This window comes from Pseudaquabacterium inlustre (assembly GCF_038066595.1).
GTDB classification, from domain to species: domain Bacteria; phylum Pseudomonadota; class Gammaproteobacteria; order Burkholderiales; family Burkholderiaceae_C; genus Pseudaquabacterium; species Pseudaquabacterium inlustre.
Map to the genome: position 1 here is coordinate 568982 of NZ_JBBUTH010000004.1, position 55284 is coordinate 624265.

Consider the following 55284-nt stretch of genomic DNA (forward strand, 5'->3'; position numbering starts at 1 on the left):
GGCCGACGACCTCAAGAGCGTGGCCGCGCTGGCCAAACCGTCGATCAGGAGCAACCTGGCGGGCGATCCCGACCATGTGCTGGTCGAGAGCGACGGCAACGCCAGCGACCGCGACCTGTTCCGCTACAACGTGCGCACCGGCACGGCCGCGCGCGTGATGCGGCTGAGCGAGAACGACATCGAGGTCATGGTCGACGGCAAGGGCCAGCCGCAGGCCAAGAGCCGCGCCGGCAATGACAGCAAGGGTCTGTACGTGGCCACCGACCTGCGCGACCCCGACAGCGGCGAGTGGCAGGAGCACTTCCGCTCCTACGTGAAGGAGCGTGACCTGTTGCAGGTGGTGCGTGTGGGCACCACGCCCGGCACGGTGGTGCTGCGCAGCAACGTCGGGCGTGACGTCACGGCGCTGTACGAGTACGACGTGAAGGCGCGCAAGAACAAGGGCACGCTGTTCGAGCACCGCTTCTTCGATGCCACCGGTGCGCGCACCGTGGGCAGCGACGATCCGCGCGATGGCGAAGGCTTCGATGGCTTCAGCTACCGGGGCATCTACGGCAACGAGGTGCACTGGGCCAACCCGCGCCTGCAGGCGGTGGTGGATGCCGTGGCGCAAAGTGCGGGCATCGGTCAGGCCAAGCAGGTGTTGGTGGACGTGTCCACCGGCCGCCGCGCCGAGGTGAACGCCCTGGACGGCGCCACGGTCACGATCAGCGGCTTCCACAAGGGCGACGGCAAGGGCGACAACGCCACCTACCTGCTGCGCGTCAGCGGCATGAACCTGCCCACCGAGCACTACATGCTGCGCGGACAGCGGCTGAGCCTGCTGGGCAAGGAGTTTCCGCAGATCGACCGGCGCGCGCTCGGCAAGTCGACCTTCGTCTACTACCCGGCGCGCGACGGGCTGAACATCCCGGCCATCCTGACGGTGCCCAATGCGGAGCTGTGCGGCAAGGGGCCTTATCCGGCGGTGATCCACCCGCACGGCGGCCCCTGGTCACGCGACACGATGGACTATGACGTCTCGGGCTGGGTGCCGCTGATGGTCTCGCGCTGCCGCGTGGTGCTGCAGCCGCAGTACCGCGGCTCGGCCGACTGGGGTCGCGCCCTGTGGTTGGCGGGCGATGCCCAGTGGGGCCAGAAGATGCAGGACGACAAGGACGACGGGGCCAAGTGGTTGGCCGCGCAGAACCTGGTCGATCCGAAGCGCGTGGCCATGTTCGGCTTCTCGTACGGTGGTTACGCGGCCATGGCGGCGGCCGTGCGGCCGATGGACCTCTACAAGTGCGCGATCGCCGGTGCCGGCGTGTCCGACATCGAGCGCATCTGGGCGGCCTTCTACACCAACCCGTTCTTCCGCGATCGCCAGGAGCCCACCGTGCGCGGCCTCAGCCCGCTGAGCCAGGCCGACAAGATCAAGATCCCGATCATGGTCTACCACGGCGAGCGCGACCAGACGGTGCCGCTGGTGCAGTCGGAGCTGTTCGTCGACAAGGCGCGCAAGTCCGGCGTGCCGGTCGAGTACCACGTGCTGCCCGACTACGGCCACGGCCCGGCCTGGACGCGCGAGATCATGACGCGGCAGCTGGCCATCATCGAGCAGTACCTCGACAAGGGCTGCAACGGCGGTCTGTGACAGCCGGGACCCGGATGCCTCTGGTCAGGTGTTGCTCTTCACCAACGCAGCCAGGGCACGTGCCTAGGGTGTTCACCCTAATTACAGGTGCCCTTGCATGCGCCGTCAGCGAACGGGCGTCCGGTCCCAGGTCCTTGCAGGATCAAAGCTTTTCCATCGTGGTGCATCCGATTGACGGCCATGCACCGCAGCGGCGCAGGTCATCCCTGCGTCATCGTGTAGTGGCTTTCCCGGGGCGTGTGCCCCGGAAACGATGGCCGAGAATCCATTCACATGTTTTCGCCGGTGGTTCACGGCGCGTTCACAAAACGTGCACGTGACCGGGCGGAACACGGTCCATCCAGCCTTGGCTAATTCCCTCAGAGGAGCTTTCATGTTCAAACAAACGGTATTGACGCGCAGCCTGCTGCTGGCGTTCGGCGGCAGCATGGCCTTGCTGGGCAGCGCTTCCTGGGCGCAGGAGACCCAGCGGGTCGAGATCACCGGTTCGGCCATCAAGCGCATCGACGCCGAGACCGCCGTGCCGGTGTCCGTCATCAAGATGGAAACGCTGAAGGCGCAGGGCGTCACCAGCATCGAGCAGATCATGTCCTCGATCAGCGCGGTGCAGATGACCCAGAGCTCCAGCCAGCAAGTGGGCTCGGGCACCGGTGGTGCCGCCTTTGCCGACGTGCGCGGCATCGGTGCCAGCAAGACCCTGGTGCTGCTGAACGGCCGCCGCGTGGCGAACAACGCCATCGACGGCTCGGCGGTCGACCTGAACATGATCCCCTTCGCCGCGCTGGAGCGCGTGGAAGTGCTGCGTGACGGCGCCTCGTCGCTGTACGGCACCGACGCCATCGGTGGCGTGATCAACTTCATCACCCGCAAGGACCACAGCGGCGGCAGCATCACGCTGGGCGTCGACCGTCCGCAGGGCAAGGGCGGCAACGCCGACACCGCCAACGTCGGCTTCGGCTTCGGCGATCTGTCCAAGAACGGCTTCAACGTCTTCGGCTTCATCGACGTGGCGCGCACCCAGCCCATCGCCGGCAATGAGCGTCCGTTCAACTCGCGCTTCCCGGGCGGCCTGTCGCCCACGCCGTTCCCGGCCAATTACTACCAGGACGGCTCGGCCACCGGCAACCCCGCCGCGCCGAACTGCAACAACCCCTCGTACCTGGTGCAGTCGGGTGACGGCACGTCCTGCTTCATCTCGACCTCGCAGTTCGTCGACTACACGGCCAAGACCGAGCGCACCTCGGGCATGCTGCGTGGCTCGCTGGCCCTGGGCGGCGACCACACGCTGTCGCTGGAGTGGTTCGGCACGCAGAACAAGTCGACCACGCGCATCGCCCCGGTGCCCTACGGCACGCTGTGGATGAACCGCACCAATGCCGACGGCTCGCTGAACCCGTACTACCCGGGCAACGGCACCGTGGCCAACAACATCACGCTGGACCCGAACTACACGGTCGCCAACATGAACCCGCGCACCGGCGTCGTGCTGCGCCCGGGCTTCATCGTCGTGAAGTGGCGTGCCCTGGCCGGTGGCCAGCGCACCAACATCTCCACCAACGACCAGCAGCGCCTGCTGGCCAGCCTGGACGGCACCTTCGCCAACTGGGACTACCAGGTGGGCCTGAGCTACAACGAGAACAAGATCAAGGAAGACGTGGTCGGGTACAGCGACGGCAATGCCATCGCCAAGGCCATGGCCGACGGCCTGATCAACCCGTTCGGTGCGCAGTCGGCGGCCGGCGCCGCGGCCATCCAGGCCGCGCTGCTGGGTGGCAACCTGCAGAACCACAAGGGCAAGGTCACCTCGGTGGACGGCAAGGCCAGCCGCGAGTTGGGCGACTGGCTGGGCAGCGGCCGCAAGGTGGCGCTGGCCGTTGGCGCCGAAGCCCGTCACGAGGACTTCCTGTCGGCTTCCAACCCCCCGGTGGCCGAGAAGCTGGTGGCCAGCACCGGTGTCGATCCCACGGCCGTGTCGGCCGGCAAGCGCAACGTCACCGCGCTGTTCGCCGAGCTGAACATCCCCGTGCTCAAGACGCTGGACCTGACCCTGGCCGGCCGCTACGACAACTACAGCGACTTCGGCAGCACCACCAACCCGAAGATCGGCCTGCGCTTCCAGCCCACCAAGGAACTGCTGATCCGCGGCAGCGCCTCGACCGGCTTCCGCGCCCCGTCGCTGTATGAGCTGAACGCCTCGCAGTCGTACACCAACACCGGTACCGTCAGCGACCCGGTCAACTGCCCGAACGGCAAGACCGCGATCAGCGGCAAGTCGACCGCGCTGAACTGCAACGTGCAGTTCCAGCGCCTGACCGGCGGCAACACCGAGCTGAAGCCCGAGAAGTCGAAGAACATGACCCTGGGTCTGGTCTTCGAACCCACCTCGAACATCTCGGTCGGTGCCGACCTGTGGTGGGTGCGCCTGGAGGACACCATCGCCGCGCTGTCGGAAACCACCGTGCTGGGCGATGTGGCCACCTTCGGCAAGTACATCAAGCGCAACTCGAGCGGCGACCTGTCGATCGACGGCTTCTCGTGCCCCGGCTCCACCTGCGGCTACCTGGACCTGCGCCAGCAGAACCTGGGCGGCACCAACACCAACGGTGTGGACCTGAGCGCCAACTTCAAGGTCGGCATGGGCGCCTCCGGCACCCTGAACATGGGCCTGAACAGCACCTACGTCGCCAAGTACGAGTACCAGGACTACGCCAAGGGCCCGTGGAACCAGAACGTCAGCGTGTATGTCGGCACCGCGCCGATCTTCCGTTGGCAGCACACCGCCACCGCCCGCTGGACGATGGGCAACGTGGTGCTGGGCGGTGCCGCGCACTACAAGAGCGGCTACCTGGACCAGGATCCGTCGAACACGGTGAGCGCCTACGCCACGCTGGACCTGTACATGAACTGGAAGCCGATGAAGGGCCTGGATCTGACGGTGGGCGTGAACAACGTGACCAACCGCGAACCGCCTTACTCGAACCAGGGCGAGGTGTTCCAGGCCAACTACGACCCGCGCTTCGCCGACCCCACCGGTCGCAAGTACTACGCGCGCGCCAGCTACTCGTTCTGAGTGGGCACGGGGTGGGCGTCCAGCCCACCCGGTCCGGCCGATGGCCGCGCCGATCACCAAGCAAAACGCCCCCGGGAAACCGGGGGCGTTTTTTCTTGCGCCGTGCCGTCCTAGCCCGGCCCGCAGGCCGGGCGCCGGCTCACTTCGGGGCCAGGCGGATGGCGCCGTCCAGGCGGATCACCTCGCCGTTGAGCATGTCGTTCTCGACGATGCTCTTGACCAGCTTGGCGTAGTCGGCGGGCGTGCCCAGGCGGCTGGGGAAGGGCACGCCGGCGGCCAGCGCGTCCTGCACCGCCTGCGGCATGCCGAACAGCATCGGCGTGCCGAAGATGCCCGGCGCGATGGTCATCACGCGGATGCCGTTGCGGCTCAAGTCGCGGGCGATCGGCAGCGTCATGCCCACCACGCCACCCTTGCTGGCCGAGTACGCGGCCTGGCCGATCTGGCCGTCGTAGGCCGCGACGCTGGCGGTGTTGATGATCACGCCGCGCTCGCCGGTGGCCAGCGGCGTGTTGGCGCACATGGCCTCGGCGGCCAGGCGGATCATGTTGAAGGTGCCGATCAGGTTCACCGTGATGGTCTTGGTGAAGGTGTCCAGCGGGTGGGCGCCATCCTTGCCCACGGTCTTCACGGCCGGTGCGATGCCGGCGCAGTTCACCAGGCCCATCAGCGTGCCCAGCGCCTGCGCGGCGGCCACGGCAGCGCGGCCGTCGGCCTCCTGGCTGACGTCGCAGCGCACGAAGGTGGCGTTGCCGGCGCCCAGCTCGGCGGCCAGCGCCTGGCCCTTGTCGGCCTGCAGGTCGGCGATCACCACCTTGGCGCCTTCGCGCGCCAGCATGCGCACCGTGCCTTCGCCCAGACCCGACGCGCCGCCGGTGACGATGAAGACCTTGCCTTGGATGTCCATGTTCGTTGCTCCTGGTGTGTTGGTTGACGTTGACGTAAACGTCAATCATACGGCGTGAAAAAGCCGCCCGCAGGCGGCATTTTGGGGAAGAGGGTGGGCCGATCAGGCGCCCAGCGCGGCGAAGGCGCGGGCGGTGATCTCGTCGACGCCGCCCAGACCGCTGATCTTGCTGTAGCGCGGTGCGTTGGCGTCGCCGGTGGCGGCCCAGCCCGAGTAGTAGTCGACCAGCGGGCGGGTCTGGCTGTGGTACACGTCCAGGCGCTTGCGCACGGTTTCCTCGCGGTCGTCGTCGCGCTGGATCAGGTCTTCGCCGGTGGCGTCGTCCTTGCCGGCCACCTTGGGCGGGTTGAACACCACGTGGTAGGTGCGGCCCGAGGGCTGGTGCACGCGGCGGCCGCTCATGCGCTCGATGATCGAGGCATCGGGCACGTCGATCTCGAGCACCGCATCCAGGCGCACGCCGGCGGCCTTCATGGCGTCGGCCTGCGGGATGGTGCGCGGGAAGCCGTCGAACAGGAAGCCGTTGGCGCAGTCGGGCTGGGCGATGCGCTCCTTGACCAGGCCGATGATGATCTCGTCGCTGACGAGGCCGCCGGCGTCCATCACCTTCTTGGCGGCGATGCCGAGCTCGGTGCCCGCCTTCACCGCGGCGCGCAGCATGTCGCCGGTGGAGATCTGCGGGATGCCGAACTTCTGGCAGATGTAGTTGGCTTGGGTGCCCTTGCCTGCACCAGGCGGGCCCAACAGGATCAGTCTCATCCGTGCCTCGGGAGTCTTTGTTGAAGATTCGGACGCGTGGCGCAAGCGAATCCGCGGCCCTACCGCCGGGGATCGGTGCGCCGCGCTATTGGCTTCGAGAATATCACGCCACCCCCTGCACGAAGCTGACGCGGGCCCCCGGTGAAGACACGGGGTGGCGGCCTTGTGCGCCGCCGGGTTTGCCCTGTGGCGGGACGCTGTGCCGAAGGCCCTGAGCCGCTGCGGCGCAGTCGGCGCCGCGGGTGCTCAAGCCTCGAACAGCTGGCGCACGCGGGCCAGGTCGTCGGGCGTGTCCACGCCCGGTCCCGGGCGCTCGGCGCTCACGTGAACGGCGATGCGCTCGCCATGCCACAGCACGCGCAGTTGCTCGAGCGATTCCAGCGTCTCCAGCGGCGACACCGGCATGTGCGGATAGCGCCGCAGGAACGCGGCACGGTAAGCGTACAGGCCCACGTGGCGCAACGGTGCCGGCTGCGCGGGCAGCGGCGTGGCCGGGTTCAGGCCCGCCGCAAAGCCGTCGCGCCACCAGCCGATCGGCGCGCGCGAGAAGTACAGCGCGCGCTGCTGGGCATCCAGCACCACCTTGACCACGTTGGGGTTGATGAACTCGGCCGTGTCGTCGATGGCATGGGCCACGGTGGACATCACGCAGTCGGGCCGCGCGGCCAGCAGCTCGGCGCAGGCGTCGATCATGGCTGGCGCGATCAGCGGCTCGTCGCCCTGCACGTTGACGACGCAGGCCTCGCCGTCCAGGCCCAGCTGCTCGCAGGCCTCGGCCAGGCGGTCGCTGCCGCTGGGGTGGTCGGGGCGGGTCAGCAAGGCTTGCACGCCATGCTGCTGGCAGGCGCCGACGATGCGTGCATCGTCGGCGGCCACCACCACGCGGGCAGCGCGGCTGCGGGCCGCGGCCTGGGCCACGCGCACCACCATCGGCAGCCCGGCGATGTCGGCCAGCGGCTTGTCGGGCAGGCGGGTGCTGGCCAGGCGTGCCGGGATCAGGACGGTGAAGCTCATCGTGCGGTCCGGCGCATCAGCCCAGCGTGGGGGCGGATGGCGGGGACGCCAGCTCGCCGTCGAGCACCCGCGCTTCCGACTCCAGCATCACCGGGATGCCGTCGCGCACCGCGAAGCCCAGGCGGTCGGCGGGGCACTGCAGCTCCTGCGGCTGGCCGGCGGCATTGCGGGCGAGTTGCAGCGGGCCCTTGCAGACGGGGCAGACCAGCAGGTCGATCAGGCGGTGATCCAGGCTCATGGGCGGGAGGTGTCGGTTGAGGCGGCAGGCCGGGCCAGCCGCTGGCACAGGGTGCGCAGGTCCGCGTCGAAGGCGGCGTCGGGCCGGAAGTCTAGCGCCGCCACCCACACCCGGGCGCCGCCGGTGTGGCCCGGGCGCAGCTTGACCGCGTCCTTCTCGGTGACGACGACGTCGCGCGGCAGGTCGGCGCCGGCCTCTGCCCAGGGCAGGGGATCGAAGCGGTGGTGGTCGGGCAGCGGCAGGCGCCGGATGTGCAGGCCGCGCGCCTCCAGCATCGCGAAGAAGGGCTCGGGCCGTGCCAGGCCGGCAGCGGCCAGCACGGGCCGGCCCTGCAGTGCCTGCCAGCCATCGGCCTGCGGTACGGCGCCGGGGCCGTTCCACCAGGCCTGCAGCGGCAGCAGGTGGCCCAGCTGGCGCTGGCCGCAGGCCCCCGGCAAGGCCGTGCTGGGCCGCGGCGCGGTGTACAGCACGGCGGCGTGGCCGGGCACTTGCGCCGGCACGCGCTGGCGCAAGGGGCCGGCCGGCAGCAGCAGGCCGTTGCCGGCACCGCGTTCGTCGAACACCCACAGCTCGGCCTCGCGGGCCAGGCGGTGGTGCTGCAGTCCGTCGTCGGCCACCAGCAGGTCGATCTCGGGGTGGGCGGCGCACAGGGCCTGCGCGGCGGCCACGCGGTCGGCGCCCACCATCACCGGCGCGCCACCGCGCAGGTGGATCAGCAGCGGCTCGTCGCCCACCTCGGCCGCGCGGCTGTGGCGTGTGACCTCGCACAGCCCCTGACCCTGGCGACCATAACCGCGCGACACCACGCCGGGCGTGAAGCCCAGCGCACGCAGCCGCGGCAGCAGGGCCAGCACGGTGGGGGTCTTGCCGGCGCCGCCGGTGATCAGGTTGCCCACCACCAGCACCGGCACCGGCGCGTGCTGGGCGTGACGCCGGCCATGCCAGCGGTGCAGGGCGGCCAGACTGCCGTACAGCCAGGACAGCGGCTGCAGCAGCCGCGCCAGCGGCGTGGGACGGGGCTGCGTCCACTGGCGCATCAGCGCCACGGCCAGCGACATGGGCGGGCTGGCGTCAGCGCGCGCCGCCGTCGGCGGGCAGCTGTGTGGCGAAGGTCAGGCGCGGCAGGCCGGCGCGGCGTGCGGCGTCCATCACGCCGATCACGCTCTGGTGCGCGGCCAGGGCATCGGCCGAGACGATGACGATGGCCTGTGCGCCGTCGGCCCCGGCGGCGCTGCGCAGCGCGGCGGCCAGCGTGTCGATGTTGCGGCCATCCACCGGCTGGCGGTTGATGGTGTAGCGGCCGTCGGCGCTGACGCTCACCAGCACCTCGCCGGGCCGGTCCTTCAGCTGCTCGGCGGCGGCCACCGGCAGGTTGATCTGCAGCTCGGAGTAGCGGCTGTAGGTGGTGGACAGCATCAGGAAGATGATGACCACCAGCAGCACGTCGATGAACGGGATCAGGTTGATCTCCGGTTCCTCGGGTCCGTGGCGACGGCGGAAGTTCATGCGCGCGGCCCTGGCGGGGTCACTTGCTGCCGGTGGCCGGCGGCACGCGCACCGCAAAGCGCATCAGCTGCGGCAGCAGGCGCTCGGCGGCCAGCTCCAGGCCCAGCAGATGGCGGTCGACCAGGCCCCGGAAGTAGCGGTAGAACATCAGCGCCGGGATCGCGATGATCAGGCCGAACGCGGTGTTGTACAGCGCGATGGAGATGCCGTGCGCCAGCGCGGCCGGGTTGCCCGCGCCGCTGGCCGGCTGCGAGCCGAAGATCTCGATCATGCCCACCACCGTGCCCAGCAGGCCCAGCAGCGGCGCCGCGGCGGCAATGGTGCCCAGCGTGTTGAGGTAGCGCTCGAGCTGGTGTGCGGCGGCGCGGCCGGCGGTCTCGAAGGCCTGGCGCAGGGCCGCTTCGGTGATGCGCGGCTCGGCGATCACGGCGCGCAGGCCCGAGGCCAGCACCATGCCCAGCAGCGAGTTCTCGGCCAGCTTGCCCACCACGTCCATCGACGGCAGGCTGGTGCGGCACAGGGTCAGCACCTCGTCCAGCAGCGCGGGCGGCATGATGCGCCTGGCGCGCAGGCTCACCAGCCGCTCGATGACCAGGGCCAGGCCCACGACCGAACACAGGATCAGGGGCCAGATCGGCCAACCGGCGGCTTGGATGATCGACAGCAACGAAGGGCCTTTGCGGTGGTGGCGGGGGCGGGCAGACAGGGCGCCTGGCCATCGGCTGGCCGTCGCACACGCTGCGCGGCGGATTATGGCGTGGCCGCGGGCGGGCGCCGCCAGCCTGCATCGGCGACGCAGGGCCGATGCCTGCGGCGACAATCCACCGCGACTGTGGATAACTTTGTGGGCAAGCCTGGGGCGGCGGCGCCAAACCCGCGTCAGCACGGGCCCGGCCTTGGATTGCCTCAATTTTGAGCAGAAGAATTTCCTTGTGAATCAACCCCTTGCACGACAAAGTCAGTTTCGTGACGTGGCTGGGCGCGGCGGCTGCCGCGTCGGGCCGTGGGCGCGCGCCTGTGGAGTTCCGGCGTTGTCATGCACCGCCTTGGTGATGGCGGAGAGCGCCTGATGGCCGCGTTCGAGCGCGGCGCGGCGCCACGCGCCTGGAGTGTCGGGGCGCTGTTGCTGGCGGTGTCGGACGCGCTGCAGGCGCGTCTGGGCGCCGTGGCGGTGCGCGGCGAGCTGTCGGGCTTCACGCGCGCCGCCAGCGGACACTGCTACTTCACGCTGAAGGACAGCGAGGGCAACGCCGCGGCGCTGCGCTGCGCGATGTTCCGCCGTGCGGCCTCGCTGCTGGACTTCATGCCCGCCGATGGTCAGCAGGTCGAGCTGCGCGGCCGGATCACCGTCTACGAGCCGCGTGGCGAGCTGCAGTGCGTGGTCGAGTCGCTGCAGCGGCTGGGCGCGGGCTCGCTGTACGAGCTGTTCCTGCGGCTGAAGGCGCGGCTGGAAGCGGCGGGCCTGTTCGACGCCGCACGCAAGCGGCCGCTGCCGGCCCATCCGCGCACGCTGGGCGTCGTCACCTCGCTGGGCGCCGCGGCGCTGCACGACGTGCTCACCGCTATCGCCCGGCGGGCGCCGCAGGTGCGGGTGATCGTCTACCCCAGCCTGGTGCAGGGGCCCGAAGCCCCGGCCCAGCTCGCGCGCGCCATCGCGCTGGCCGGCGAGCGCGACGAGGTGGACGCGCTGATCGTCTGCCGCGGCGGTGGTTCTCTGGAGGACCTGTGGGCCTTCAACGACGAGCAGGTGGTGCGTGCCATCGCCGCCAGCCCGTTGCCGGTGGTGTGCGGCGTGGGCCACGAGACCGACACCACGCTGGCCGAACTGGCGGCCGACCTGCGCGCGCCCACGCCCACCGCCGCGGCCGAGCTGGCCACGCCGGTGCGCGCCGAGGAACTGGCGCGGCTGCAGGCGCTGCAGGACCGCCTGCAGCGCGCTGCCCACCGCCGGCTGGACATGCAGGACCAGCGGCTGGACCGCATCGCGCTGCAGATGGGCCGCCCGGCGCGCCTGCTGGCGCGCGAGGCGGCGCGGCTGGACACGCTGGCGCGCCGTCGCACCGGCGCGCTGGGCGCGGGCGTCGAGCGCGCGTCGCACACGCTGGCGCTGCTGGCGCCGCGGCTGGCCCTGGCCGCGCAGGCCCGGTGCCACCGGCAGGACGAGACGCTGGCCCGCCTGGCGCTGCGCCTGCAGGCGGCAGATCCGCACCAGGTGCTGGCCCGCGGCTATGCCTGGCTGACCGACGGTGCGGGCCGGCCCGTCACCCAGGCGGCGGGCCTGCAGCCCGGGACGCGGCTGGGCGCGCAGTGGGCCGATGGCCGGGCCGAGGTCTCGGTGCTCGGCGTGCAACTGGGCCCGGCCGGCGCCGATGCGCCGCTGCACGACGGGCCGACCGGTGCGTCCGCTGCGCCGGCACCCGTCCGGCGCCGCACGCGCAAGCCGGCCCCGCCGGCCTGAACTTCCCACGCCCGGTAACCCCGGGCGCCAGCAGACTTGGCAAGCGCTGCCTACAATCGTCCGCAGCGTTCCGCTCCCGTTCAACCAAGGCGCCCCTCGGGCGCTGCACAGACGCAAGGACACCTGCCATGAGCTTCACCCTGCCGGCCCTGCCGTACGCCACCGATGCCCTCGCCCCGCACATGTCGGTCGAGACCTTCGAGTACCACTACGGCAAGCACCACCAGGCCTATGTCACCAACCTGAACAACCTGGTGGGTGGCACCGAGTTTGCCGGCCTGTCGCTCGAAGAGATCGTCAAGAAGAGCAGCGGCCCGATCTTCAACAACGCCGCCCAGGTGTGGAACCACACCTTCTTCTGGAGCTGCCTGAAGCCCGCCGGCGGTGGCGAGCCCAGCGGCGCGCTGGCTGCGGCCATCAACGCCAAGTGGGGCAGCTACGCCGCCTTCAAGGAAGCCTTCACCAAGAGCGCCGTGGGCAACTTCGGCTCGGGCTGGACCTGGCTGGTGAAGAAGGCCGACGGCTCGGTGGACATCGTCAACACCAGCAACGCCGCCACGCCGCTGACCGGCGCCGACAAGCCGCTGCTGACCATCGACGTGTGGGAGCACGCCTACTACGTCGACTACCGCAACGCCCGTCCGAAGTTCGTCGAGACCTTCCTGAACAGCCTGGTGAACTGGTCGTTCGCCGAAGCGAACTTCGCCTGACGCGCCGCCGCCCCGCCAGACGGCGGGGCCCGAAATCCAAGGGCCGCCCGGCCATGCCGGTGCGGCCCTTGCGCTTTCAGGGGCGATACCATCGCGGCCCTATGCGAATCCTGCTGGTCGAGGACGATGCCGCCCTGTGCCTGGGCATCAGCCGTGCGTTCGAACGCGAGGGCTGGCGTGTGGACATGCTGCACGACGGCCAGCAGGCCTTGGCCGCCGGCCTGGAGGCGCCCTACGACGCTGCGGTGCTCGACCTGGGCCTGCCCCGGCGCGACGGCATGGAGGTGCTGCGCCACTGGCGCGCCCGCGGTGCCAGCCTGCCGGTGCTGCTGCTGACCGCCCGCGACGAACTGGGCGACCGCGTGCAAGGCCTGGACGCTGGCGCCGACGACTACCTGACCAAGCCCTTCGACCTGCCCGAACTGGTGGCGCGGCTGCGCGCCCTCAAGCGCCGCGCCGACGGCCGCCTGCACGAGACGCTGTCGGTCGGCCTGCTGCGGCTGGACTTGACCCATCGCGAGCTGACATGCCGTGGCGAGCGCGTGCACCTGAGCCCGCGCGAACTGGCGCTGACGCAGCTGCTGATGCAGCGCGCCGGCCGCGTGGTGCCCAAGGACAGCATCGTGCAGGCTCTGTCGAGCTGGGAGGCCGACTTCAGCGAGAACTCGGTCGAGGTCTATGTCCATCGCCTGCGCAAGCGCTTCGGCGAGCTGGGCGTGGTGATCAAGACCGTGCGCGGCTTCGGCTACGTGATGGAGGCGGCCGGGGCCGAGGGCGAAGCCGGTGCCGGCAGCGCCGCCTGAAGCCGACGCACCGCCGCGCCGCCACGGCCCCAGCCTGCGGCGCCAGCTGCTGCAGCCGCTGGCCTGGGTGTGGGCGCTGGGCCTGGCGGTGGCGGTGGCGGGCGCGCTGTGGCTGGCGCGCACGGCCACCGACCGCGCCTTCGACCGCGGGCTGCAGGACGAGGTCAGTGCGCTGGCCTCGCGCGTGGTGTGGAGCGACCGCGGCCCGCTGCTGGACGTGACGCGCCAGGCGCTGGAGGTGGTCACCTGGGACCAGGCCGACCGCAACGGCTTCGTGCTGGTCGATCTGGACGGCAATGCGCTGGCGGGCAATGCCGATGTGCCGCCGCTGCACCTCGATGTGCGCCAGGCCGCGCGCGAGCAGCCGCGGCTGTTCGATGACGAGATGCAGGGCCGGCCCGTGCGCGGGGCGGTGTTCTCGCTGATGTCACCGATGCTCGACCGCATGGTCTCGGTGATCGTGGTCGAGACCACGCAGCGCCGCGCCGAGACGGTGCGCGAGATCCAGTTCGGCATCCTGCTGCCGGCGGCGGCGCTGGGGGCGCTGACCTTCGTGCTGCTGGCCTGGGGCATCCGGCGCGGCCTGGGGCCGCTGACCGAGGTGGCGGCCGAGGTCAGTGCCCGGGCGCCCCAGGACTGGCGGCCGCTGCCGCTGGCCCGCGTGCCGGCCGAGGCCGTGCCGTTGATCGAGCGCATCAACCGCCTGCTGGCCGACGTGCAGCAGTCGGTGGTGGTGCAGCGCCGCTTCATCGCCGATGCCGCACACCAGTTGCGCACGCCGGTGGCGGGCATCCGCGTGCTGCTGCAGACGCTTGAACAGGAACTGGCCGCGCTGCCGCGTGCGCCCGACGGCGCCGAGCCGTCGTGGCAGCCGATCCTGCAGCAGCTGCGTGGCAGCAGCGACCGCATGGCGCGGCTGATCGGGCAGCTGCTGAGCCTGGCACGCTCGGAAACGGCGCTGGGCATCGACGCAGAGCTGCCCACCGAGGACATCCTGCCCACGGTGCGCGAGGCCTGCGAGCCGCTGGTGCTGCGCGCGCTGGCGGCCGGGCGCCACATCGCGCTGGAGGTGCAGGCCGCGCCTGACCAGCCCGCGCCGGCCGGTGTGCCGGCGCGCATGCACCCGCTGTGGCTGGGCGAGGTGCTGGTGAACCTGCTGGACAACGCGCTGCGCTACGGCGGCCCGCACATCCTGGTGCGGGTGCGCGCGCTGTCGGCCGAGGAGGGCGGGGGGGCGCTGGTGCTGGTGGAGGACGACGGCGCTGGTGTGCCGGTCGATCAGCTGCCGCGCCTGTTCGAGCCCTTCTGGCGCGGCGAGCGTGCCGACCTGCGCAACGATGGCGGCACCGGCCTGGGCCTGGCCATCGCACGCGAGATCGTCACGCGGCTGGGTGGCACGCTCAGCGCGCAGAGCCGGCCGCAGGTGGCCGGCATGCGCTTCGTGATCCAGCTGCGGGCCTGAGCCGCCGGCGCGGCCGGGGCTTCAGCGTGTGCCGCCCTGGAATGGCGCGCCGCTGATCTTGGCGCCGGCCTGGATGCCGCGCTTGGCGAACCAGCCCTGGTTCATCTCCAGCACGAAGCGCACCGGCTTGGCCGAGCAGTGCGAGCTCTCGTCGAAAGGTTTCATGTCGGCCAGGTTGACGATGGTGCCGTCGTCGGCCAGGAAGGCGATGGTCAGCGGCGTGGGCGTGTTCTTCATCCAGAAGCACTGCGGCGACGGCGCCTCGAAGACGAACAGCATGCCCTCGTGCGGGGCCAGGTCGCGGCGGTACATCAGGCCCATCTGGCGCTGTTCGGGGGTGATGGCCACCTCGGCGCGGATGGCATGCATGCCCGCGTTCAGCGCAATCGCCTGCAGGCGCTGGGGCGCCGGCTGGGCCTGGGCCGTGCCGGACAGGCAGGCGGCGGTCAGGGCGGCCCAGGCGGCCAGCGTCCGCGCCAGCCTGCCCGTCTTGACATAGATCATGTACATACCTCGGGGGAACCACTAGATTAGCCACTGCGCCATGGGGTGGGCTGCGGCTGCGCCGTGGCCTGGGCGCCTGCCCAGGCTCATCCAGCCCCCTGACGCGCCACCATTTCACCATGACCCACTCCGCCCCCGCCGCCGCCCTCACGCCTGACCAGGCCCCGGTGCGCGAGGGGGGCGCGTCGGCCGCCCGGGCCGACGACCTGGCGGTGCTGGACGATCCGGTCGAACAGCGGCGCTTCACCCGCTATAGCACCGGCACCGACGGCCAGGCGCTGGCCGAGAGCTCCCTGCGCATCACCGGCATGCACTGCGCGGCCTGTGCCGGCCTGATCGAACAGGCGCTGGCCGGCGTGGGCGGGGTGCTGGAGTCCAGCGTCAGCGCTGCGGGCGAGCGGGCTCGCATCCGCTGGCGCACCGCCGACGGCAGCGTGGCGGCGATGGTGCGGGCGATCCGCGCCGCCGGCTACGACGCCGCGCCCGACGTGGCATTGGCCGCGCGCGAACAGCGTGTGCAGGAGCATCGCCAGGCCCTGTGGCGCCTGTTCGTGGCCGGCTTCTGCGCCATGCAGGTGATGATGATGGCCACGCCCAGCTACGTGGCGCATGGCGACGAACTGGCGCCCGATCTGCGCCAGTTGCTGAACTGGGGCAGCTGGCTGCTTAGCTTGCCGGTGCTGCTGTTCTCGGCCGGGGCCTACTTCCAGGGCGCGTGGCGCAGCCTGCGCGCGCGCCGCATCGGCATGGACGTGCCGGTGGCGCTGGGCCTGGCGGTCACCTTCGTCGCCAGCACCGGGGCCACCTTCGACCCGCAGGGCATCTTCGGCCACGAGGTGTACTTCGATTCGCTGACCATGTTCGTCAGCTTCCTGCTGGCCGGCCGCCTGCTGGAGACGCGCGCACGCCACCGCGTGGCCCAGGTGCTGGAGTCGGCGCTGCAGGGCATGCCCGACACCGCCGAGCGCCTGCTGCCCGATGGCCGCACCGAGACCGTGAGCGTGCAGCGCCTGGCCGTGGGCGACGAGGTGCGCGTGCCGGTGGGCCAGGCCTTTCCGGGCGATGGCGAGGTGGTGGAAGGCGCCACCCGTGCCGACGAATCCCTGCTCACCGGCGAGAGTGCGCCGGTGGCCAAGCCCTGCGGTGCGGCCGTGGTGGCGGGCAGCCTGAACCTGGGCGCCCCGGTGCGCGTGCGCCTGGCCGGCGTGGGCGAGGACACGCGCCTGGCCGGCATCGTGGCGCTGATGCGCGATGCGATGAGTCAGCGCCCGGCGCTGGCCCGCGCGGCCGATCGCTGGGCCGCGCCCTTCCTGTGGCTGGTGCTGCTGCTGGCCGCGGGCGCGGCGGCGGTGTGGAGCGTGATCGACCCGTCGCGCGCCGTGTGGGTGGCCGTGGCGGTGCTGATCGTCACCTGCCCCTGCGCGCTGAGCCTGGCGGCGCCGGCGGCCATGCTGTCGGCGGCCAGCGCACTGGCCCGCCGCGGCCTGCTGCTGCAGCGCCTGGATGCGCTGGAGCCGCTGACCCAGGTGCAGCGTCTGTACATGGACAAGACCGGCACCGTCACCGAGTCCGAGCTGCAGCTGCAATCGGTGGCGTTGGCCGATCCGGCCCAGGACGCGGCGGCCCTGCAGGCGCGTGCCGCCGCGCTGGCCGGCCATTCGTCGCACCCGCTGTCGCGCGCGCTGTGCGCGGCCACGCCGCAGGCCTTGCCAGGCAGCGTGTGGCAGGCGGTGGCAGAGATCCCCGGCCAGGGCCTGCAGGCCCTGGATGCGCAGGGCCAGGCCTGGCGCCTGGGGTCGCGCCGCTTCGTGGCCGGTGGTGCCGGGGCGGCCGATGCCGTTGCCGGGGCCGCTGGCGCCGGAGCCACTGGCGAGGCAGATGCCGCCGAGGTGTGCTTCGGCCCGGCCGTGCCGGGCGCGGCCGTGGCGGTGGTGTTCCGCTTCGACGAGGCCTTGCGCGCCGATGCGGCGCAGGCCGTGGCCGCGCTGCGCGCCGACGGCGTGGAGGTGGTGCTGCTGTCGGGCGACCAGCCGGCGCGGGCCGAGCGCATGGCGCAGCGCCTGGCCGTGGACGCGGTGATCGGCGGCGCCACGCCCGAGGGCAAGCTGGCCGAGGTGGCGCGGGCCCAGGCCCAGGGCCTGACGGTGGCGATGATTGGCGACGGCATCAACGACGCGCCGGTGCTGGCGCGTGCCGATGTCTCGTTCGCAATGGGGCAGGGCGCCCTGGTGGCGCGGGCCCAGGCCGATGCGGTGGTGGCCTCGGGCCGCCTGGGCGATGTGGTGCTGGCGCGGCGCCTGGCGCGCCGCACGCTGCGCGTGGTGCGCCAGAACATCGTCTGGGCCCTGGCCTACAACCTGACCTGCATTCCGCTGGCGCTGGCCGGCTGGCTGCCGCCCTGGGCCGCCGGGCTGGGCATGGCGCTGAGCTCGCTGCTGGTCATCGCCAACGCCTTGCGGCTGGTGCGCGGCTGAGAGGGGCGGGCGATGGAGATCCTGTACCTGCTGATTCCGCTGTCGGCCGTGCTGGTGTTCGGAATCATCGCGGTGTTCGGCTGGGCCGTGCACCGCGGGCAATTCGACGATCTGGAGCGCGAGGGCGAGCGGATCTTGGCCATCGATCCCGATGGGGTTGATGGTGATCAATCTTCGAGTAAGGGTCAGCCCGAACAATCCCCTGATCGTCAGTCAGGTCATTCTTGAATCCTGGAAGGAGGAGTCAATGGCAAGTAACTCCACAACAACGGCCGCACCGGTCTACAGCGATGGCGTCGTGCGAGCGTTCGCCCTCGTCGCTGTGATCTACGGCATCGTCGGCATGCTGGTGGGCGTGATCATCGCCGCCCAGCTCGCCTGGCCCGAATTGAACTTCGGCATCCCGTACATCACCTACGGCCGCCTGCGGCCGCTGCACACCAACGCGGTGATCTTCGCGTTCGGTGGCTGCGTGCTGTTCGCCACCAGCTACCACGTGGTGCAGCGCACCTGTCAGACCAAGCTGTTCCTGCCGGCACTGGCCTGGTTCACGTTCGCGCTGTGGAACCTGGTCATCGTCTCGGCGGTGATCACGCTGCCGCTGGGCATCACCACCGGCAAGGAATACGCCGAGCTGGAGTGGCCGATCGACATCGCCATCACCATCTGCTGGGTGGCCTATGCCGTGGTGTTCTTCGGCACCGTGGGCACGCGCAAGGTGCGCCACATCTACGTGGCCAACTGGTTCTTCGGTGCGTTCATCATCGCCGTGGCCCTGCTGCACATCGTGAACTCGGCCGAAGTGCCGGTCACGCTGACCAAGAGCTACAGCGCCTACGCCGGCGTGCAGGACGCCATGATCCAGTGGTGGTACGGCCACAATGCCGTGGGCTTCTTCCTGACCGCCGCTTTCCTGGGGATGATGTACTACTACATCCCCAAGCAGTCGGGCCGTCCGGTCTACAGCTACCGCCTGTCGATCGTGCACTTCTGGGCGCTGATCTTCACGTACATGTGGGCGGGCCCCCACCACCTGCACTACACCGCGCTGCCCGACTGGGCGCAGAGCGTGGGCATGCTGTTCTCGCTGATCCTGCTGGCACCCAGCTGGGGCGGCATGATCAACGGCATCATGACCCTGTCGGGTGCCTGGAACAAGCTGCGTGACGACCCGGTGCTGAAGTTCCTGATCGTGAGCCTGTCGTTCTACGGCATGTCCACCTTCGAGGGCCCGATGATGTCCATCAAGACCGTCAACGCCCTGAGCCACTACACCGACTGGACCGTCGGCCACGTGCACTCCGGTGCGCTGGGCTGGGTGGGCCTGATCTCGATCGGCTGCCTGTACCACCTGATTCCCCGCATGTTCGGCAAGAAGCAGATGTACAGCACCAAGGCCGTCGAGCTGCACTTCTGGGTGGCCACCATCGGCATCGTGCTCTACATCGCCGCGATGTGGATCGCCGGTGTGATGCAGGGCCTGATGTGGCGCGCGGTCAACCCCGACGGCACGCTGGTCTACAGCTTCGTCGAGAGCGTGAAGGCGACCTATCCGTTCTACGTGATCCGCGTCGGCGGTGGCCTGCTGTACCTGAGCGGCATGCTCATCATGCTGTGGAACGTGATCAAGACGGTGCAGACGGGCAAGGTCGTCCAGGCGCCGATCCCCCTGGTTGCGGCCCACGCCTGATCACAAGGAGAAAAACACCATGGCAACGCATGCCGCAAGTGGTCACGAGAAGATCGAGACCAGCAACTTCCTGATGATCGTGCTGATCCTGCTCACCGTGGCGGTGGGCGGTCTGGTGGAGATCGTGCCGCTGTTCTTCCAGCGCTCGACCACCCAGCCGGTGGAGGGCCTGAAGCCCTACAACGCGCTGCAGCTGGCCGGCCGTGACGTGTACATCCGCGAGGGCTGCTACAACTGCCACTCGCAGATGATCCGTCCGTTCCGCGCCGAGACCCTGCGCTACGGCCCGTTCTCGGTGGCCGGCGAATTCGTCTACGACCACCCGTTCCAGTGGGGCAGCAAGCGCACCGGCCCCGACCTGCACCGCGTGGGCGGCAAGTACAGCGACGAGTGGCATCGCATCCACCTGAACAACCCGCGTGACGTGGTGCCCGAGTCGAACATGCCGGCCTATCCCTGGCTGACCTCGGCCACGGTCGACGCCGCCGGCATGGCGCCGCGCATGAAGGCCCTGCGCACGGTCGGCGTGCCCTACACCGACGACGAGATCGCCAAGGCGGCCGACGACGTCAAGGGCAAGACCGAGATGGAGGCGTTGATCGCCTACCTGCAGGTGCTGGGCACCGCCCGCAAGTGACATTCACCGGACGCTAACCATGGAACTGAACGCACTGCGCAGCGCGATGACGCTGATCTCGTTGCTCGTCTTCCTGGGCATCGTGGTCTGGGCCTGGAAGGGCCGCCGCCGCGACGCCTTCGATGCGGCAGCCCAGCTGCCCTTCGCCGACGACGAGACGCCTGAGCCTGCGCAGCGTTCGCAAGGAGCCAATCAATGAGCGACTTCATCAGTGGGGGCTGGTCGGTGTACGTGGCCGGCCTCACGATCCTCTCCCTGATCTTCTGCGTCTTCGTGCTGATCGTGGCCAGCAAGCGCAAGCCGATGGCTGACGACAACAGCACTGGCCACATCTGGGACGAAGACCTGAAGGAACTGAACAACCCGCTGCCGCGCTGGTGGATGTGGCTGTTCGTGATCACCGTGGTCTTCGCCGCGGCCTACCTCACGTTCTACCCGGGCCTGGGCTCCAACCCCGGCACCTTCAAGTGGAGCAGTGCGGGCCAGTGGGAGAACGAGCAGCAGAAGGCCCACGCCGCGATGGCGCCGGTCTACGACAAGTTCAAGGCCATGCCGGCCGCTGAACTGGCCAAGGACGCCCAGGCCATGGGCATCGGCGAGCGCCTGTTCGTCAACAACTGCGCGCAGTGCCACGGCTCGGACGCCCGCGGCAGCAAGGGCTTCCCGAACCTGACCGACGGCGACTGGCTGGGCGGCACCGGCCCCGAGTACATCGCCAAGACGGTGACCGAAGGCCGCCAGGGCATGATGCCCCCGATGGCCGCCGCCGTGGGCACGCCCGAAGACGTGAAGAACGTGGCCAACTACGTGCTCAGCCTGTCGGGCAGTCCGCACAACAACCTGGCCGCCCAGCTGGGCAAGCCCAAGTTCGCCGCCTGCGCCGCCTGCCACGGCCCGGACGGCAAGGGCAACCAGGCCATGGGTGCGCCGAACCTGACCGACAAGGTCTGGCTGCATGGCTGGGGTGAGGAGGCCGTCACCGCGATGGTCACTGCCGGCAAGACCAACGTCATGCCCAGCTTCCAGAAGCGCCTGACGCCCGAGCAGATCCATGTGCTCTCGGCCTATGTCTGGAACCTGTCGCAAGGCACCGCGGTCGCGGCCAAGTAAGCAGCGCAGCACCGCATGAGCGAGACCACCACCACCGCCCCGGGCCAACCAGCCGGGACCGATGACGCCGCCACGGCGGTGGTCTCGCTCTACGTCAAGCAGAAGAAGATCTATCCGCGCGCCGTCACGGGGCTGTTCGTCTCGTGGCGCTGGGCGCTGGTCTGGTTCACCCAGATCCTGTTCTATGGCGTGCCCTGGCTGAGCTGGAATTCGCGCCAGCTCGTGCTGTTCGACCTGGGCGCGCGGCGGTTCTACATCGGGCCGCTGGTGCTGTATCCGCAGGACTTCATCTTCCTGACGGCCATCCTGATCATCTCGGCCTACGCGCTGTTCCTGTTCACCGCGGTGGCGGGGCGCCTGTGGTGCGGCTATGCCTGCCCGCAGACCGTGTACACCGAAATCTACATGTGGATCGAGCGCAAGATCGAGGGCGACCGCATCGCCCGCATGCGTCTCGACGACGCGCCCTGGAGCTTCGACAAGCTCTGGCGCAAGACCGCCAAGCAGGCCGCCTGGATCATCCTGGGCCTGTGGACCGGCTTCACCTTCGTCGGCTACTTCACCCCCATCCGCACGCTGGCCGCCGAGGCCATGACGCTGGGCTTCGGGCCCTGGGAATGGTTCTGGGTGCTGTTCTACGGTTTCGCCACCTACGGCAACGCCGGCTTCATGCGCGAGCAGGTGTGCAAGTACATGTGCCCTTACGCGCGCTTCCAGAGCGCGATGTTCGACAAGGACACGCTGATCATCAGCTACGACACCGAGCGCGGCGAGCCGCGCGGTTCGCGCAGCAAGAAGGCCGACCCGCGCAAGCTGGGCATCGGCGACTGCATCGACTGCAACCTGTGCGTGCAGGTGTGCCCCACCGGCATCGACATCCGCAAGGGCCTGCAGTACGAGTGCATCGGCTGCGCCGCCTGCGTCGACGTGTGCGACGACGTGATGGGCAAGATGGGCTACGCCAAGGGGCTGGTGCGCTACGACACCCAGAACGGCCTGGCCCAGCACCTCTCGCCGGCGCAGAAGCTGCGCCGCATCTTCCGGCCGCGGGTGCTGGTCTACACCGCCATCCTGGGCCTGGTGATCGTGGCGCTGTTCGTCGCGCTGGCCTTACGCCACCCGTTCCGTGTGGATGTGGTGCGTGACCGCGCCTCGCTGGCGCGCATGGTCGAGGATGGCAAGATCGAGAACGTCTACCGCCTGCAGATCATGAACGCCACTGAGCATGCACAGCGCTACCGCATGGCCGTGCAGGGCCTGCCCGGCATCGCCATGGGGCCGGTGCCGCCGCTGTCGCTGGCGCCTGCCGAGGCGCGCTGGGTCACGCTGTCGGTGCAGATCCCGCCCGAGGCCGCGCAGAAGGCCGGTGCCGGCGCCCATCCGATCCAGTTCGAGATCGGCCTGATCGAAGCCAGCGCCGGCGGCCAGCCGGTGAACGGTGCGACGATCAGCGAGAAATCCACCTTTGTCGTGCCGCGCTGACGCGCAGCCACAGGAGACACGCCATGAGCGCTTCCAAGTCCCGAGCCCCCGCCGACGCCGCCCGCACACCCTGGTGGCGCACCGGTGTCATGTGGCTGGTGCTGGGCGGTCCGGCCACCGTGGTGGTGGCCAGCATCGCCACCGCCGTCGTGGCCTACCGCGGTGCCGACGAGGTGCTGGTGGATACCGCCTCGGCCCGCGCCGTGCCAGTCAAGCCGACCGGCAACACGCCGGCCATGCAGGCCCGCAACCACGCCGCCACCGCGGCACCGCGCTGACCGCGGCGGCGCAGCCCATGTCCACCGGGCGCTTCACCCTGCGGGCGCTGGCCATCCTGTGGCCGGCCTTCCTGATGGCCGGCGTGCTGGAAATGCTGGTGTTCGCGGTGGTCGATCCGGCCACACTGCACTGGTTCGGCGGTGCGCCAGTCGAGATCGCGCCAGCCGGTGTCTACACGCTGGCGTTCTTCGTGTTCTGGGGCGTCATCGCCACCGCCGGTGCGCTGACCCAATTGCTCCAGCAGTCGGCCGAAGAGGTCAATCGCGCCGAAGCCGCTGCCGCGCGTTCCCGCTGGCCGGCTTGAACGGCCGCAGTGGCGGCCGGTGCGCGGTGCGCCTCAGCAGGCCGCGCCGTTCACCAGGCTGTGCAGCTTGTCCTGGTCGATGATGCGGATCTGGCGCTGCTTCACTTCCAGGATGCCATCGTCCTGGAACTTGCTGAAGGTGCGGCTCACCGTCTCGAGCTTCAGGCCCAGGTAGCTGCCGATCTCCTCGCGCGTCATGCGCAGGATCAGCGCCGAGGCCGAGAAGCCGCGGGCCTTCAGGCGCTGCGTCAGGTTCAGCAGAAAGGCCGCCAAGCGCTCTTCCGCGCGCATGCTGCCCAGCAGCAGCATCACGCCATGGTCGCGCACGATCTCGCGGCTCATGATCTTGTGGAACTGGTGCTGCAGTTCGTTGAACTCGCGCGACAGATCCTCGAGCTGGCGGTAGGGGATCACGCAGACCTGCGAGTCCTCCAGCGCCACCGCGTCGCAGGTGTGGTTGTCGGTGCTGATGCCGTCCAGGCCCAGCAGTTCGCCAGCCATCTGGAAACCGGTGACCTGGTCACGGCCGTCTTCCGACGACACGCAGGTCTTGAAGAAGCCGGTGCGCACGGCGTAGAGCGACTGGAACTCGTCGCCGGCACGGAACAGCGTGTCGCCACGCTCCACGGTGCGGCGGGTGGCCACCAGGGTGTCCAGGCGGTCGAGGTTCTCGCGCGTCAGGCCCACCGGCAGGCACAGTTCGCGCAGGTTGCAACTAGAGCAGGCCACCTTGAAGGCATCGGGGCGGATCCGGTTGGCGTCGGCAGCGGTGTTCATGTCGGGCATTATGGGTTCGTCTTCGCGGTTGTCCTGGGTCAAGCCCCCAGGGGAGGGCTCGAATGTCGTCTGACCGGCCTCAAGAATGGGACCATTGTTTTCCCGGGGTGTAAAGCGCCACTTGAGCCAGATCAAGTCCATTCGCGGGGGCTGTCGGCACAGTGGCGAGCATGGATCAATCCGTCATCGATCAGGTGCCCGTGCTTACCGAGGCCATGCTGCGCCGCCTCGACCGCCCCGGCCCGCGTTACACGTCCTACCCGACCGCCGACCGCTTCGTCGAGGCGTTCGGCCCCGAAGCCTATGCCGGAGCGCTGGCCCAACGCGCGGCCGGTGCCACGGTGGGGGGTGTGGCGCCGCTGTCGCTGTACCTGCACATCCCGTTCTGCGAGTCGGTGTGCTACTACTGCGCCTGCAACAAGGTCATCACCAAGCACCACGAGCGGGCAGCCGAGTACCTGGAGGTGCTGGCCCAGGAAGTGGCGTTGAACGTGGCGGTGCTGGGCAAGGGGCAGGCGGTGTCGCAGCTGCACCTGGGCGGGGGCACGCCCACCTTCCTGAGCGACGACGAACTGTCGGGGCTGATGGCGATGCTGCGCGAGAACTTCCGCATCGCCCCGGGCGCCGAGGTGTCCATCGAGGTCGATCCGCGCACCGCCACGCCCGAGCGACTGAAGTTCTTCGCCTCGCTGGGCTTCAACCGGCTGAGCTTCGGAGTGCAGGACTTCGACGCCGCCGTGCAGCAGGCGGTGCACCGCGTGCAGTCCTACGAGTCGGTGCGCGACCTGATGCGGGCCGCGCGCGAGATGGGCTACGAGTCGATCAACGCCGATCTGATCTACGGCCTGCCCCGGCAGACGCCCGAGTCCTTCGCGCGCACCGTGGCACAGATCGCCGAACTGCGGCCCGACCGCATCGCGCTGTATGCCTATGCGCACCTGCCACAGCGGTTCAAGCCGCAACGCCGCATCATCGTGGAGCAGTTGCCGCCACCCGAGCACCGCATCCAGATGCTGGGCGGCGCCATCGCCGGCTTCATCGGCCACGGCTACACCTACATCGGCATGGACCATTTCGCGCTGCCCAGCGACTCGCTGGCCGCGGCCAAGCGCCAGGGGCGGCTGCACCGCAACTTCCAGGGTTACAGCACGCAGCCCGATTGCGACCTGATCGGCCTGGGCGTGTCGGCCATCGGGCGCATGGGGGTCACCTACAGCCAGAACGCCAAGACGCTGGACGAGTACTACGACGCGGTGCGCCAGGGCCAGTTCCCGATCGTGCGCGGTCTGGCGCTCACCCGCGACGACCTGGTGCGCCGTGCCGTGGTCATGGCGCTGATGTGCCAGGGCCGGGTGGAGTTCGAGTCGATCGAACTGGCCCACCTGATCAAGATGCGCGACTACTTCCGCACCGAGCTCGACGAACTCGCCGAACTGCAGGAGATGGGGCTGGTGACGCTGGAGCCCGATGCCGTGCAGGTCACCGCCACCGGGTGGTACTTCGTGCGCGCGGTGGCCATGGTGTTCGACAAGCACCTGCGCGCCGACAAGGTGCGCGAACGCTTCTCGCGCATCATCTGAGCCGCCGCAGCTTGCGCGGCGTCGCGTGCTGGTCATGAACCAGGCCCTGCTGCTCAGTGCGCTGCTGATGGGCCTGGCGGGCACGCCGCATTGCCTGGCGATGTGCGGCGCCGCCTGCGCCGCAGCCAGCGGTGGCGGGCGCGGCCTGCTGCCGTTTCACCTCGGCCGTCTGCTGGCCTATTCGGTAGCCGGGGCTGTCGCGGCCGCCAGTGTCGGCAGCCTGGCCGCGCTCGGGCAGGCGGTCGGGGCGCTGCGGCCGCTGTGGACCCTGGTGCACGTGGCGGCGCTGGGGCTCGGCCTGTACCTGCTGTGGCGAGGCGTGCAACCGGCCTGGATGGAGCGGCTGGGCAGCGCGCGTGGGCCGGCTGCGGTCGAGCACCGGGGCCAGTCGTGGCAGGTCGTGCGCTTACCGGCCCGGCGGTTCGGCGCGGGTCTGGCCTGGGTGGCCTGGCCGTGCGGGCTGTTGCAGTCGGCGCTGCTGGTGTCGTCGCTGGCCAACACCGCTTGGCAGGGCGCGCTGGTGATGGCGGTGTTTGCCGCGGCATCGGCCGCGGGCCTGGTGCTGGGCCCGGCCCTGTGGTGGCGGCTGTCGGGAGGGGCGGGGCGGCGCTGGCTGTCGCCGACGCTGGCGGTCCGGCTGGCGGGGGCGTCACTGGCGCTGGCGTCGGCCTGGGCGCTGGGACATGGCCTGTGGATGCGGGTGGCCGCCTGGTGCTTCAGTTGAATGGCGTCACGACGCGAGCCGGTTGCCGGTGTTCCGGGCTTGATCGCGGGTCGATCCGCCAAGAAAAACGCCCGGCACGGGCCGGGCGTTTCATGCAACAGATGGCGGCCACCAGGGCCGCCGAATCCGAAGCTGGATTACTTCTTGGCCGAAGCGGCGGCAGCCGGCTTCTCAGCCTTGGCGTCGGCCTTGGCAGCCGAAGCGGCGGCGGCGGGCTTCTCAGCCTTCTTCTCTTCCTTCTTGGCGTCAGCAGCGTAGGCGCCGGCGGTGGCGAAGGCGGCGGCGATCAGGGCGGCCAGGAGCTTGTTCATTTTTCAGTCCTTTCGAAAGTTTGAAATTGCTGCCCTTCGATGGGGCAGCCCCCACGTAACGCCCCTTGCAGTCAGTCGGTTGACAGCCCTGGTGTCCTAGAATTTGACGTTCTCTCAATCGAGCGCGGCGCGCGGAGCCACAAGCACATGTATCAGCACATCAAGGTGCCCGAGGGTGGGCAGAAGATCACGGTCAATGCAGACTCCTCGCTGAACGTTCCTGACCAGCCGATCATTCCGTACATCGAGGGCGATGGCACCGGCTTCGACATCACCCCGGTGATGCTGAAGGTGGTCGATGCAGCGGTGGCCAAGAGCTACGGTGGCAAGCGCAAGATCCATTGGATGGAGGTCTACGCCGGCGAGAAGTCGACCAAGGTCTACGGCCCCGACGTGTGGCTGCCGCAAGAAACGCTGGACGTCGTGCGCGAGTACGTGGTGTCGATCAAGGGCCCGCTGACCACGCCCGTGGGCGGTGGCATCCGCAGCCTGAACGTCGCGCTGCGCCAGGAACTCGACCTGTACGTCTGCCTGCGCCCGATCCAGTACTTCAAGGGCGTGCCCAGCCCGCTGAAGGAACCCGAGAAGACCAACATGGTCATCTTCCGCGAGAACTCGGAAGACATCTACGCCGGCATCGAGTGGGAAGCCGAGAGTGAGAAGGCCAAGAAGGTCATCAAGTTCCTCATCGACGAGATGGGCGTCAAGAAGATCCGCTTCCCCGAGACCTCGGGCATCGGCATCAAGCCGGTCAGCCGCGAAGGCACCGAGCGCCTGGTGCGCAAGGCCATCCAGTACGCCATCGACAACGACAAGCCCAGCGTCACCATCGTGCACAAGGGCAACATCATGAAGTTCACCGAAGGTGGCTTCCGTGACTGGGCCTACGCGCTGGCGCAGAAGGAATTCGGCGCCGAGCCGATCGACGGCGGCCCGTGGTGCAAGTTCAAGAATCCCAAGACCGGCAAGGACATCACGGTCAAGGATTCGATCGCCGACGCCTTCCTGCAGCAGATTCTGCTGCGCCCGGTCGAATACTCGGTGATCGCCACGCTGAACCTGAACGGCGACTATGTCTCCGACGCGCTGGCCGCCCAGGTCGGTGGCATCGGCATCGCTCCGGGTGCCAACCTGTCGGATTCGGTGGCCATGTTCGAAGCCACCCACGGCACCGCGCCCAAGTACGCTGGCAAGGATTATGTGAACCCCGGTTCCGAAATCCTGTCGGCCGAAATGATGCTGCGCCACATGGGCTGGACCGAGGCCGCTGATTTGATCATCGCCTCGATGGAGCGCTCGATCGCCAGCAAGAAGGTGACGTACGACTTTGCCCGCCTGATGGATGGTGCGACCCAGGTGTCGTGCTCGGGCTTCGGTCAGGTGATGATCGACCACATGTGATGTCGCGCGCCGCGGCCCGGCAGGGCGGCGGCCAGACGGCACAACCCCCGCGGCGCTTGGCGCCCCGGGGGTTTTTCATGGTGTGCGCCGTTGGGCGATCACAAAAACAAAGGCCCGCTGAAAGGCGGGCCCGTGCGATATGGCGGAAATTGCGCCGCGAGTATCAGGCGGTGGCTTCCTGGGTGACCACGGTGCGGATGTTTCGCGCCAGATTGCCCTTGGGTCCTTCGACCAGATCGAAAGTGACCTTGCTGCCTTGCTTCAGCGTGCGAAACCCGTCCATTTCGATGGCGGAAAAATGTGCGAAAACATCGCCACCGCCATTTTCGGGCTCGATGAAACCGAAACCCTTGGCATCATTGAACCACTTGACTGTCCCCGTCGCCATGAAAACTCCCCAAAAACACCCACAACATGAGGGTGAAGAGATTGTCTGGAGTGCGACAAAAGCCGGTCAATCGGGAGCCCTAGGCGAAGCGAATCGGAGATTCCCCACACCTTGTACGGGGGCAGCGATGCACCGTGGCACGGCGGGACTGCGCGCTTGCAGGCACGCCATGTGCTGGCAGGCCCGGGCATGAAAGGCCGCGTCCGCCCGCTTTTCGCGACTTGCGAACGCGCGGTCTGACGCAACATGGTTGACAGCACGACGGCCTTCCGCGTGACTCAGTAGAATGATTTCATGCCCCAGGACGATCCGCCGATTCCACCGATTCAGCCCCCCGTCACCCCTCGTCGTGACGATGCTGGAGCCGTGGTGGCCGAGCGGAAATCCGCGCGCACCAAGCCGCCGCGGATGTATCAGGTGGTGCTGCTCAACGACGATTTCACGCCGATGGAATTCGTCGTGATGGTCTTGCAGCAATACTTCAGGCTGGATCTCGAAGCGGCCACGCTGATCATGTTGAAGATCCACCACGAAGGTCGGGGGGTGTGCGGCGTCTTCAGCAAGGACGTCGCTGCCACGAAGGTCGAACTCGTGCTTGCCGCGGCGCGCCGCGCCGGGCATCCGCTGCAGTGCATTATGGAGGCCGCATGATTGCGCAAGAACTGGAAGTCAGCCTGCACATGGCGTTCGTCGAGGCGCGCCAGCAGCGCCACGAGTTCATCACCGTCGAGCACCTGCTGCTGGCGTTGCTGGACAACCCGTCGGCTGCCGACGTGCTTAAGGCCTGCGCGGCCAACCTCGATGACCTGCGCAAGAGCCTGACCACGTTCATCAAGGAAAACACGCCCACGGTGGGTGGCACCGAAGAGGTGGACACCCAACCGACGCTGGGCTTCCAGCGCGTGATCCAGCGCGCGATCATGCATGTGCAGAGCACCGGCTCGGGCAAGAAGGAAGTCACCGGCGCCAATGTGCTGGTGGCCATCTTCGGCGAGAAGGATTCGCACGCGGTCTATTACCTGCACCAGCAGGGTGTGACGCGCCTGGACGTGGTGAACTACATCGCCCACGGCATCAAGAAGAGCGAGCCGCCGGAGCCTGCCAAGGGCAGCAGCGAGCCGGGTGCTGGCCAGGAAGCCGAGAAGGAAGAGGCGGGTGAGGGCGGCGGCAAGGGCTCGCCGCTGGAGCAGTTCACCCAGAACCTGAACCAGATGGCCAAGGACGGCAAGATCGATCCGCTGATCGGCCGTGATTCCGAGGTCGAGCGGGTGATCCAGGTGCTGTGCCGCCGTCGCAAGAACAACCCGCTGCTGGTGGGCGAGGCTGGCGTGGGCAAGACGGCCATCGCCGAGGGCCTGGCCTGGCGCATCACCCAGGGCGATGTGCCCGAGGTGCTGGCCCAGAGCAACGTCTACGCGCTGGACATGGGCGCGCTGCTGGCCGGCACCAAGTACCGTGGCGATTTCGAGCAGCGCCTGAAGGGCGTGCTCAAGCAGTTGAAGGACAACCCGAACGCGGTGCTGTTCATCGACGAAATCCACACGCTGATCGGCGCGGGCGCCGCGTCGGGCGGCACGCTGGATGCCAGCAACCTGCTCAAGCCGGCGCTCAGCAACGGCCAGATGAAGTGCATCGGCGCCACCACCTTCACCGAGTACCGTGGCATCTTCGAGAAGGACGCGGCGCTGTCGCGGCGCTTCCAGAAGGTGGATGTGGTCGAGCCCTCGGTGGAGCAGACGGTCGAGATCCTGAAGGGCCTGAAGAGCCGCTTCGAGGAGCACCACAGCGTGAAGTACGCGCTGGGCGCGCTGCAGGCCGCGGCCGAGCTGTCGGCCAAGTACATCAACGACCGTCACCTGCCCGACAAGGCCATCGACGTGATCGACGAGGCCGGTGCCGCGCAGCGCATCCTGCCCAAGAGCAAGCAGAAGAAGACCATCACGCGCAACGAGGTCGAAGAGATCGTCGCGAAGATCGCGCGCATCCCGCCGGCCAGCGTGTCGAGCGATGACCGCGACAAGCTCAAGAGCCTGGAGCGCGACCTGAAGAGCGTGGTGTTCGGTCAGGACAAGTCGATCGAGGCCCTGTCGGCCGCGATCAAGATGGCGCGCTCGGGCTTGGGCAAGCCTGACAAGCCGATCGGCGCCTTCCTGTTCAGCGGCCCCACCGGCGTCGGCAAGACCGAGGTGGCCAAGCAGCTGGCCTACATCCTGGGCATCGAGCTGATCCGCTTCGACATGTCCGAGTACATGGAGCGCCACGCGGTCAGCCGCCTGATCGGTGCGCCTCCGGGCTATGTGGGCTTCGACCAGGGCGGCCTGTTGACCGAGGCCGTGACCAAGAAGCCGCACTGCGTGCTGCTGCTCGACGAGATCGAGAAGGCGCATCCGGATGTCTTCAACGTGCTGCTGCAGGTGATGGACCACGGCACTCTGACCGACAACAACGGCCGCAAGTCCGACTTCCGCAACGTGATCATCATCATGACCACCAACGCGGGCGCCGAGACGATGCAGAAGTCGACCATCGGCTTCACCACCAAGCGCGAAAGCGGTGACGAGATGGGCGACATCAAGCGCCTGTTCACGCCCGAGTTCCGCAACCGGCTGGACGCCATCGTGTCCTTCCGCGCGCTGGACGAGGAGATCATCCTGCGCGTGGTCGACAAGTTCCTGCTGCAGCTCGAAAGCCAGCTGGCCGAGAAGAAGGTGGATGTCACCTTCACCGACACGCTGCGCAAGCACCTGGGCGCCAAGGGCTTCGATCCGCTGATGGGCGCGCGTCCGATGCAGCGCCTGATCCAGGACATGATCCGCCGCGCGCTGGCCGACGAACTGCTGTTCGGCCGCCTGGTGGATGGTGGCCGCCTGACGGTGGACCTGGACGACAAGGGCGAGGTGCTGCTGGACATCCAGCCGCACAAGAAGACCGACAAGGGCGACAAGACCAAGTCGGAACCGACCCCCGTCTGAACTGGGGCACCCGGCCCCGCGAGTACACAGGGCCACCCGCCGGGCGGGTGCTGGGGCGGCCCGGCGCTCGCCCGAGTTGCCTTCAGTCCCCACCGCCGGCGGCGGGGTCTTGGCGGAAATAGCGCGCCAGCAACCCGTAGAGATCGGGGTGCTCGGCGCGCATCTCATTGGGCGTGACGAAGAAGCTCTCGGACGCCACGGCGAAGAACTCGTCGACGCCGGTGGCGCCATACGGGTCGAGCAGGGTGTCGCGGCCCGCGTCCAGCTCGGCGCAGAACTGCTCGTAGGCCGGGTCGAGCACGGCGATCCAGTCCTCGCGTTCGGCCAGGCTGGGCAAGGGCGGTACGCCGTCGGCGTCGCCGTCACCCATGTCGAGCACATGGGCGAACTCGTGGATCACCACGTTGTAGCCCCAGTCGGCGGACTCGCCCGACTCGGCCACGTCGCGCCAGCTCAGCATCACCGGGCCACCCTGCATGGCCTCGCCGGTCAGCACCTCGTCGTACTCATGGACGATGCCGTCCTCGTCCATGTGGCTGCGCGGTGCCACCACCTCATCGGCATGCACGACGATGCCGACGAAGCTGTCGTACGGCGCCAGGCCGAAGCGCAGCACCGGCAGGCAGGCCTGGGCGGCGATGCACACGGCCATGTCGTCGGTGACGGTCAGGCCGCCAACGCCGGTGAATTCCTTGGTGTCGAGGAACAGGCTGGTCAGGCGCCGCAGCTCGGCCAGGTCGTCGGCCGATCGGCGGGCCAGAAAGGGCAGCCGGGCCAGCGTCAGCGCCCACAGGTCGTCGGGCACGGCTCGGCGGGCGAGGGCGCGTTGTTCGCGCATGGCCCGCCAGCGGGCGAGCAGTGCTTTCATGGGGTGGCCAGATCGATTGCCTGCAGCCCGTCGCGCGTGAGCCTCAGGATGCGTGCGCGCGGCGTGGTGCCGTGGTCGAAGTCCCAGTCGCCCAGCACATGGCGCACACGGCCGCCTGGCAGCGCATGGCTGGCCGGGCGGTGGGTGTGGCCGTGGATCAGCGCCGGCGCATCGGCGGCGGCCAGCCACTGCGCGGCGGCGGCATCGTCCACCTCGCCCCAGTCGGCCGGCGACTGGCCGGCCTGGCGCGCGGCACTGGCGTCGCGCATCGCACGCGCCTGGCGCTGGCGCTCGACCAGCGGCTGGGCCAGGAACTGGGCCTGCCAGGCGTCGCCACGCACCAGGGTGCGGAAACGCTGGTACTCGGCGTCGTCGAGGCACAGCGCATCACCGTGGCTGAGCAGCCAGCGCTGCTCCCAGGCCTGCAGCACCGTGGGGTCGGCCAGGCGCTGCATGCCGGCCTCGGCCAGCAGCACGTCACCGACGAGAAAGTCGCGGTTGCCCGGCAGGAAGGCCAGCGTGCGCTGGCAACTGGCTTGGCGCAGCACTTCGAGGCATTGCGCCTCGAAACCGGTGTGACGGGCATCGTCGCCCACCCACACCTCGAACAGGTCGCCGAGCATCAGCACCGCCTGCGCGGGCGTGTGCAGCAGGTGCTGGCGCCAGGCCTCGAAGGTGCGGGGCATGTCGGCGTGCAGGTGCACGTCCGACAGCAGGTCGATCGTGGTCCAGGCCGGATCGGCCACCCAGACGGGCCAGGCGCCGGGCAGGTCTGCCGGTGCGGCACCGCTCACTTCGGAAGTCAGGCGACTTCCACGGCCTTCAGGATGACCACGTCTTCCTTCGGCACGTCGTCATGGAAGCCCTGGCGGCCGGTGGCCACCTTCTCGATGGCATCCACCACCTCGGTGCCTGCCACCACCTTGCCGAACACGGCATAGCCCCAGCCCTGCGGCGATTCGCTCTTGAAATTCAGGAAGTCGTTGTTGGTGGCGTTGATGAAGAACTGCGCGCTGGCCGAGTGCGGCGCGTTGGTGCGGGCCATGGCCAGCGTGTACTTGTCGTTCTTCAGGCCGTTGTTGGCCTCGTTCTGGATCGGCTCCCGGGTGGCCTTCTGCTTCAGGCCCGGCTCGAAGCCGCCGCCCTGGATCATGAAGCCCTTGATCACGCGGTGGAAGATGGTGCCGTCGTAGTGGCCGGCGTTCACGTAGGCCAGGAAGTTGGCGACGGTGAGCGGCGCCTTGACGTCGTCGAGCTCGATGCGCACGGTGCCGGCGCTGGTGGTCATTTCAACGGTCTTGGTCATGTCATTTCTCCGAGAGGATGGTGGCCTGCTTGATCAGGATGGGGGTGTTGGGCACGTTCTGGTGGCCGCCCTTGTTGCCGACGGGCACGGCCTTGATGCGATCGACGACGTCCATGCCCTCGATCACCTTGCCGAAGACGGCGTAGCCGCCGCCGTAACTGTCCAGGCGCTGGTTGTCGACGACGTTGATGAAGAACTGCGAGGTGGCCGAATCGGGGATGGCCGTGCGTGCCATCGCCACCGTGCCACGCAGGTTGGACAGGCCGTTGCCGGCTTCCAGCGGGATGGGAGCGCGGGTCGCCTTCTCGCTCATCTCGGCCGACATGCCGCCGCCCTGGATCATGAAGCCGTCGATGACGCGGTGGAACACCGTGCCACCGTAGTGGCCGGCCTTCACGTACTGCACGAAGTTGGCCACCGTCTTGGGTGCCTTGTCGGCATCGAGCTCCAGCACGATGTCGCCCATCGACGTGGCCAGGCGCACCTTCTGTGCAAAGGCGGGGGCGGTCAGCGTCAGCGCGGCGGCCAGGGCCAGGGTGAGGCGTTTCATGGGCGGGGCGAATCCTTCGGGAGGGAGAAATCAGCGGGCCGGCGCGGGGCTGGCGGGCAGGCTGCGCGCCAGGTCGCGGGCCAGTTGCAGCTTGCGCTGCAGCAGGGGGTCGGGCCGGTTGGCGTCGCTGGCCTGGCCATAGGCACGCAGGGCCAGGCGCAGGTAGACATCGCCCAGGTTCTCGTGGGCGGCGCGGTACTGCGGGTCGAGCTGCAGCGCGGTCTCCAGCGAGATGCGTGCCGCGTCGAGCTGGCCGGCCGCGGCCTGCAGCACCGCCAGGTTGTTGTGCGGCTCGGGCAGGTCGGGAAACTCCTGGGTCAGACCCGCGAACACCCCGCTGGCACGGGCCGCTTGGCCTGCGTCGGCCAGCAGCACACCGTGCAGGAAACGCATCGCGGCATCGCCGGGTCTTGAGGTCAGCGCGGCCTCCAGGCGCTGGAGCGCCTGCACGGTCTCGCCGCGGCGGTATTGCTGCTCGATGTCGCGCACGGTGGACGGTGCATCCGCGGCCCGTGCAGCCCCGTTGGGGGCCAGGGCGGCCAGCGTGCCGGCCATGGCCAGCAGCAGCCCGGCCAGCGCGCCGCGCAGCCGGCGCACGGGCTGGGGCGCCGAAGTGGGGCAGGGGGCAGGCAGGGGTGTCAGGGCGGCGGGCACGCGGCGGAAGGGGCAGGGCGCCGAGGTGGGCGGCGCGGGCTTCGAGGCGGTGGCGGTGCCGAGCGGCGCCGCTATACTGAATCGATTGTATCGACCGCCCTGGCCGGGTGGTGCCGGCGGCGCAGGAGGCGCCGCCGCCGCAGGCGGCGTGCCAGCGGGGCGCCCGGGTCACGGCAGCTGTCTCCCACCCTCTCATTGCTGCGCTGGCGTGCCGATCCCGTGACGGTGCGCCCGTGCCTGTCGGCCGATGTCCCTGCGCGTTTTCAACACCCTGACCCGACGGCTTGAGCCGTTCCAGCCCATCGAGCCCGGCCACGCCCGCATGTATGTGTGCGGCATGACCATCTATGACCTGTGCCACATGGGGCACCTGCGCATGATGATGGCCTTCGACGTGGTCTACCGCTGGCTGCGCGCCTCGGGTCTGCAGGTGACCTATGTGCGCAACATCACCGACATCGACGACAAGATCATCAAGCGTGCGCTGGAGCGCGGCATCGCCATCCGCGCACTGACAGATGAGATGACCGCCGCGATGCACCAGGATTTCGCCGCCGTGGGCGTGCTGCCGCCCACCCACGAGCCGCGCGCCACCGAGTACGTGCCGCAGATGCTGTCGCTGATCCGCATGCTGGAAGGCAAGGGCCTGGCCTACCGCAGTGGCAACGGCGATGTGAACTACGCGGTGCGCAAGTTCGACGGCTACGGCAAGCTCTCGGGCAAGAGCCTCGATGACCTGCGTGCCGGCGAGCGCGTGGCGGTGGACGATGGCAAGCAAGATCCGCTGGACTTCGTGCTGTGGAAGTCGGCCAAGGCCGAGGAGCCGGCCGATGCCAAGTTCGATGGCGAGGGCTATGGCGCCGGCCGTCCAGGCTGGCACATCGAGTGCTCGGCGATGAGCTGCGCGCTGCTGGGCGAGCGCTTCGACATCCACGGCGGCGGCATGGACCTGCAGTTCCCGCACCACGAGAACGAGATCGCGCAGAGCGAAGGCGCCTTCGGCCACCAGCACGTGAACGTGTGGCTGCACAACGGCTTCCTCAACGTCGACAACGAGAAGATGTCCAAGAGCCTGGGCAACTTCTTCACCATCCGCGACGTGCTGGCCAACTACGACGGTGAGACGCTGCGCTTCTTCATGCTGCGCACGCATTACCGCAGCCCGTTCAACTTCAGCGACGGTCTGCTGGACGAAGCCCGCACCGCGCTGCGGCGCCTGTACACCGCGCTGGATGCCGTGAGCCTGCCGGCCGACAACATCGCCATCGACTGGACGCAGCCGCAGGCCGCGGCCTTCCAGGCGGCGATGGACGAGGACTTCAACACGCCGCAGGCCCTGGCCCAGCTGTTCGATCTGGCCGGCGAGGTGAATCGCACCCGTTCGACCGAAGCGGCGGCCTTGCTGCGCGCCCTGGGCGGCGTGTTGGGCATCCTGCAGCAGGCGCCCAAGGCCTATCTGCAAGGCGGTGCCACGCCGGCCGCGCAGGACGAGGCCGCGCGCATCGAAGCCGCCATCGCCGCCCGCGCAGCGGCCAAGGCAGCGAAGGATTTCGCCGAGGCCGACCGCATCCGCCAGGCGCTGGCGGCCGAGGGCATCGTGCTCAAGGATTCGCCGCAGGGCACCACCTGGGTGCGGGCCTGAGCGTGCCCAAATCCGCCACCACGCCGCCCGCGGCGAAAACCCCGGCGCCTGGCGCCCCCGAAGGCTTCACCCCGCCGTACTGGGATGACGCCTGCCGCCACCTGGCCAAGCGCGACCGGGTGATGAAGAAGCTGATCCCGCAGTTCGGCGAGGCGCGCCTGCAAAGCCGGGGCGATGCCTTCACCACGTTGGCGCGCTCCATCGTCGGCCAGCAGATCTCGGTGAAGGCCGCGCAGTCGGTGTGGGACCGTTTCGTCGCCGCCGTGCTGGCTGGCTCGGGCGGGCCGTCCACGCACCTGGCGCCCACCGCGGTGCTGGCGCTCGACACGCCCACACTGCGCGGCGCCGGGCTGTCGGCACGCAAGGCCGAGTACCTCACCGATCTGGCGCGGCACTTCGATGCCGGCCAGGTGCATGTGGCGCAGTGGCAGGAGATGGACGACGAGGCCATCATCGAGGAACTGGTCGACATCCGCGGCATCGGCCGCTGGACGGCCGAGATGTTCCTGATCTTCCACCTGATGCGGCCCAACGTGATGCCGCTGGACGATGTGGGCCTGATCAAGGGCATCTCCTTGAGCTACTTCAGCGGCGAACCGGTGTCGCGTGCCGAGGCGCGCGAGGTCGGCGAGGCCTGGGCGCCGTACCGTTCGGTGGCCACCTGGTACCTGTGGCGGAGCCTCGATCCGCTGCCGGTAGACTACTGACCTGTGCCGCAACGGCGGTTTGATCCACCTAACCCGACCCTCCGCGGATGAGCAAACGACACTTCCTCGAATTCGAGCAGCCGATCGCCGAACTCGAGACCAAGATCGAAGAACTGCGCTACGTGCAGTCGGAATCGGCGGTCGACATCTCCGACGAGATCGAGCGGCTGGACAAGAAGAGCCAGCAACTCGCCAAGGAGATCTACAGCAACCTGTCGCCTTGGCAGGTCACGCAGATCGCCCGCCACCCGCAGCGCCCGTACACGCTGGACTACGTGAACGAGTTGTTCACCGACTTCCAGGAGATGCACGGCGACCGCCACTACGCCGACGATTTGTCGATCGTGGGCGGCCTGGCGCGCTTCAATGGCCAGGCCTGCATGGTCATCGGCAACCAGAAGGGCCGTGACACCAAGGAGCGCGCCGCGCGCAACTTCGGCATGCCGCGCCCCGAGGGCTACCGCAAGGCGCTGCGCCTGATGAAGCTGGCCGAGAAGTTCGGCCTGCCGGTGTTCACCTTCGTCGACACGCCGGGCGCCTACCCCGGCATCGGCGCCGAGGAGCGCGGCCAGAGCGAGGCGATCGGCCGCAACATCTTCGAGATGGCGCAACTGGAAGTGCCCATCGTCACCACCATCATCGGTGAGGGCGGCTCGGGCGGCGCGCTGGCGATCAGCGTGGCCGACCAGGTGCTGATGCTGCAGTTCGCGGTGTACTCGGTGATCTCGCCCGAGGGTTGCGCCAGCATCCTGTGGAAGACCGCCGAGCGTGCCAGCGACGCCGCCGAGGCCCTGGGCATCACCGCCCACCGCCTGAAGGCGCTGGGCCTGATCGACAAGGTGATCAGCGAGCCGGTGGGCGGCGCCCACCGCGACGTGCGCCAGATGGCCTCGCAGTTGAAGCGCGGCTTGGCCGAGGCGCTGCGCCAGGTGTCGGACCTGAAGACCAAGGACCTGCTGCAGCGCCGCTACGAGCGCCTGCAGGCCTACGGCCGCTACAGCGACACCAAGGAACGCTGAGCAGCGGGCGCATGGCCGCACGGCCGGCGTCTTCGCCAACGGCCACCGCTGCCGCACTACGCGTGGTGGCCGTGGCCTACAGCGGTGGCCGCGATTCGCTGGCGCTGCTGCACGCCACCTGCCGGGCCGCCCAGTCGCTGGGCGTGCAGGTGGTGGCGCTGCACATCCACCACAACCTGCTGCCCGAGGCCGACGTTTGGCTGCGCCAGGCCCAGGCGCGCTGCCGCCGCTGGCGCGCCCGGGGCTGGCCACTGAGCCTGCGCTGGGCGCGGCTGGACGGCGCCCCGGCGCCGGGCGATAGCATCGAGGCCTGGGCCCGTGCCGGCCGCCACGCGGCCCTGCAGCGCCTTGCGCGTGAGGCGGGCGCCACGCTGCTGTTGCTGGCCCACCACCGGCGCGACCAGGCCGAAACCGTGCTGCTGCAGGCGCTGCGTGGCGGCGGACCGGCCGGGATGGCGGCCATGCCTGCGGAGGCACTGCGCGACGGCCTGGTGTGGGCGCGGCCCTGGCTGGACCGGCCGCGTGCGGCCATCGAGGCCTATGGGCGCCAGCACCGGCTGCGGCCGGTGGACGACCCGTCCAACGATGATCAACGCCTGGCGCGCAACCGCCTGCGCGCGCAGCTGTGGCCGGCGCTGAGCCAGGCCTTTCCCGAGGCCGAGGCGGCACTGGCGCTGGCGGCGCGGCGCGCGCACGAGGCGGATGCGGCGCTGGCCGAACTGGCGCAACTTGATCTGGCGGCGTGCGTGTCGGCCGATGGCGCATTGCGCGTGCCGGTGTGGCGTCAGTTGTCGACAGCACGCCAGACCAATGCGCTGCGGGCCTGGTGTCGTGCCCAGGCCGGTCGTGGCGCCTCGGAGCCGCTGGTGCAGCGCCTGCTGAGCGAAATGCCCGGAGGCTCGATGGCGGAGGGTGCAGTCAAGGCAAAGACCACAGGCTGCTGGCCGGCGGGCGAGGGACGACAGCTGCGCCTGTATCGCGGTGAATTGCGCTGGTGCCACAACGCCGACCCGCTGACCACAGCGTTGCCGGGCGAACTTCTGCTCGATCTGTCGGAGCCCGGCCTGTGGCCCGTGCCGTTGTGGGGCGGGCACTTCGAGGTGCGTGATGCGCCCGAGGGTCTGCCGGCCGCGCTGCTGCGCCACGCCATCCTGCGCCCACGCAGCGGCGGCGAGCAGTTCCAGCGCGCGCCGCGCAGCCTGCCGCGCAGCCTGAAGAAGCAGTACCAGGCCGCCGGCGTGCCGCAGGCTGATCGTCATGGGCCGCTGCTGTGGGCCGACGAGCAACTGTGCTTCGTGCCGGGCCTGGGCATCGATGCGCGCGCTGTACGTCAAGCGGCTCTGCACGGCCAGCCTTGCCGCCAGCTGACCTGGCACGCCACACCGCCCACCGCAAGCCGGTGAACAGGCTGCTGCAGCGCAGCAGATAGAATGGCGGGTTGCGCACCGGGGCCGCGCAACCCCGATCTGCCGCTGGCAAACCGGCCGAACCTGGCAGGCCTGCCGATGCGGTGACGATCGGGCACCGATGGCGCCCCACCTGCTCCCCTGGCATTGCAGCAACCATGGCATTGATCGTTCACAAGTACGGCGGTACGTCGATGGGCTCCACCGAGCGCATCCGCAACGTCGCCAAGCGCGTGGCCAAATGGGCCCGTGCCGGCCACCAGATGGTGGTCGTTCCGTCCGCGATGAGCGGCGAGACCAACCGGCTGCTCGGGCTGGCCAAAGATCTGCAGCCGGGCTCGCTCGACGCCGCGGCCATGCGCGAACTCGACGCCATTGCCGCCACCGGCGAGCAGGTGTCGGTGGGCCTGCTGGCCCTGGCGCTGCAGGCCGAAGGCCAGCCGGCCGTGAGCTATGGCGGCTGGCAGGTGCCGATCAAGACCGACTCGGTCTACACCAAGGCGCGCATCGAATCGATCGACGACGAGCGCGTGCGCGCCGATCTGGCGGCCGGCAAGGTGGTGATCATCACCGGCTTCCAGGGCATCGACCCGGAAGGCAATGTCACCACGCTGGGCCGTGGCGGCAGTGACACCTCGGCTGTGGCCGTGGCCGCCGCGCTGAAGGCCGACGAGTGCCTGATCTACACCGATGTGGACGGTGTCTACACCACCGACCCCCGCGTGGTGCCCGAGGCCCAGCGCCTGAGCACCATCAGCTTCGAGGAAATGCTCGAACTGGCCAGCCAGGGCAGCAAGGTGCTGCAGATCCGCTCGGTCGAGTTCGCCGGCAAGTACCGCGTGCCGCTGCGCGTGCTGTCGAGCTTCACGCCCTGGGACATCGCCATCGACGAAGAGGCGAAGTCGGGCACCCTGATCACTTTCGAGGAAGACGAGAAGATGGAAAAAGCCGTCGTGTCGGGCATCGCGTTCAACCGCGACGAGGCCAAGATCACCGTGGTGGGCGTGCCCGACAAGCCGGGCATCGCGTACCAGATCCTCGGCGCCGTGGCCGAGGCCAACATCGATGTGGACGTGATCGTGCAGAACGTGTCGCACGACGGCCGCACCGACTTCAGCTTCACCGTGCACCGCAACGACTACACGCGCACGATGGACCTGCTGAAGAACACCGTGCAGCCGGCCACCGGCGCGCTGAACCTGATCGGCGACGCCAAGATCTGCAAGGTGTCGATCGTGGGCATCGGCATGAAGAGCCACGTGGGCGTGGCCAGCACGATGTTCAAGGCGCTGTCGGACGACGGCATCAACATCCAGATGATCACCACCAGCGAGATCAAGACCTCGGTGGTCATCGCCGAGAAGTACATGGAACTCGCCGTGCGCGCGCTGCACCGCGCCTTCGGTCTGGATGCGGCCGAGGCCACGGCCTGATTTGCAGCGCTGATCGTGGCTTTGCGCGGTCTGCAAGCCGTCGGAATGGCCTGCAGTCTGTGCTACAGTCATGGTCTTCGCCGGAGACGTGACCGAGTGGCCGAAGGTGCTCCCCTGCTAAGGGAGTATGCGCGCTAAAACGTGCATCGAGGGTTCGAATCCCTCCGTCTCCGCCAAGGTGAAAAACGCAAACGCCCCTCATCGAGGGGCGTTTGTCTTTGTGGCGTCCGCTCAGCGTTCGTGCTGCTCGTCGGCGGCGCCTGCTGCGGGTGTGTCGGCATCCGGGCGCCAGTGGCCCATGCGGTCGGTCTTGGTCTTCAGATAGGCCTGGTTGTGCCGGTTGGCGGGCGTGCGCAGCGGCACGCGCTCGCTCACCTCGATGCCCAGGGCCTGCAGGGCCTCCACCTTGGCCGGGTTGTTGGTCAGCAGCTTCACGCGCTGCACGCCCAGCTTGCCCAGCAGCGTGGCGGCCATGGCGTAGTCGCGTGCATCGTCGGGCAGGCCCAGCAGGCGGTTGGCTTCCACGGTGTCGGCACCCGCCTGCTGCAGCGCATAGGCGCGGATCTTGTTCACCAGGCCGATGCCGCGGCCTTCCTGGCGCAGGTAGAGCAGCACACCGCGGCCTTCTGTTGCGATGGCGCGCAGGCCGCCCTGCAACTGCGGGCCGCAGTCGCACTTCAGGCTGAACAGCGTGTCGCCGGTCAGGCATTCGCTGTGCACACGGGTGAGCACGGGCGCGCCGTCGGCAATGGGGCCCATCGACAGCGCGGCGTGTTCGTGCCCGGTGGTGGCGTCGATCAGGCCATGCAGTTCGAAGTCGCCCCAGGCGGTGGGCAGGCGGCAACTCACCAGTTCACCGGCGGGCACGGGCCCCTGGTGGCGCAGCGGGGCGAGCAGGTCGGTGGGCAAGGAGGCGTTGGCGAGCTTGGCGGTCATCAGAGGTCGCGGGCGGCGCGCGGTCACCGGTCAGGCGATGCGCACACGCCCGGCTGTGCCTGGTGGCGAGGGCAAAAGCGCATTGTCGGCCATCGCGCCCCGCGGCGCCGTTCACTTGCGCGACGGCAGGCCGTTCAGCGGGGTTGAATCAACCGGCCCAGCGCCTGCGCCAGCAGCAGGCCCGCACCCAGGCCGACGGCATCGGCCAGCAGATCAGCCACCTCGCCGCTGCGTCCGGGCACCATGCTCTGGACCACCTCGATCAGCGCGCCATAGGCCAGCAGGCCGGCCACGATGCGCCCGGTGGCGCCGACATGTGCGCGTGCGGCGCAGAAGGCGAGGGCGGCAAAGGCGCTGGCGTGGTTGAGCTTGTCCCAGCCCAGCGTGGCGCCGGCAGGTGGCTTGGGATTGAACGCCAGCCACGACACCACCATGATCAGCAGCCACAGGCTGATGCGCCAGAGCGGCGCGGCATGCCAAACGGTGCGCAGAAGGCGAGGGATCATGGTGCTGTGGGCGCGCTGAGGTCCGCAAGCGTTCACAAGGGGCCACAAAGACGAAGGGCCCTGCATGCGCAGGGCCCTTCCGGAAAGAAGTGGTGCCGGTGAAGAGAGTCGAACTCCCGACCTTCGCATTACGAATGCGCTGCTCTACCAACTGAGCTACACCGGCACGACAGCCCATGACTATAGCGCAAGTTTCGCGTCCGCCGTTCTGTTCCGCGTGGAAATTCGCCGGCAAATCGCTGTGGCATGGGTCGCGTCGCTGGCCCGGGGTGGCCTGCAGCCCCTGTGGCACACTCGCGCGCTTTCGCGCTGACGTCGGCCCCGCTGCCGGGGCCCGCCCCCATCTTGGACAAGATTCTTCTGCAGATCGCGGCCGAACTGAAGGTCGCCCCGCGGCAGGTGAATGCCGCGGTCGAATTGCTCGACGGCGGGGCCACCGTGCCCTTCATCGCCCGCTACCGCAAGGAGGCCACCGAGGGCCTCGACGACATCCAGCTGCGCGAGCTGGAAGCGCGCCTGTCGTACCTGCGCGAATTGGAGGACCGCCGTGCCGCGGTGCTCAAGAGCATCGACGAGCAGGGCAAGCTGACGCCCGAGCTGCGCGCCGCCATCGAGGCGGCGCCCACCAAGCAGGAGCTGGAAGACCTCTACCTGCCCTTCAAGCAGAAGCGCCGCACCAAGGGCATGATCGCCCGCGAGGCCGGCATCGAACCGTTGGCCGACAAGCTGTTTGCCGACCCGACGCTGGACCCGCACGCCGAAGCGGCGGCTTTCGTCAATGCCGACGCCGGCTTCGCCGACAGCTTCGCGGTGCTGGATGGCGTGCGCGACATCCTGTCCGAGCGCTGGGCCGAGGATGCGGCGCTGGTGGGCAAGCTGCGCGAGTGGCTGTGGGAGGAGGGCCTGTTCCAGAGCAAGCTGGCCGACGGCAAGGACCCCAACCACGCTGACCACACCAAGTTCCGCGACTACTTCGAGTACGACGAGCCGATCAAGACCGTGCCCAGCCACCGTGCGCTGGCCGTGTTCCGCGGCCGCTCGCTGGAGATCCTGGACGCCAAGCTGGTGTTGGACGAGGAAGTCATTCCCGGCAAGCCGACGCTGGCCGAGGGCCGCATCGCCATCCACCTGGGCTGGAGCCATGCCAAGCGACCGGCCGACGAGCTGATCCGCAAGACGGTCGCCTGGACCTGGAAGGTCAAGCTGTCGCTGAGCCTGGAGCGCGACTTGTTCAGCCGCCTGCGTGAATCGGCCGAGGCCACGGCCATCAAGGTGTTCGCCGAGAACCTGCGTGACCTGCTGCTGGCTGCGCCGGCGGGCAAGCGTGTGGTGATGGGCCTGGACCCGGGCATCCGCACCGGCGTGAAGGTGGCCGTGGTCAGCGACACCGGCAAGGTGCTGGCCACCCACACCGTCTACCCGCATGAGCCGCGCTGCGACTGGGAAGGCAGCCTGCACACGCTGGGCCGTCTGGTGGCGCAGCACGGTGTGAACCTGATCGCCATCGGCAACGGCACGGCCAGCCGTGAGACCGACAAGCTGGCGGCTGACCTGATCAAGCGCGTGAAGGACCTGGCGCCTGACATGGCGATCGAGAAGGTGGTGGTCAGCGAGGCCGGCGCCTCGGTGTACTCGGCCAGCGAGTTCGCCAGCAAGGAACTGCCCGATCTGGACGTGAGCCTGCGCGGCGCGGTGTCCATCGCCCGCCGCCTGCAGGACCCGCTGGCCGAGCTGGTGAAGATCGAGCCCAAGAGCATCGGCGTGGGCCAGTACCAGCACGATGTGAACCAGAGCGAGCTGGCGCGCACGCTGGACGCGGTGGTCGAGGACTGCGTCAACAAGGTGGGCGTGGACCTCAACACCGCCAGCGCGCCGCTGCTGGCCAAGGTGTCGGGCCTGAGCCCCGCGGTGGCCGCCAGCATCGTGCGCTGGCGCGATGCCAACGGCGCCTTCCGCAACCGCCAGCAATTGCTGGATGTGAGCGGCCTGGGCCCCAAGACCTTCGAGCAGGCGGCGGGCTTCCTGCGCATCCGCGATGGCGACAACCCGCTGGACCTGACCGGCGTGCACCCCGAGACCTACCCCGTGGTGCAGCGCGTGCTGGACAAGCTGGCCCGGCCCGTGGCGGAGGTGATGGGCAAGAGCGACGTGATCCGCACGCTCAAGCCCGAGCTCTTCGCCGACGAAAAGTTCGGCGCCATCACGGTGAAGGACATCTTCACCGAGCTGGAAAAACCCGGCCGCGACCCACGCCCCGACTTCAAGGTGGCGCGCTTCAACGATGGCGTGGAAGACATCAAGGATCTGCAGCCCGGCATGACGCTGGAAGGCACGGTCAGCAACGTGGCGCAGTTCGGCGCCTTCGTCGACCTGGGTGTGCACCAGGACGGCCTGGTGCATGTCAGCCAGCTGTCGAACAAGTTCGTCAACGATGCGCGTGAGATCGTCAAGACCGGCGACATCGTCAAGGTCAAGGTGCTCGAAGTGGATCTGGCGCGCGGCCGCATCTCGCTGACGATGAAGCTCGATGCCCAGGCGCCCAAGGGCGGCGCGGGTGGTCCGGCTGGCGCGCGTGGCGACAACAGCTACCGCCCGGCCGGCCGCGACCAGCGCATGGGCAGCGGTGGCCGTGGTGCGCCGCAGCCCAGCGCCCAGGGTGCGATGGCCGCGGCCTTCGCCAAGCTGCAGACCAAGCGCTGACAGGGGCCGGCGCGGCATGAAGCCCCGTGCGCTGAAGGTCTACGCCGGCCCGCGGGCCCTGGCGCATCTGCGTGAACGCGGCTTGGCGCCGGCCGATGTGCGTGTGGTGCCGGCCGCCGCCGGCGGGCCCAAGGGCCTGATCCTCGGGCCGCTGGACCGTTGGCTGTTCGGTCACTGGCTGGCCGGCAGCACCCACACCGTGCACCTGCTGGGCGCTTCGATCGGGGCCTGGCGCATGGCGGCGGCGGCCCAGCCCGATGCCGATGCGGCGCTGGCGCAGCTGACCGAGGACTACATCACCCAGACCTACGAGCACGCGCCGGGCAAGCCCCCCACGGCACGCGAGGTCAGCCGCGTGTTCGGCGCCAACCTGGCGGCGCGCTTTCCGGCTGGCGCGCCAGGCCCGCTGCAGCACGCCACGCGTCGCCTGCATGTGTTCACCAGCCGCGGCAAGGGCCTGCTGCACCGCGAGGGTCGCTGGCGCACGCCATCGGGCTACCTCGGCGCCTTTGCCGCCAACCTGGCCAGCCGGCAGGCCATGGGCCGCTGGCTGGAGCGCGTGGTGTTTTCCGATCCGCGCGACGCCTTGCCGTTTCCGCTGCACGACTATCCGGCGCGCCAGGTGGCGCTCGACGCCGGCAATCTGGCGCCGGCCATCCAGGCGAGTTGCTCGATCCCATTCTGGCTGGAGGCGGTGCATGACATCCCCGGCGGCCCGCTTGGCGCGTACTGGGACGGCGGCATCACCGACTACCACCTGCACCTGGACTACGCCGCGATGTCCGACGGCCTGGTGCTGTACCCGCACTTCCAGCGCACGCTGGTGCCGGGCTGGCTGGACAAGGCACTGAAGCACCGCCATCGCGCCAGCCCGCGGCTGGACAACGTCATCGTGCTGGCGCCCGATCCCGCCTGGATCGCCACGCTGCCCGGCGGCAAGCTGCCGGATCGCAGCGATTTCAAGACCCATGCGCGCGACGAGGCCGAGCGCATGCGCCGCTGGCGGCTGGCGGTGTCGGCCGCCCAGCAACTGGCCGACGATGCGGCGCGCTGGACGTTGCGCCCGCACCTGGACGTCCTGCCGCTCTAGCGGCCGGCCGGCGGCCCGGTGAATGGTCGACTGATTAACTGGGGTTTGTCTGGATCCAGTGCGTAGGCGCTGGGCCGATATCGGCAGACGCAGGCCGTGTTGTGAGTCGTGACGGTCATGCGCAGACCATGTCCACCACCCTTGGAGTCACGACCTTGAACACAAGCGCCACCCCCCGCTCGCGCCTTGCCAGCCTGCCGCGGCTTGCCGCAACCGCCTGCGCTGCTGCCGCCGCCCTGACGGTCGCGTTGCCTGGCTGGTCGTCCAGCCATCGCGAGGCACCGGCGATCACCACGATGCCCAAAGTCGACGCGGCCGATTTCTACATGTTCAACAGCTATGAGGCGGGCCGCAGCGATTACGTCACGCTGATCGCCAACTACGTGCCGCTGCAGGACCCCTACGGCGGGCCGAACTACTTCGCGCTCGATCCGAACGCGCTGTACGAGATCCACATCGACAACAACGGTGATGGCAAGGAAGACCTGACCTTCCAGTTCCGTTTCAAGAACACGCTCAAGGGCACCACGCTGACGATCGGCAACAAGAGTGTCGCGATCCCGTTGGTGCAGGCCGGCGTGGTGACCGCGCCGGGCGCCGGCACCCTGAACCTGCAGGAGAGCTTCACGCTCGATCTGGTCCGGGGCGATCGGCGCAGCGGGACGCGCGCTTCCGTCACCGGCAGCGCGGGCGCGACCAGCTTCGTCAAGCCGGTGGACAACATCGGCGCCAAGACCCTGCCGGATTACGCCGCCTACGCGGCGCAGCACATCCACGCGATCAACATTCCCGGCTGCAGCACGCCCGGCAAGGTGTTCGTCGGGCAGCGCAAGGATCCGTTTGCGGTGAACCTGGGCACGGTGTTCGATCTCGTCAATGCGCCGCTGTCGGTGATCACCAACCCCGAGCTGATCAATGCCGCGCCCAACACCATCGACGACAAGAACGTCACCACGCTGGCGCTCGAGGTGCCGCGCAGCTGCCTGGTGGCGGGCACCGAGACGGTGATCGGTGGCTGGACGACCGCCAGCCTGCGGCAGTCGCAATTGCTGAACCCGGCGCCCAAGGCCGGGCACCAGACGCATGCCGTCGTCGGCGGGGCCTGGGTCCAGGTGTCCCGGCTGGGGCATCCGCTGGTCAATGAAGTGGTGATCGGTCTGCCGGACAAGGACCGGTTCAATGCCGGCAAGCCCAAGGACGATGCGCAGTTCATCGACTACGTCACCCATCCGACCTTGCCCATGCTGCTCGAGATCGCGCTGGGTGCCAGCGGTGCCTCGCCCACCAATCTGCCGCGCAATGACCTGGTCACCACCTTCCTGACCGGCATCCCGGGGTTGAACCAGCCGAAAAACGTCGTGGCCTCGGAGATGCTGCGCCTGAACACCGCGATCGCCGCGGTGCCCTTCGACCAGCAGAACCGCCTGGGCGTGGTGGGTGAAATCCTGCGCGTGGGCGGACCGGCCAACCTGGCCCAGGCCGTGGATCTGGCAGGGTTTCCGAATGGCCGGCGACCGAAGGACGATGTGGTCGACATCGCGCTGGTGGCGATGATGGGCGGCCTGTGCGTGGCCAACGGCGACAACGACGCGCTGAAGTTCGGTGCGGCGTGCAAGCCATCGGCGGTGCCGCTGGGGGCGACGGCCTTCTCGCTGCACGATGCGGTCGATCAGGCCGCCGTGTCGTTGACCCACAGCTTCCCCTACCTGGCCACGCCGCTGGGTGGCACGCGTTGAGCACCGGGAGCCGCACATGACCCCGCGACATGCAGTGCCTGCCGGCTCGACCGGCCACCCGCTGCGGCTGGCCCTGGTGCTGGCCGCGTCACTGACCCTGCTGGCCGCCTGCGGCGGCGGGCAGGACAGCGGCACGGCCGAGGCGCCCAAGGCCGACCCGCTGGCTGCCGTGCCCAGCAGCGCCGGACAGACCGCGCAAGGGGCGGTCGACTATCAGCTGGCCCTGGCCAAGGCCACCAGTGAGGTCCGCGAGCCCTTCGACGTCAACAGCGTCAGCCTTGCCCAATCGGACACCGCGGAGCCGTTGGCGGTGGACTGATGGGGCGGCGTGGCGGGCACGCCGCGTACAATGGCGTGCTTTCCATCCAGCAAGAACGAGAAAGGCATCTGGTTGTGACACCGCGAACTACGTTCGCCGCCTTCACCGGCCTCTGAGCCGGCCGCGCCGTCACGCCTGTTCGACCCTTTCCCCTTGAACGACGAGAAGCGCGGCTCACCACCGCGCTTTTTTCTTGTCCGCACGCATCCCCGACCTTCTTTCCGGAGTCCGCCATGGTCACGATCACGCTTCCCGATGGTTCGAAACGCGATTACCCGCAGCCGGTCACCGTGGCCGACGTGGCCGCATCCATCGGCACCGGCCTGGCCAAGGCGGCGCTGGGCGGCAAGGTGGACGGAAAGCTGGTCGACACCAGCCACCGCATCGAGCAGGATGCCCAGCTGGCCATCGTCACCGACAAGGACGCTGACGGCCTGGAACTGATCCGCCACTCCACGGCCCACCTGCTGGCCTATGCGGTGAAGGAACTGTTCCCTGAAGCCCAGGTGACCATTGGCCCGGTCATCGAGCACGGCTTCTATTACGACTTCTCGTACAAGCGCCCGTTCACGCCTGAAGACCTGGCCGCCATCGAGAAGAAGATGGCCGACCTGGCCAAGAAGGACGAGCCGGTGGTGCGCCGCGTGCTGCCGCGCGACGAGGCTGTTGAACACTTCAAGCGCCTGGGCGAGCACTACAAGGCCGAGATCATCGGCAGCATCCCGGCCGGTGAGGACGTGAGCCTGTACCGCGAAGGCGCGTTCGAGGACCTGTGCCGCGGCCCCCACGTGCCCAGCACCGGCAAGCTCAAGCACTTCAAGCTGATGAAGGTGGCCGGCGCCTACTGGCGTGGCGACCACCGCAACGAGATGCTGCAGCGCGTCTACGGCACGGCCTGGGCCAGCAAGGACGACCTGCAGAAGTACCTGACGATGCTGGAGGAGGCTGAGAAGCGCGATCACCGCCGCCTGGGCCGCGAACTCGACCTGTTCCACATCGACGACCACAGCCCCGGCACGGTGTTCTGGCACCCCAAGGGCTGGACGGTGTGGCAGGGCGTCGAGCAGTACATGCGCCAGGTCTACCGCGACAACGGCTACCAGGAGGTCAAGGGCCCGCAGATCCTCGACCAGGGCCTGTGGGAGAAGACCGGCCACTGGGACAAGTACCGCGAGAACATGTTCGTGACCGAGTCGGAAAAGCGCGACTACGCGTTGAAGCCGATGAACTGCCCCGGCCACATCCTGATCTTCAAGCAGGGCATCAAGAGCTACCGCGACCTGCCGCTGCGCTTCGGCGAGTTCGGCCAGTGCCACCGCAACGAGCCCACCGGCGGCCTGCACGGCATCATGCGGGTGCGTGCCTTCACGCAGGACGACGGCCACATCTTCTGCACCGAAGACCAGATCCAGGCCGAGGTCACGGCCTTCACGGCCCTGCTGCAGAAGGTCTACAAGGACTTCGGTTTCACCGACATCATCTACAAGCTGTCGACGCGCCCCGAGAAGCGCATCGGCACCGAGGAAAGCTGGGACCGCGCCGAGGCCGCGCTGGCCGAGGGCCTGCGCGCCTCGGGCTGCGCGTTCGAGTACCTGCCGGGCGAGGGCGCGTTCTACGGTCCGAAGATCGAATACACGCTGAAGGACGCGCTGGGACGGCCCTGGCAGTGCGGCACCATCCAGGTGGATCCGAACCTGCCCGAACGCCTGGACGCCGAGTTCGTGGGCGAGGACGGCGCGCGCCATCGGCCCGTCATGCTGCACCGCGCCATCGTCGGCAGCCTGGAGCGTTTCATCGGCATCCTGATCGAGCAGCATGCCGGCGCGCTGCCCGCCTGGCTGGCGCCGACCCAGGTGGTGGTGGCCAGCATCACCGACGCGCAATCCGAGTATGTGGCGGACGTCGTGAAAACGCTGCAAAAACAAGGAGTTAGAGTGCAGGCGGATTTGCGCAACGAGAAGATCACGTATAAAATCCGCGAGCATTCGTTGCAAAAGGTCCCGTACATCCTCGTCGCTGGCGACAAGGAGAAGGCAAGTGGGGCCGTTGCTGTGCGCGCCCGGGGCAACCAGGATCTCGGTGTCATGCCGGTGGCCGACTTCGCTGCGAAGCTCGCCGCCGACATCGCCGCCAAGGTCTGAGGTCCAGTCCGAAGCGCGCACTTTTTGCGTTGATTTCCGCCCGTTGCTTGCCTTGGGGCATGGATCCACAGTGATCCGAAGGGGTTTGCACCATCGCTACGTTTCTTGATCGCCGGATGCCCAATGTCGAGCGCAAGCATCGACTCAACCGCGAAATCATGGCGCCCATGGTCCGTCTGAACGGGGTCAACAACGAGCCGCTCGGCATCGTCCCGATCATGGAGGCATTGCGCCTGGCCGGAGAGGCCGATGTCGATCTCGTCGAGATCGCCGCCACCGCCGATCCCCCGGTCTGCCGGTTGATGGACTACGGCAAGTTCAAGTACCAGGAGCAGAAGAAGGCCGCCGAGGCCAAGGCCAAGCAGAAGGTCATCGAGGTCAAGGAAGTCAAGTTCCGCCCCGGCACCGATGACAACGACTACGACATCAAGCTGCGCAATCTGCGCCGCTTCATCGCGGAAGACGGTGACAAGGGCAAGGTCACGCTGCGCTTCCGCGGCCGCGAGATCACGCACCAGGAACTCGGCATGAAGATGCTCGAGCGCATCCGTGACGAGCTGGCCGATGTCGCCGTCGTCGAGCACATGCCCAAGCTCGAAGGCCGCCAGATGATCATGGTGCTGGCCCCGCGCAAGAAGCAGTAAGCCAGGATCCACGAATTCCCCGCGCCGGTTTGGTCACCAGCGCAACCATGGGGAACAGCCGCTGCAGGCTGTGCAAGTGCCGCGCCACAACGGGCGGCCGCCTGCAGGGGCAACTTAGAAGGAGCAGTCATGCCCAAGATGAAGACCAAGAGCAGCGCGAAGAAGCGTTTTCGCGTCCGTCCGGGTGGCACCGTCAAGCGCGGTCAGGCGTTCAAGCGCCACATCCTCACGAAGAAGAGCACGACCCGCAAGCGTCAGCTGCGCGGCGCCGTGAACGTGCACGAGACCAACATGGGGCACATGGCACAAATGCTGCCCTTTGCCGGCCTCTGATCTTCTGACGGACTGAAAGGAACCGAACAATGCCTCGCGTCAAACGTGGTGTCACCGCACGTGCCCGTCACAAGAAGGTCCTGGCCCTGGCCAAGGGCTTCCGTGGTCGTCGCAAGAACGTCTTCCGCATCGCCAAGCAGGCGGTGATGAAGGCGGGCCAGTACGCCTACCGTGACCGCCGTACCCGCAAGCGTGTTTTCCGCCAGCTGTGGATCGCCCGTATCAACGCCGCCGCGCGTGGTCTGGGCATCACCTACAGCAAGTTCATGGCCGGCCTGAAGAAGGCTTCGATCGAGATCGACCGCAAGGTCCTCGCCGATCTGGCCGTCAACGACCCGGCTGCCTTTGGCAGCATCGTGGCGAAGGTGAAGGCCCAGCTCGCCTGATCACGGCGAAGGCGCCCCGTGTGCACGCGCACGGGGCGTTGCCGACATCAGCTTCGAAGGCCGTCACCTCGGGACGGCCTTTTTTGTTTTCTGAAGTTTCCCCATGAACGATCTCGACGAACTGGTGGCCCAGGCCGGGCGTGATTTCACCGCCGCCGCCGCTCCCGCCGCGCTGGAAGATGCCAAGGCCCGCTACCTGGGCAAGGCCGGCCGCCTGACCGAACTGCTCAAGGGCATGGGCGCCCTGTCGCACGAGGACAAGAAGACCCGCGGCGCCGAGATCAACCAGGCCAAGCAGGCCATCGAGGCGGCCTTGTCCGCCCGCCGCCAGGCCCTGGCCGAGGCCGAACTGGAAGCCCAGCTCAAGGCCGAGGCGCTGGACGTCACGCTGCCCGGCCGCCAGCGCGGTAACGGTGGCCTGCACCCGGTCTCGCGCACGCTCGAGCGCATGGAGGCGCTGTTCGGCTCGATGGGCTTCGAGGTGGCCGACGGCCCCGAGATCGAGGACGACTGGTACAACTTCACCGCCTTGAACACGCCGGCCGATCATCCGGCGCGTTCGATGCACGACACGTTCTACGTGGACACCGCCGGCCCCAACGGCGGCCACCTGCTGCGCACACACACCAGCCCGATGCAGGTGCGCCACGCGGTGCAGCATGTCAAGCGCCATGCCGCCAGCGGCAGCAGCGCGCCGATGGCCGAGATCCGCGTCATCGCGCCGGGCCGCACCTACCGGGTGGACAGCGACGCCACGCATTCGCCGATGTTCCATCAGTGCGAAGGCCTGTGGATCGGCGCCAATGTCAGCTTCAAGGACCTGAAGTCGGTGCTGACCGATTTCTTCCGCCGCTTCTTCGAGAGCGACGACCTGGTGCTGCGCTTCCGCCCGTCGTTCTTCCCGTTCACCGAGCCCTCGGCCGAGGTGGACATCGCCTTCGAGTCCGGCCCGCTGAAGGGCAAGTGGCTGGAGGTGGGTGGCTGCGGCCAGGTGCATCCGAACGTGGTGCGCAACTTCGGGCTCGACCCGGAGGCCTGGATCGGCTTCGCCTTCGGCCTGGGCCCCGATCGCCTGACCATGCTGCGCTATGGCGTGAACGACCTGCGCCAGTTCTACGAGGGCGACCTGCGCTTCCTCAGCCAGTTCCGCTGACCCATCAGCTGACCTGCCGCCGCCCCGAAACGACCGAATCCTCCGAGTTGCACGATGCAGTTTCCTGAATCCTGGTTGCGCGAGTTCTGCAACCCGCCGCTGAACACCGCCGAACTGGCTGACCTGCTGACCATGTCGGGCCTGGAAGTGGAAGAGATGCGCCCGGTGGCGCCACCCTTCACCGGCGTGGTGGTGGCCGAGATCGTCGAGGCCGAACAGCACCCGAATGCCGACCGCCTGCGCGTGTGCCGTGTCGATGCCGGCCCGCACAGCAAGGACGGCCCGCTGCAGATCGTCTGCGGTGCGCCCAACGCCCGCGTGGGCATCAAGGTGCCGCTGGCCCTGGTGGGCGCGGCGCTGCCGCCGGCCGAGGAGGGCGGCGCGCCCTTCGCCATCAAGGTGGGCAAGCTGCGTGGTGTCGAGAGTTTCGGCATGCTGTGTTCGGCCCGTGAACTCAAGCTCAGCGAGGACCATGGCGGCCTGCTGGAACTGGCCGCCGATGCGACCGTGGGCCAGGACATCCGCGCCCACCTGAACCTCGACGACACCGTCTTCACGCTCAAGCTCACGCCCAACCTGGCGCACCTGCTGTCGGTGTACGGCATCGCGCGCGAGGTCTCGGCGCTGACCGGCGCGCCACTCAACAGCCCGGCCTTCCCGCCGGTGGCGGTGACGCAGGACAGCCGCCTGCCGGTGGAAGTGCATGCGCCCGACCTGTGCGGCCGCTTCTCGGGCCGCACGGTGCGGGGCGTGAACACGCAGGCCAAGACGCCGGCCTGGATGGTCGAGCGCCTGGCGCGCTGCGGCCAGCGTTCGGTGAGCCCGCTGGTCGACATCTCGAACTACGTGATGTTCGAGTACGGCCGCCCGTCGCACATCTTCGACCTCGACAAGATCCACGAGAAGCTGGTGGTGCGCTGGGGCGCGGTCGGCGAGACGCTGAAGCTGCTGAACGGCAACACCGTGACGCTGGACGAGACCGTGGGCGTGATCGCCGATGCGCAGGCCGTGGAATCGCTGGCCGGCATCATGGGTGGCGACGCCACCGCGGTGAACGACGACACGCGCAACATCTACATCGAGGCGGCGTTCTGGTGGCCGCAGGCCGTGGCTGGCCGCTCGCGCCGCTACAACTTCAGCACCGATGCGGGCCACCGCTTCGAGCGTGGCGTCGACCCGGCACAGACGGTGGAGCACATCGAGCGCATCACCCAGCTGGTGCTGGACATCTGCGGCGGCCAGGCTGGCCCGATGGATGACCAGACACTGCGTCTGCCAGCACGCCAGCCGGTGGCGCTGCGCGTTGAGCGCGCGGCCAAGGTCATCGGCATGCCGGTCACGCAGGCGCAGTGCGCCCAGGTGTTCCAGCGTCTGGGCCTGGCCTTCACCGAGGCCGCCGGTCGCCTGACCGTCACGCCGCCGAGCTGGCGTTTCGACCTGGCCATCGAGGAAGACCTGATCGAGGAGGTCGTCCGCGTCATCGGCTACAACGCGCTGCCGCCCACGCCGCCGGTGGCGCCGGTCACCGGCCAACTGCGCGCCGAGAACCAGCGCAGTCGCCATGCGGTGCGCCATGCGCTGGCCGCACTCGGCTACCAGGAGACGATCAACTTCAGCTTCGTGGAAGCACGTTGGGAGCATGAGCTAGCCGGCAATGCCGATCCGATCCGCGTGCTGAACCCGATCGCCGCGCCGCTGGCGGTGATGCGATCCAGCCTGATCGGCAGCCTGGTGGCCGTGCTGCGCCACAACCTGGCGCGCAAGGCCCCGCGCGTGCGCGTGTTCGAACTGGGCCGCGTGGCGATGCGCGATGCCGCGGTGACCGACAGCGACACCACCGTGGCCGGTGTGCACCAGCCGATGCGTGTGGCCGGCCTGGCCTATGGCCCGCTGGACATCACGCAATGGGGCACGGCCGAGCGTGCCGTCGACTTCTTCGACCTGAAGGGCGATGTCGAGGCGCTGCTGGCGCCGCGCCAGGCGCGCTTCGAGCCGGCTGCCCATCCGGCGCTGCACCCGGGCCGCAGCGCGCAGGTGATCGTCGATGGCCAGGCCATCGGCTTCATCGGTGAGTTGCACCCGAAGTGGCGCCAGGCCTATGAGCTGCCGCAGGCACCGCTGCTGTTCGAACTGGACCTGGACGCCGTGCAGCAGCGCGGTGTGCCGGTGGGCCAGGCGATCCCGCGTCACCAGGCCGCGCTGCGCGACCTGGCCCTGGTGGTGGGCGAGCAGGCCAGCCACGATGCGCTGATCGCGGCGCTGCGCGATGACCCCGCGGGCCTGGTGCAGTCGGCCACGCTGTTCGACGTCTACCGCCCGGCCAAGCCGGCCGCCGACATGGCCGCCGGTGAGCGCAGCATGGCCGTGCGCCTGGAACTGCTGGACCGCGAGGCCACGCTGACCGACGAGCGCATCGAGGCCGCCGTCACCGCCGCCGTGGCCCGCGCGGCCGCGTCCGTCGGCGCGCGCCTGCGTGCCTGAGCGCACCAACGCGTTCACAATGCCCGTCAGCCGTACCGAGGACACCCACAACATGAACACCGAGGACACGAAGACCGACCG

Annotated in this window: 54 protein-coding genes and 2 tRNA genes (2 of these 56 only partly in view); 37 read left to right on the forward strand and 19 right to left on the reverse strand. The window is 68.8% G+C overall.

Annotation, left to right across the window (positions count from 1 at the left end):
• Both AACH10_RS10515 and AACH10_RS10520 read left to right on the forward strand, forming a co-directional pair.
• Window positions 1-1633 carry the 3' portion of an alpha/beta hydrolase family protein gene (locus AACH10_RS10515; RefSeq protein WP_341410344.1) on the forward strand. The gene continues 443 nt to the left of window position 1, outside the view, so only the last 1633 of its 2076 coding nucleotides appear in the window; the start codon falls outside the window, past its left edge; the stop codon is at window positions 1631-1633.
• A gap of 373 nt (window positions 1634-2006) precedes the next feature.
• Window positions 2007-4703: a TonB-dependent receptor gene (locus AACH10_RS10520; protein WP_341410345.1), complete on the forward strand. Its 2697-nt coding sequence runs from the start codon at window positions 2007-2009 to the stop codon at window positions 4701-4703.
• A 139-nt stretch (window positions 4704-4842) separates the two neighbouring features.
• Here AACH10_RS10520 and AACH10_RS10525 read toward each other — a convergent pair whose 3' ends face one another.
• The 7 genes from AACH10_RS10525 to AACH10_RS10555 form a co-directional block, all read right to left on the reverse strand.
• Window positions 4843-5610, reverse strand: a complete 768-nt coding sequence (locus AACH10_RS10525; protein WP_341410346.1) for a 3-hydroxyacyl-CoA dehydrogenase — start codon at window positions 5608-5610, stop codon at window positions 4843-4845.
• A 102-nt stretch (window positions 5611-5712) separates the two neighbouring features.
• Window positions 5713-6369 (reverse strand): adenylate kinase, encoded by a 657-nt coding sequence (adk, locus tag AACH10_RS10530; protein WP_341410347.1) that lies wholly within the window; start codon window positions 6367-6369, stop codon window positions 5713-5715.
• A 246-nt stretch (window positions 6370-6615) separates the two neighbouring features.
• A complete protein-coding gene (gene kdsB / locus AACH10_RS10535) occupies window positions 6616-7383 on the reverse strand; it encodes a 3-deoxy-manno-octulosonate cytidylyltransferase (RefSeq protein ID WP_341410348.1) in 768 nt (255 codons plus the stop codon).
• Window positions 7384-7399: 16 nt separating this feature from the next.
• Complete coding sequence (locus AACH10_RS10540) at window positions 7400-7615, reverse strand: Trm112 family protein (RefSeq protein ID WP_341410455.1); 216 nt, start codon at window positions 7613-7615, stop codon at window positions 7400-7402.
• A 2-nt stretch (window positions 7616-7617) separates the two neighbouring features.
• Window positions 7618-8679, reverse strand: coding sequence for a tetraacyldisaccharide 4'-kinase (gene lpxK / locus AACH10_RS10545; protein WP_341410349.1), 1062 nt, complete (start codon window positions 8677-8679; stop codon window positions 7618-7620).
• Window positions 8680-8692: 13 nt separating this feature from the next.
• Window positions 8693-9127 carry an ExbD/TolR family protein gene (locus tag AACH10_RS10550; RefSeq protein WP_341410350.1) on the reverse strand — a complete coding sequence of 145 codons (435 nt, stop codon included), beginning with the start codon at window positions 9125-9127 and terminating at the stop codon, window positions 8693-8695.
• A 19-nt stretch (window positions 9128-9146) separates the two neighbouring features.
• Window positions 9147-9794, reverse strand: a complete 648-nt coding sequence (locus tag AACH10_RS10555) for a MotA/TolQ/ExbB proton channel family protein (RefSeq protein WP_341410351.1) — start codon at window positions 9792-9794, stop codon at window positions 9147-9149.
• A gap of 402 nt (window positions 9795-10196) precedes the next feature.
• Here AACH10_RS10555 and xseA point away from each other — a divergent pair, with 402 nt between their 5' ends.
• The 4 genes from xseA to AACH10_RS10575 all read left to right on the forward strand — a co-directional run bounded on the left by xseA (window position 10197) and on the right by AACH10_RS10575 (window position 14560).
• Window positions 10197-11585 carry an exodeoxyribonuclease VII large subunit gene (gene xseA, locus AACH10_RS10560; protein ID WP_341410352.1) on the forward strand — a complete coding sequence of 463 codons (1389 nt, stop codon included), beginning with the start codon at window positions 10197-10199 and terminating at the stop codon, window positions 11583-11585.
• 128 nt (window positions 11586-11713) lie between these two features.
• The gene (locus AACH10_RS10565) at window positions 11714-12295 is read left to right on the forward strand and encodes a superoxide dismutase (RefSeq protein ID WP_341410353.1); all 582 of its coding nucleotides are present in this window, start codon (window positions 11714-11716) and stop codon (window positions 12293-12295) included.
• Window positions 12296-12396: 101 nt separating this feature from the next.
• Window positions 12397-13098, forward strand: a complete 702-nt coding sequence (locus AACH10_RS10570) for a response regulator (protein ID WP_341410354.1) — start codon at window positions 12397-12399, stop codon at window positions 13096-13098.
• Window positions 13079-14560: a sensor histidine kinase gene (locus AACH10_RS10575; RefSeq protein WP_341410355.1), complete on the forward strand. Its 1482-nt coding sequence runs from the start codon at window positions 13079-13081 to the stop codon at window positions 14558-14560. Before AACH10_RS10570 ends, AACH10_RS10575 begins: the two co-directional genes overlap by 20 nt.
• A 21-nt stretch (window positions 14561-14581) precedes the next feature.
• Here the strand turns inward: AACH10_RS10575 and AACH10_RS10580 are convergent, their stop codons facing one another.
• Window positions 14582-15064 (reverse strand): DUF192 domain-containing protein, encoded by a 483-nt coding sequence (locus AACH10_RS10580; RefSeq protein WP_341410356.1) that lies wholly within the window; start codon window positions 15062-15064, stop codon window positions 14582-14584.
• Window positions 15065-15183: 119 nt separating this feature from the next.
• On the opposite strand from AACH10_RS10580, the gene AACH10_RS10585 reads away from it, so the two are divergent.
• Genes AACH10_RS10585 through AACH10_RS10625 form a run of 9 tightly spaced genes read left to right on the forward strand, consistent with a single transcriptional unit; the run spans window position 15184 to window position 23040 of the window.
• Window positions 15184-17538, forward strand: coding sequence for a heavy metal translocating P-type ATPase (locus AACH10_RS10585; protein ID WP_341410357.1), 2355 nt, complete (start codon window positions 15184-15186; stop codon window positions 17536-17538).
• A gap of 12 nt (window positions 17539-17550) precedes the next feature.
• Window positions 17551-17766, forward strand: coding sequence for a cbb3-type cytochrome oxidase assembly protein CcoS (gene ccoS, locus AACH10_RS10590; RefSeq protein WP_341410358.1), 216 nt, complete (start codon window positions 17551-17553; stop codon window positions 17764-17766).
• 19 nt (window positions 17767-17785) lie between these two features.
• The gene (gene ccoN, locus AACH10_RS10595; protein ID WP_341410359.1) at window positions 17786-19228 is read left to right on the forward strand and encodes a cytochrome-c oxidase, cbb3-type subunit I; all 1443 of its coding nucleotides are present in this window, start codon (window positions 17786-17788) and stop codon (window positions 19226-19228) included.
• A 19-nt stretch (window positions 19229-19247) separates the two neighbouring features.
• Window positions 19248-19865, forward strand: coding sequence for a cytochrome-c oxidase, cbb3-type subunit II (gene ccoO / locus AACH10_RS10600; protein ID WP_341410360.1), 618 nt, complete (start codon window positions 19248-19250; stop codon window positions 19863-19865).
• Between the two features lie 19 nt (window positions 19866-19884).
• Window positions 19885-20064: a cbb3-type cytochrome oxidase subunit 3 gene (locus AACH10_RS10605; protein ID WP_341410361.1), complete on the forward strand. Its 180-nt coding sequence runs from the start codon at window positions 19885-19887 to the stop codon at window positions 20062-20064.
• Window positions 20061-20975: a cytochrome-c oxidase, cbb3-type subunit III gene (gene ccoP, locus AACH10_RS10610; protein ID WP_341410362.1), complete on the forward strand. Its 915-nt coding sequence runs from the start codon at window positions 20061-20063 to the stop codon at window positions 20973-20975. The genes AACH10_RS10605 and ccoP overlap by 4 nt, the downstream gene beginning before the upstream one ends.
• 15 nt (window positions 20976-20990) lie before the next feature.
• Entirely contained in the window at window positions 20991-22457 is a 1467-nt protein-coding gene (gene ccoG, locus AACH10_RS10615; protein WP_341410363.1) for a cytochrome c oxidase accessory protein CcoG, read from the forward strand.
• A 23-nt stretch (window positions 22458-22480) separates the two neighbouring features.
• A complete protein-coding gene (locus AACH10_RS10620; protein ID WP_341410364.1) occupies window positions 22481-22735 on the forward strand; it encodes a hypothetical protein in 255 nt (84 codons plus the stop codon).
• 17 nt (window positions 22736-22752) lie between these two features.
• Window positions 22753-23040 carry a hypothetical protein gene (locus AACH10_RS10625; RefSeq protein ID WP_341410365.1) on the forward strand — a complete coding sequence of 96 codons (288 nt, stop codon included), beginning with the start codon at window positions 22753-22755 and terminating at the stop codon, window positions 23038-23040.
• A 33-nt stretch (window positions 23041-23073) separates the two neighbouring features.
• Here the strand turns inward: AACH10_RS10625 and fnr are convergent, their stop codons facing one another.
• On the reverse strand, window positions 23074-23817 hold the full coding sequence (gene fnr, locus AACH10_RS10630; protein WP_341410366.1) for a fumarate/nitrate reduction transcriptional regulator Fnr: 744 nt from the start codon (window positions 23815-23817) through the stop codon (window positions 23074-23076).
• A 170-nt stretch (window positions 23818-23987) separates the two neighbouring features.
• Between fnr and hemN the strand changes: the two genes are divergently transcribed.
• Together hemN and AACH10_RS10640 are read left to right on the forward strand one after the other, a co-directional pair.
• Window positions 23988-25397 carry an oxygen-independent coproporphyrinogen III oxidase gene (gene hemN, locus AACH10_RS10635; protein WP_341410367.1) on the forward strand — a complete coding sequence of 470 codons (1410 nt, stop codon included), beginning with the start codon at window positions 23988-23990 and terminating at the stop codon, window positions 25395-25397.
• Window positions 25398-25431: 34 nt separating this feature from the next.
• Complete coding sequence (locus AACH10_RS10640) at window positions 25432-26121, forward strand: urease accessory protein UreH domain-containing protein (protein ID WP_341410368.1); 690 nt, start codon at window positions 25432-25434, stop codon at window positions 26119-26121.
• Window positions 26122-26258: 137 nt separating this feature from the next.
• Here the strand turns inward: AACH10_RS10640 and AACH10_RS10645 are convergent, their stop codons facing one another.
• Window positions 26259-26432 carry a hypothetical protein gene (locus AACH10_RS10645; protein WP_341410369.1) on the reverse strand — a complete coding sequence of 58 codons (174 nt, stop codon included), beginning with the start codon at window positions 26430-26432 and terminating at the stop codon, window positions 26259-26261.
• A 147-nt stretch (window positions 26433-26579) separates the two neighbouring features.
• Here AACH10_RS10645 and icd point away from each other — a divergent pair, with 147 nt between their 5' ends.
• Window positions 26580-27833, forward strand: a complete 1254-nt coding sequence (icd, locus tag AACH10_RS10650; protein ID WP_341410370.1) for an NADP-dependent isocitrate dehydrogenase — start codon at window positions 26580-26582, stop codon at window positions 27831-27833.
• A 163-nt stretch (window positions 27834-27996) separates the two neighbouring features.
• Here the strand turns inward: icd and AACH10_RS10655 are convergent, their stop codons facing one another.
• Entirely contained in the window at window positions 27997-28221 is a 225-nt protein-coding gene (locus AACH10_RS10655) for a cold-shock protein (protein ID WP_341410371.1), read from the reverse strand.
• A 294-nt stretch (window positions 28222-28515) separates the two neighbouring features.
• Here AACH10_RS10655 and clpS point away from each other — a divergent pair, with 294 nt between their 5' ends.
• Both clpS and clpA read left to right on the forward strand, forming a co-directional pair.
• Window positions 28516-28872 carry an ATP-dependent Clp protease adapter ClpS gene (clpS, locus tag AACH10_RS10660; protein ID WP_341410372.1) on the forward strand — a complete coding sequence of 119 codons (357 nt, stop codon included), beginning with the start codon at window positions 28516-28518 and terminating at the stop codon, window positions 28870-28872.
• On the forward strand, window positions 28869-31193 hold the full coding sequence (clpA, locus tag AACH10_RS10665; protein WP_341410373.1) for an ATP-dependent Clp protease ATP-binding subunit ClpA: 2325 nt from the start codon (window positions 28869-28871) through the stop codon (window positions 31191-31193). Before clpS ends, clpA begins: the two co-directional genes overlap by 4 nt.
• Window positions 31194-31275: 82 nt before the next feature.
• On the opposite strand, the gene AACH10_RS10670 is transcribed toward clpA, so the two are convergent.
• From AACH10_RS10670 to AACH10_RS10690, 5 genes are read right to left on the reverse strand one after another with little or no spacing between them, the layout of a single operon-like run.
• The gene (locus AACH10_RS10670; RefSeq protein ID WP_341410374.1) at window positions 31276-32061 is read right to left on the reverse strand and encodes a M90 family metallopeptidase; all 786 of its coding nucleotides are present in this window, start codon (window positions 32059-32061) and stop codon (window positions 31276-31278) included.
• Complete coding sequence (locus AACH10_RS10675; protein WP_341410375.1) at window positions 32058-32855, reverse strand: UDP-2,3-diacylglucosamine diphosphatase; 798 nt, start codon at window positions 32853-32855, stop codon at window positions 32058-32060. Before AACH10_RS10675 ends, AACH10_RS10670 begins: the two co-directional genes overlap by 4 nt.
• A gap of 8 nt (window positions 32856-32863) precedes the next feature.
• Window positions 32864-33367 (reverse strand): peptidylprolyl isomerase, encoded by a 504-nt coding sequence (locus AACH10_RS10680; RefSeq protein ID WP_341410376.1) that lies wholly within the window; start codon window positions 33365-33367, stop codon window positions 32864-32866.
• A 1-nt stretch (window position 33368) separates the two neighbouring features.
• A complete protein-coding gene (locus AACH10_RS10685; protein ID WP_341410377.1) occupies window positions 33369-33917 on the reverse strand; it encodes a peptidylprolyl isomerase in 549 nt (182 codons plus the stop codon).
• Between the two features lie 30 nt (window positions 33918-33947).
• Entirely contained in the window at window positions 33948-34514 is a 567-nt protein-coding gene (locus AACH10_RS10690; RefSeq protein WP_341410378.1) for a tetratricopeptide repeat protein, read from the reverse strand.
• A gap of 304 nt (window positions 34515-34818) precedes the next feature.
• On the opposite strand from AACH10_RS10690, the gene cysS reads away from it, so the two are divergent.
• The 6 genes from cysS to AACH10_RS10720 all read left to right on the forward strand — a co-directional run bounded on the left by cysS (window position 34819) and on the right by AACH10_RS10720 (window position 40954).
• Entirely contained in the window at window positions 34819-36213 is a 1395-nt protein-coding gene (gene cysS, locus AACH10_RS10695; RefSeq protein WP_341410379.1) for a cysteine--tRNA ligase, read from the forward strand.
• Between the two features lie 101 nt (window positions 36214-36314).
• Window positions 36315-36920, forward strand: a complete 606-nt coding sequence (locus tag AACH10_RS10700) for a DNA-3-methyladenine glycosylase family protein (RefSeq protein WP_341410456.1) — start codon at window positions 36315-36317, stop codon at window positions 36918-36920.
• Between the two features lie 47 nt (window positions 36921-36967).
• On the forward strand, window positions 36968-37939 hold the full coding sequence (locus AACH10_RS10705) for an acetyl-CoA carboxylase carboxyltransferase subunit alpha (protein WP_341410380.1): 972 nt from the start codon (window positions 36968-36970) through the stop codon (window positions 37937-37939).
• An 11-nt stretch (window positions 37940-37950) separates the two neighbouring features.
• Window positions 37951-39342, forward strand: a complete 1392-nt coding sequence (gene tilS / locus AACH10_RS10710; RefSeq protein WP_341410381.1) for a tRNA lysidine(34) synthetase TilS — start codon at window positions 37951-37953, stop codon at window positions 39340-39342.
• Between the two features lie 161 nt (window positions 39343-39503).
• A complete protein-coding gene (locus AACH10_RS10715; protein ID WP_341410382.1) occupies window positions 39504-40778 on the forward strand; it encodes an aspartate kinase in 1275 nt (424 codons plus the stop codon).
• An 82-nt stretch (window positions 40779-40860) separates the two neighbouring features.
• A tRNA-Ser gene (locus tag AACH10_RS10720) sits at window positions 40861-40954 on the forward strand.
• A gap of 55 nt (window positions 40955-41009) precedes the next feature.
• On the opposite strand, the gene ribA is transcribed toward AACH10_RS10720, so the two are convergent.
• From ribA to AACH10_RS10735, 3 genes are all read right to left on the reverse strand, one after another.
• Window positions 41010-41714, reverse strand: a complete 705-nt coding sequence (gene ribA, locus AACH10_RS10725) for a GTP cyclohydrolase II (RefSeq protein WP_341410383.1) — start codon at window positions 41712-41714, stop codon at window positions 41010-41012.
• 134 nt (window positions 41715-41848) lie between these two features.
• A complete protein-coding gene (locus tag AACH10_RS10730) occupies window positions 41849-42220 on the reverse strand; it encodes a VanZ family protein (RefSeq protein ID WP_341410384.1) in 372 nt (123 codons plus the stop codon).
• Between the two features lie 90 nt (window positions 42221-42310).
• Window positions 42311-42386 (reverse strand) — tRNA-Thr (locus AACH10_RS10735).
• Window positions 42387-42565: 179 nt separating this feature from the next.
• Between AACH10_RS10735 and AACH10_RS10740 the strand changes: the two genes are divergently transcribed.
• From AACH10_RS10740 to AACH10_RS10790, 11 genes are all read left to right on the forward strand, one after another.
• Entirely contained in the window at window positions 42566-44920 is a 2355-nt protein-coding gene (locus AACH10_RS10740) for a Tex family protein (protein WP_341410385.1), read from the forward strand.
• Between the two features lie 16 nt (window positions 44921-44936).
• The gene (locus AACH10_RS10745; RefSeq protein WP_341410386.1) at window positions 44937-46010 is read left to right on the forward strand and encodes a patatin-like phospholipase family protein; all 1074 of its coding nucleotides are present in this window, start codon (window positions 44937-44939) and stop codon (window positions 46008-46010) included.
• Window positions 46011-46138: 128 nt separating this feature from the next.
• Window positions 46139-47746 (forward strand): DUF4331 domain-containing protein, encoded by a 1608-nt coding sequence (locus AACH10_RS10750; RefSeq protein WP_423228591.1) that lies wholly within the window; start codon window positions 46139-46141, stop codon window positions 47744-47746.
• A 16-nt stretch (window positions 47747-47762) separates the two neighbouring features.
• Complete coding sequence (locus AACH10_RS10755) at window positions 47763-48065, forward strand: hypothetical protein (protein ID WP_341410387.1); 303 nt, start codon at window positions 47763-47765, stop codon at window positions 48063-48065.
• 233 nt (window positions 48066-48298) lie between these two features.
• Window positions 48299-50206, forward strand: coding sequence for a threonine--tRNA ligase (gene thrS / locus AACH10_RS10760; RefSeq protein WP_341410388.1), 1908 nt, complete (start codon window positions 48299-48301; stop codon window positions 50204-50206).
• Between the two features lie 116 nt (window positions 50207-50322).
• Window positions 50323-50850 (forward strand): translation initiation factor IF-3, encoded by a 528-nt coding sequence (infC, locus tag AACH10_RS10765; RefSeq protein WP_341410389.1) that lies wholly within the window; start codon window positions 50323-50325, stop codon window positions 50848-50850.
• Window positions 50851-50979: 129 nt separating this feature from the next.
• Entirely contained in the window at window positions 50980-51183 is a 204-nt protein-coding gene (gene rpmI, locus AACH10_RS10770) for a 50S ribosomal protein L35 (RefSeq protein WP_260787931.1), read from the forward strand.
• Window positions 51184-51212: 29 nt separating this feature from the next.
• A complete protein-coding gene (gene rplT, locus AACH10_RS10775; RefSeq protein WP_341410390.1) occupies window positions 51213-51569 on the forward strand; it encodes a 50S ribosomal protein L20 in 357 nt (118 codons plus the stop codon).
• A gap of 103 nt (window positions 51570-51672) precedes the next feature.
• Window positions 51673-52722 carry a phenylalanine--tRNA ligase subunit alpha gene (pheS, locus tag AACH10_RS10780; RefSeq protein ID WP_341410391.1) on the forward strand — a complete coding sequence of 350 codons (1050 nt, stop codon included), beginning with the start codon at window positions 51673-51675 and terminating at the stop codon, window positions 52720-52722.
• 54 nt (window positions 52723-52776) lie between these two features.
• A complete protein-coding gene (gene pheT / locus AACH10_RS10785) occupies window positions 52777-55203 on the forward strand; it encodes a phenylalanine--tRNA ligase subunit beta (RefSeq protein ID WP_341410392.1) in 2427 nt (808 codons plus the stop codon).
• A 52-nt stretch (window positions 55204-55255) separates the two neighbouring features.
• Window positions 55256-55284: the start of an integration host factor subunit alpha gene (locus AACH10_RS10790; RefSeq protein WP_341410393.1), read on the forward strand. Its footprint extends 334 nt past the window's final position; the window shows 29 of its 363 coding nt (coding positions 1-29); the start codon lies at window positions 55256-55258; the stop codon falls past the right edge of the window.

Bases quoted from the DNA above. Each gene is read 5' to 3' on its own strand.
- fnr (WP_341410366.1), bottom strand. From the start codon at position 23,817: ATGAACACCGCTGCCGACGCCAACCGGATCCGCCCCGATGCCTTCAAG.
- AACH10_RS10550 (WP_341410350.1), bottom strand. From the start codon at position 9,127: ATGAACTTCCGCCGTCGCCACGGACCCGAGGAACCGGAGATCAACCTG.
- AACH10_RS10565 (WP_341410353.1), top strand. From the start codon at position 11,714: ATGAGCTTCACCCTGCCGGCCCTGCCGTACGCCACCGATGCCCTCGCC.
- infC (WP_341410389.1), top strand. From the start codon at position 50,323: ATGCCCAATGTCGAGCGCAAGCATCGACTCAACCGCGAAATCATGGCG.
- AACH10_RS10520 (WP_341410345.1), top strand. From the start codon at position 2,007: ATGTTCAAACAAACGGTATTGACGCGCAGCCTGCTGCTGGCGTTCGGC.
- AACH10_RS10645 (WP_341410369.1), bottom strand. From the start codon at position 26,432: ATGAACAAGCTCCTGGCCGCCCTGATCGCCGCCGCCTTCGCCACCGCC.
- pheS (WP_341410391.1), top strand. From the start codon at position 51,673: ATGAACGATCTCGACGAACTGGTGGCCCAGGCCGGGCGTGATTTCACC.
- adk (WP_341410347.1), bottom strand. From the start codon at position 6,369: ATGAGACTGATCCTGTTGGGCCCGCCTGGTGCAGGCAAGGGCACCCAA.
- AACH10_RS10685 (WP_341410377.1), bottom strand. From the start codon at position 33,917: ATGAAACGCCTCACCCTGGCCCTGGCCGCCGCGCTGACGCTGACCGCC.
- AACH10_RS10745 (WP_341410386.1), top strand. From the start codon at position 44,937: ATGAAGCCCCGTGCGCTGAAGGTCTACGCCGGCCCGCGGGCCCTGGCG.
- AACH10_RS10750 (WP_423228591.1), top strand. From the start codon at position 46,139: ATGTCCACCACCCTTGGAGTCACGACCTTGAACACAAGCGCCACCCCC.
- ccoS (WP_341410358.1), top strand. From the start codon at position 17,551: ATGGAGATCCTGTACCTGCTGATTCCGCTGTCGGCCGTGCTGGTGTTC.
- lpxK (WP_341410349.1), bottom strand. From the start codon at position 8,679: ATGTCGCTGGCCGTGGCGCTGATGCGCCAGTGGACGCAGCCCCGTCCC.
- ribA (WP_341410383.1), bottom strand. From the start codon at position 41,714: ATGACCGCCAAGCTCGCCAACGCCTCCTTGCCCACCGACCTGCTCGCC.
- AACH10_RS10730 (WP_341410384.1), bottom strand. From the start codon at position 42,220: ATGATCCCTCGCCTTCTGCGCACCGTTTGGCATGCCGCGCCGCTCTGG.
- AACH10_RS10585 (WP_341410357.1), top strand. From the start codon at position 15,184: ATGACCCACTCCGCCCCCGCCGCCGCCCTCACGCCTGACCAGGCCCCG.
- ccoP (WP_341410362.1), top strand. From the start codon at position 20,061: ATGAGCGACTTCATCAGTGGGGGCTGGTCGGTGTACGTGGCCGGCCTC.
- ccoN (WP_341410359.1), top strand. From the start codon at position 17,786: ATGGCAAGTAACTCCACAACAACGGCCGCACCGGTCTACAGCGATGGC.
- AACH10_RS10705 (WP_341410380.1), top strand. From the start codon at position 36,968: ATGAGCAAACGACACTTCCTCGAATTCGAGCAGCCGATCGCCGAACTC.
- thrS (WP_341410388.1), top strand. From the start codon at position 48,299: ATGGTCACGATCACGCTTCCCGATGGTTCGAAACGCGATTACCCGCAG.
- kdsB (WP_341410348.1), bottom strand. From the start codon at position 7,383: ATGAGCTTCACCGTCCTGATCCCGGCACGCCTGGCCAGCACCCGCCTG.
- ccoO (WP_341410360.1), top strand. From the start codon at position 19,248: ATGGCAACGCATGCCGCAAGTGGTCACGAGAAGATCGAGACCAGCAAC.
- AACH10_RS10580 (WP_341410356.1), bottom strand. From the start codon at position 15,064: ATGATCTATGTCAAGACGGGCAGGCTGGCGCGGACGCTGGCCGCCTGG.
- clpA (WP_341410373.1), top strand. From the start codon at position 28,869: ATGATTGCGCAAGAACTGGAAGTCAGCCTGCACATGGCGTTCGTCGAG.
- AACH10_RS10680 (WP_341410376.1), bottom strand. From the start codon at position 33,367: ATGACCAAGACCGTTGAAATGACCACCAGCGCCGGCACCGTGCGCATC.
- clpS (WP_341410372.1), top strand. From the start codon at position 28,516: ATGCCCCAGGACGATCCGCCGATTCCACCGATTCAGCCCCCCGTCACC.
- cysS (WP_341410379.1), top strand. From the start codon at position 34,819: ATGTCCCTGCGCGTTTTCAACACCCTGACCCGACGGCTTGAGCCGTTC.
- ccoG (WP_341410363.1), top strand. From the start codon at position 20,991: ATGAGCGAGACCACCACCACCGCCCCGGGCCAACCAGCCGGGACCGAT.
- AACH10_RS10620 (WP_341410364.1), top strand. From the start codon at position 22,481: ATGAGCGCTTCCAAGTCCCGAGCCCCCGCCGACGCCGCCCGCACACCC.
- rpmI (WP_260787931.1), top strand. From the start codon at position 50,980: ATGCCCAAGATGAAGACCAAGAGCAGCGCGAAGAAGCGTTTTCGCGTC.
- AACH10_RS10655 (WP_341410371.1), bottom strand. From the start codon at position 28,221: ATGGCGACGGGGACAGTCAAGTGGTTCAATGATGCCAAGGGTTTCGGT.
- AACH10_RS10570 (WP_341410354.1), top strand. From the start codon at position 12,397: ATGCGAATCCTGCTGGTCGAGGACGATGCCGCCCTGTGCCTGGGCATC.
- AACH10_RS10715 (WP_341410382.1), top strand. From the start codon at position 39,504: ATGGCATTGATCGTTCACAAGTACGGCGGTACGTCGATGGGCTCCACC.
- tilS (WP_341410381.1), top strand. From the start codon at position 37,951: ATGGCCGCACGGCCGGCGTCTTCGCCAACGGCCACCGCTGCCGCACTA.
- AACH10_RS10640 (WP_341410368.1), top strand. From the start codon at position 25,432: ATGAACCAGGCCCTGCTGCTCAGTGCGCTGCTGATGGGCCTGGCGGGC.
- rplT (WP_341410390.1), top strand. From the start codon at position 51,213: ATGCCTCGCGTCAAACGTGGTGTCACCGCACGTGCCCGTCACAAGAAG.
- xseA (WP_341410352.1), top strand. From the start codon at position 10,197: ATGGCCGCGTTCGAGCGCGGCGCGGCGCCACGCGCCTGGAGTGTCGGG.
- pheT (WP_341410392.1), top strand. From the start codon at position 52,777: ATGCAGTTTCCTGAATCCTGGTTGCGCGAGTTCTGCAACCCGCCGCTG.
- icd (WP_341410370.1), top strand. From the start codon at position 26,580: ATGTATCAGCACATCAAGGTGCCCGAGGGTGGGCAGAAGATCACGGTC.
- hemN (WP_341410367.1), top strand. From the start codon at position 23,988: ATGGATCAATCCGTCATCGATCAGGTGCCCGTGCTTACCGAGGCCATG.
- AACH10_RS10605 (WP_341410361.1), top strand. From the start codon at position 19,885: ATGGAACTGAACGCACTGCGCAGCGCGATGACGCTGATCTCGTTGCTC.
- AACH10_RS10625 (WP_341410365.1), top strand. From the start codon at position 22,753: ATGTCCACCGGGCGCTTCACCCTGCGGGCGCTGGCCATCCTGTGGCCG.
- AACH10_RS10755 (WP_341410387.1), top strand. From the start codon at position 47,763: ATGACCCCGCGACATGCAGTGCCTGCCGGCTCGACCGGCCACCCGCTG.
- AACH10_RS10525 (WP_341410346.1), bottom strand. From the start codon at position 5,610: ATGGACATCCAAGGCAAGGTCTTCATCGTCACCGGCGGCGCGTCGGGT.
- AACH10_RS10670 (WP_341410374.1), bottom strand. From the start codon at position 32,061: ATGAAAGCACTGCTCGCCCGCTGGCGGGCCATGCGCGAACAACGCGCC.